This window comes from Tianweitania sediminis (genome assembly GCF_017813335.1).
Lineage (GTDB): Bacteria > Pseudomonadota > Alphaproteobacteria > Rhizobiales > Rhizobiaceae > Tianweitania > Tianweitania sediminis.
Window position 1 is genome coordinate 169,384 of the sequence record NZ_JAGIYY010000003.1, and the last position, 57,671, is coordinate 227,054.

General features: G+C 61.6%; 45 protein-coding genes (2 of these 45 only partly in view). 16 read left to right on the forward strand and 29 right to left on the reverse strand.

Annotation, left to right across the window (positions count from 1 at the left end; all coding sequences use genetic code 11):
* The 6 genes from J5Y06_RS11360 to J5Y06_RS11385 all read right to left on the reverse strand — a co-directional run.
* Nucleotides 1-203, reverse strand: the 5' portion of a protein-coding gene (locus tag J5Y06_RS11360; protein WP_209335278.1) for a DUF4214 domain-containing protein. It extends 772 nt beyond the left edge of the window; the window shows 203 of its 975 coding nt (coding positions 1-203); the start codon lies at nucleotides 201-203; its stop codon lies beyond the left edge, outside the window.
* 98 nt (nucleotides 204-301) lie between these two features.
* The gene (locus J5Y06_RS11365) at nucleotides 302-1,366 is read right to left on the reverse strand and encodes a sn-glycerol-3-phosphate import ATP-binding protein UgpC (RefSeq protein WP_209335279.1); all 1,065 of its coding nucleotides are present in this window, start codon (nucleotides 1,364-1,366) and stop codon (nucleotides 302-304) included.
* 6 nt (nucleotides 1,367-1,372) lie between these two features.
* Nucleotides 1,373-2,221 carry a sn-glycerol-3-phosphate ABC transporter permease UgpE gene (gene ugpE / locus J5Y06_RS11370; RefSeq protein ID WP_209335546.1) on the reverse strand — a complete coding sequence of 283 codons (849 nt, stop codon included), beginning with the start codon at nucleotides 2,219-2,221 and terminating at the stop codon, nucleotides 1,373-1,375.
* Between the two features lie 58 nt (nucleotides 2,222-2,279).
* Nucleotides 2,280-3,164, reverse strand: a complete 885-nt coding sequence (gene ugpA / locus J5Y06_RS11375) for a sn-glycerol-3-phosphate ABC transporter permease UgpA (protein WP_209335280.1) — start codon at nucleotides 3,162-3,164, stop codon at nucleotides 2,280-2,282.
* Nucleotides 3,165-3,276: 112 nt separating this feature from the next.
* On the reverse strand, nucleotides 3,277-4,584 hold the full coding sequence (gene ugpB / locus J5Y06_RS11380; protein WP_209335281.1) for a sn-glycerol-3-phosphate ABC transporter substrate-binding protein UgpB: 1,308 nt from the start codon (nucleotides 4,582-4,584) through the stop codon (nucleotides 3,277-3,279).
* Nucleotides 4,585-4,731: 147 nt separating this feature from the next.
* The gene (locus J5Y06_RS11385; RefSeq protein ID WP_209335282.1) at nucleotides 4,732-5,610 is read right to left on the reverse strand and encodes a UTP--glucose-1-phosphate uridylyltransferase; all 879 of its coding nucleotides are present in this window, start codon (nucleotides 5,608-5,610) and stop codon (nucleotides 4,732-4,734) included.
* 207 nt (nucleotides 5,611-5,817) lie between these two features.
* Here J5Y06_RS11385 and J5Y06_RS11390 point away from each other — a divergent pair, with 207 nt between their 5' ends.
* Complete coding sequence (locus J5Y06_RS11390) at nucleotides 5,818-14,379, forward strand: glycoside hydrolase family 94 protein (RefSeq protein WP_209335283.1); 8,562 nt, start codon at nucleotides 5,818-5,820, stop codon at nucleotides 14,377-14,379.
* Between the two features lie 222 nt (nucleotides 14,380-14,601).
* The gene (locus J5Y06_RS11395; protein WP_209335284.1) at nucleotides 14,602-16,374 is read left to right on the forward strand and encodes a glucan ABC transporter ATP-binding protein/ permease; all 1,773 of its coding nucleotides are present in this window, start codon (nucleotides 14,602-14,604) and stop codon (nucleotides 16,372-16,374) included.
* A gap of 503 nt (nucleotides 16,375-16,877) precedes the next feature.
* On the opposite strand, the gene J5Y06_RS11400 is transcribed toward J5Y06_RS11395, so the two are convergent.
* Nucleotides 16,878-18,080, reverse strand: coding sequence for an OpgC family protein (locus J5Y06_RS11400; RefSeq protein ID WP_209335285.1), 1,203 nt, complete (start codon nucleotides 18,078-18,080; stop codon nucleotides 16,878-16,880).
* Between the two features lie 183 nt (nucleotides 18,081-18,263).
* Between J5Y06_RS11400 and J5Y06_RS11405 the strand changes: the two genes are divergently transcribed.
* A complete protein-coding gene (locus J5Y06_RS11405; protein ID WP_209335286.1) occupies nucleotides 18,264-19,316 on the forward strand; it encodes a dipeptidase in 1,053 nt (350 codons plus the stop codon).
* A 4-nt stretch (nucleotides 19,317-19,320) separates the two neighbouring features.
* On the opposite strand, the gene J5Y06_RS23450 is transcribed toward J5Y06_RS11405, so the two are convergent.
* From J5Y06_RS23450 to J5Y06_RS11425, 4 genes are all read right to left on the reverse strand, one after another.
* Entirely contained in the window at nucleotides 19,321-20,673 is a 1,353-nt protein-coding gene (locus tag J5Y06_RS23450) for a DUF4214 domain-containing protein (protein WP_209335287.1), read from the reverse strand.
* Between the two features lie 102 nt (nucleotides 20,674-20,775).
* Nucleotides 20,776-21,066, reverse strand: a complete 291-nt coding sequence (locus tag J5Y06_RS11415; protein ID WP_209335288.1) for an HlyU family transcriptional regulator — start codon at nucleotides 21,064-21,066, stop codon at nucleotides 20,776-20,778.
* 69 nt (nucleotides 21,067-21,135) lie between these two features.
* The gene (locus J5Y06_RS11420; protein WP_209335289.1) at nucleotides 21,136-21,561 is read right to left on the reverse strand and encodes a secondary thiamine-phosphate synthase enzyme YjbQ; all 426 of its coding nucleotides are present in this window, start codon (nucleotides 21,559-21,561) and stop codon (nucleotides 21,136-21,138) included.
* A gap of 43 nt (nucleotides 21,562-21,604) precedes the next feature.
* Complete coding sequence (locus J5Y06_RS11425; RefSeq protein ID WP_209335290.1) at nucleotides 21,605-22,030, reverse strand: VOC family protein; 426 nt, start codon at nucleotides 22,028-22,030, stop codon at nucleotides 21,605-21,607.
* 71 nt (nucleotides 22,031-22,101) lie between these two features.
* Here J5Y06_RS11425 and J5Y06_RS11430 point away from each other — a divergent pair, with 71 nt between their 5' ends.
* Nucleotides 22,102-22,683: a TetR/AcrR family transcriptional regulator gene (locus J5Y06_RS11430; RefSeq protein ID WP_209335291.1), complete on the forward strand. Its 582-nt coding sequence runs from the start codon at nucleotides 22,102-22,104 to the stop codon at nucleotides 22,681-22,683.
* Here J5Y06_RS11430 and J5Y06_RS11435 read toward each other — a convergent pair.
* The 6 genes from J5Y06_RS11435 to J5Y06_RS11460 form a co-directional block, all read right to left on the reverse strand.
* On the reverse strand, nucleotides 22,680-23,291 hold the full coding sequence (locus J5Y06_RS11435) for a LysE family translocator (protein ID WP_209335292.1): 612 nt from the start codon (nucleotides 23,289-23,291) through the stop codon (nucleotides 22,680-22,682). The two genes, J5Y06_RS11430 and J5Y06_RS11435, sit on opposite strands and share 4 nt — an antisense overlap.
* 68 nt (nucleotides 23,292-23,359) lie before the next feature.
* A complete protein-coding gene (locus J5Y06_RS11440; protein WP_245247786.1) occupies nucleotides 23,360-23,626 on the reverse strand; it encodes a KTSC domain-containing protein in 267 nt (88 codons plus the stop codon).
* A 144-nt stretch (nucleotides 23,627-23,770) separates the two neighbouring features.
* Nucleotides 23,771-25,780, reverse strand: coding sequence for an RNA polymerase sigma factor RpoD (gene rpoD / locus J5Y06_RS11445; RefSeq protein ID WP_209335293.1), 2,010 nt, complete (start codon nucleotides 25,778-25,780; stop codon nucleotides 23,771-23,773).
* A gap of 319 nt (nucleotides 25,781-26,099) precedes the next feature.
* On the reverse strand, nucleotides 26,100-28,031 hold the full coding sequence (dnaG, locus tag J5Y06_RS11450; protein ID WP_209335294.1) for a DNA primase: 1,932 nt from the start codon (nucleotides 28,029-28,031) through the stop codon (nucleotides 26,100-26,102).
* A 124-nt stretch (nucleotides 28,032-28,155) separates the two neighbouring features.
* A complete protein-coding gene (locus J5Y06_RS11455; RefSeq protein WP_209335295.1) occupies nucleotides 28,156-28,782 on the reverse strand; it encodes a DUF2076 domain-containing protein in 627 nt (208 codons plus the stop codon).
* 133 nt (nucleotides 28,783-28,915) lie between these two features.
* Nucleotides 28,916-29,365: a GatB/YqeY domain-containing protein gene (locus J5Y06_RS11460; protein WP_209335548.1), complete on the reverse strand. Its 450-nt coding sequence runs from the start codon at nucleotides 29,363-29,365 to the stop codon at nucleotides 28,916-28,918.
* 216 nt (nucleotides 29,366-29,581) lie between these two features.
* On the opposite strand from J5Y06_RS11460, the gene carA reads away from it, so the two are divergent.
* Nucleotides 29,582-30,799, forward strand: coding sequence for a glutamine-hydrolyzing carbamoyl-phosphate synthase small subunit (carA, locus tag J5Y06_RS11465; protein ID WP_209335296.1), 1,218 nt, complete (start codon nucleotides 29,582-29,584; stop codon nucleotides 30,797-30,799).
* Nucleotides 30,800-30,802: 3 nt separating this feature from the next.
* Here carA and J5Y06_RS11470 read toward each other — a convergent pair whose 3' ends face one another.
* Complete coding sequence (locus tag J5Y06_RS11470) at nucleotides 30,803-32,491, reverse strand: pilus assembly protein (protein ID WP_209335297.1); 1,689 nt, start codon at nucleotides 32,489-32,491, stop codon at nucleotides 30,803-30,805.
* A gap of 134 nt (nucleotides 32,492-32,625) precedes the next feature.
* Nucleotides 32,626-33,510 carry a KPN_02809 family neutral zinc metallopeptidase gene (gene ypfJ / locus J5Y06_RS11475; protein ID WP_209335298.1) on the reverse strand — a complete coding sequence of 295 codons (885 nt, stop codon included), beginning with the start codon at nucleotides 33,508-33,510 and terminating at the stop codon, nucleotides 32,626-32,628.
* 273 nt (nucleotides 33,511-33,783) lie between these two features.
* On the opposite strand from ypfJ, the gene J5Y06_RS11480 reads away from it, so the two are divergent.
* From J5Y06_RS11480 to J5Y06_RS11490, 3 genes are all read left to right on the forward strand, one after another.
* Nucleotides 33,784-34,689, forward strand: coding sequence for an alpha/beta hydrolase (locus J5Y06_RS11480; RefSeq protein WP_209335299.1), 906 nt, complete (start codon nucleotides 33,784-33,786; stop codon nucleotides 34,687-34,689).
* A 184-nt stretch (nucleotides 34,690-34,873) separates the two neighbouring features.
* Nucleotides 34,874-38,356, forward strand: coding sequence for a carbamoyl-phosphate synthase large subunit (gene carB / locus J5Y06_RS11485; protein ID WP_209335300.1), 3,483 nt, complete (start codon nucleotides 34,874-34,876; stop codon nucleotides 38,354-38,356).
* Nucleotides 38,357-38,481: 125 nt separating this feature from the next.
* The gene (locus tag J5Y06_RS11490) at nucleotides 38,482-38,700 is read left to right on the forward strand and encodes a hypervirulence associated TUDOR domain-containing protein (RefSeq protein ID WP_209335301.1); all 219 of its coding nucleotides are present in this window, start codon (nucleotides 38,482-38,484) and stop codon (nucleotides 38,698-38,700) included.
* A 60-nt stretch (nucleotides 38,701-38,760) separates the two neighbouring features.
* Here the strand turns inward: J5Y06_RS11490 and J5Y06_RS11495 are convergent, their stop codons facing one another.
* The gene (locus J5Y06_RS11495; protein ID WP_385931662.1) at nucleotides 38,761-39,630 is read right to left on the reverse strand and encodes a transglycosylase SLT domain-containing protein; all 870 of its coding nucleotides are present in this window, start codon (nucleotides 39,628-39,630) and stop codon (nucleotides 38,761-38,763) included.
* 391 nt (nucleotides 39,631-40,021) lie between these two features.
* On the opposite strand from J5Y06_RS11495, the gene J5Y06_RS11500 reads away from it, so the two are divergent.
* The 3 genes from J5Y06_RS11500 (at nucleotide 40,022) to J5Y06_RS11510 (ending at nucleotide 42,172) form a co-directional block, all read left to right on the forward strand.
* Nucleotides 40,022-40,522 (forward strand): methylated-DNA--[protein]-cysteine S-methyltransferase, encoded by a 501-nt coding sequence (locus J5Y06_RS11500; protein ID WP_209335302.1) that lies wholly within the window; start codon nucleotides 40,022-40,024, stop codon nucleotides 40,520-40,522.
* 198 nt (nucleotides 40,523-40,720) lie between these two features.
* The gene (locus J5Y06_RS11505) at nucleotides 40,721-40,933 is read left to right on the forward strand and encodes a cold-shock protein (protein WP_209335303.1); all 213 of its coding nucleotides are present in this window, start codon (nucleotides 40,721-40,723) and stop codon (nucleotides 40,931-40,933) included.
* Nucleotides 40,934-41,152: 219 nt separating this feature from the next.
* On the forward strand, nucleotides 41,153-42,172 hold the full coding sequence (locus tag J5Y06_RS11510; protein WP_209335304.1) for a TerC family protein: 1,020 nt from the start codon (nucleotides 41,153-41,155) through the stop codon (nucleotides 42,170-42,172).
* A gap of 6 nt (nucleotides 42,173-42,178) precedes the next feature.
* Here J5Y06_RS11510 and J5Y06_RS11515 read toward each other — a convergent pair whose 3' ends face one another.
* The 3 genes from J5Y06_RS11515 to J5Y06_RS11525 all read right to left on the reverse strand — a co-directional run bounded on the left by J5Y06_RS11515 (nucleotide 42,179) and on the right by J5Y06_RS11525 (nucleotide 44,703).
* Nucleotides 42,179-42,793, reverse strand: coding sequence for a glutathione S-transferase family protein (locus tag J5Y06_RS11515; RefSeq protein WP_209335305.1), 615 nt, complete (start codon nucleotides 42,791-42,793; stop codon nucleotides 42,179-42,181).
* A gap of 78 nt (nucleotides 42,794-42,871) precedes the next feature.
* Nucleotides 42,872-43,744, reverse strand: coding sequence for an EAL domain-containing protein (locus J5Y06_RS11520; RefSeq protein ID WP_209335306.1), 873 nt, complete (start codon nucleotides 43,742-43,744; stop codon nucleotides 42,872-42,874).
* Nucleotides 43,741-44,703 carry an EAL domain-containing protein gene (locus J5Y06_RS11525; protein WP_209335307.1) on the reverse strand — a complete coding sequence of 321 codons (963 nt, stop codon included), beginning with the start codon at nucleotides 44,701-44,703 and terminating at the stop codon, nucleotides 43,741-43,743. The genes J5Y06_RS11520 and J5Y06_RS11525 overlap by 4 nt, the downstream gene beginning before the upstream one ends.
* Before the next feature lie 187 nt (nucleotides 44,704-44,890).
* On the opposite strand from J5Y06_RS11525, the gene J5Y06_RS11530 reads away from it, so the two are divergent.
* On the forward strand, nucleotides 44,891-46,093 hold the full coding sequence (locus J5Y06_RS11530) for a pyridoxal phosphate-dependent aminotransferase (protein WP_209335308.1): 1,203 nt from the start codon (nucleotides 44,891-44,893) through the stop codon (nucleotides 46,091-46,093).
* A gap of 69 nt (nucleotides 46,094-46,162) precedes the next feature.
* On the opposite strand, the gene J5Y06_RS11535 is transcribed toward J5Y06_RS11530, so the two are convergent.
* The 4 genes from J5Y06_RS11535 to trhO form a co-directional block, all read right to left on the reverse strand.
* The gene (locus J5Y06_RS11535; RefSeq protein WP_209335309.1) at nucleotides 46,163-46,561 is read right to left on the reverse strand and encodes a (R)-mandelonitrile lyase; all 399 of its coding nucleotides are present in this window, start codon (nucleotides 46,559-46,561) and stop codon (nucleotides 46,163-46,165) included.
* Nucleotides 46,562-46,614: 53 nt separating this feature from the next.
* The gene (locus J5Y06_RS11540) at nucleotides 46,615-48,204 is read right to left on the reverse strand and encodes an ABC transporter substrate-binding protein (RefSeq protein WP_209335310.1); all 1,590 of its coding nucleotides are present in this window, start codon (nucleotides 48,202-48,204) and stop codon (nucleotides 46,615-46,617) included.
* A 103-nt stretch (nucleotides 48,205-48,307) separates the two neighbouring features.
* Nucleotides 48,308-49,021: a tellurite resistance TerB family protein gene (locus J5Y06_RS11545; RefSeq protein ID WP_209335311.1), complete on the reverse strand. Its 714-nt coding sequence runs from the start codon at nucleotides 49,019-49,021 to the stop codon at nucleotides 48,308-48,310.
* Between the two features lie 105 nt (nucleotides 49,022-49,126).
* Nucleotides 49,127-50,077, reverse strand: coding sequence for an oxygen-dependent tRNA uridine(34) hydroxylase TrhO (trhO, locus tag J5Y06_RS11550; RefSeq protein WP_209335312.1), 951 nt, complete (start codon nucleotides 50,075-50,077; stop codon nucleotides 49,127-49,129).
* 131 nt (nucleotides 50,078-50,208) lie between these two features.
* Between trhO and J5Y06_RS11555 the strand changes: the two genes are divergently transcribed.
* Both J5Y06_RS11555 and J5Y06_RS11560 read left to right on the forward strand, forming a co-directional pair.
* Nucleotides 50,209-50,898, forward strand: coding sequence for an N-acetylmuramidase family protein (locus J5Y06_RS11555; protein WP_209335313.1), 690 nt, complete (start codon nucleotides 50,209-50,211; stop codon nucleotides 50,896-50,898).
* Nucleotides 50,899-50,951: 53 nt separating this feature from the next.
* Nucleotides 50,952-51,590, forward strand: a complete 639-nt coding sequence (locus J5Y06_RS11560) for a 2-dehydro-3-deoxy-phosphogluconate aldolase (RefSeq protein WP_209335314.1) — start codon at nucleotides 50,952-50,954, stop codon at nucleotides 51,588-51,590.
* Nucleotides 51,591-51,648: 58 nt separating this feature from the next.
* Here the strand turns inward: J5Y06_RS11560 and J5Y06_RS11565 are convergent, their stop codons facing one another.
* Together J5Y06_RS11565 and J5Y06_RS11570 are read right to left on the reverse strand one after the other, a co-directional pair.
* The gene (locus J5Y06_RS11565; RefSeq protein ID WP_342453412.1) at nucleotides 51,649-53,646 is read right to left on the reverse strand and encodes a peptidoglycan L,D-endopeptidase MepK; all 1,998 of its coding nucleotides are present in this window, start codon (nucleotides 53,644-53,646) and stop codon (nucleotides 51,649-51,651) included.
* A gap of 210 nt (nucleotides 53,647-53,856) precedes the next feature.
* A complete protein-coding gene (locus J5Y06_RS11570) occupies nucleotides 53,857-55,353 on the reverse strand; it encodes a sigma-54-dependent transcriptional regulator (RefSeq protein ID WP_209335315.1) in 1,497 nt (498 codons plus the stop codon).
* Between the two features lie 147 nt (nucleotides 55,354-55,500).
* Between J5Y06_RS11570 and J5Y06_RS11575 the strand changes: the two genes are divergently transcribed.
* Nucleotides 55,501-57,366: a M3 family oligoendopeptidase gene (locus J5Y06_RS11575; RefSeq protein WP_209335316.1), complete on the forward strand. Its 1,866-nt coding sequence runs from the start codon at nucleotides 55,501-55,503 to the stop codon at nucleotides 57,364-57,366.
* A 73-nt stretch (nucleotides 57,367-57,439) separates the two neighbouring features.
* On the forward strand, nucleotides 57,440-57,671 hold the 5' end (the start) of the coding sequence (locus tag J5Y06_RS11580) for a heme-dependent oxidative N-demethylase family protein (protein WP_209335317.1). The gene runs 674 nt beyond the window's last position; 232 of the gene's 906 nt are visible here — the first part of the coding sequence; its start codon is at nucleotides 57,440-57,442; its stop codon lies off the right edge, out of view.

A 57,671-nucleotide genomic window follows, 5' to 3' on the forward strand; every position in this document is an offset into this window, starting at 1 on the left:
TTGCTTTGACCGGCATCATAGCCGTAGCGAATCTGCGCAAAATAGCTGCTGCCGCGGTATTCAAACGAGGTTTGGTCGAAATACGGGTCGATCGTCGCGCCTAGCAGCGCACGGTTGGCAAAGAACAGCGTGTCGAAGGACGGATCGGCCACCGCGAGGCGTTCGATCAGGGCGCGTCCCTGATCGGTATGAACGAGAAGCATGCCAGCGTGCCTCCTCAGGCGTGATGACCAGTGGAAGCCAGCAGTAGCTGGGCTTCGCTAAGGGTTCCTGAAGCAGGTCGGTCCGATGTGAACGGTTCTCAAGCTTGAACACGGCGGCCGTTCCGGTCGAAGAAGTGCAGCTTGAAACGCTCGGCCCACACCGGCACGCGGTCGCCCGGCTGAGCGCTCGAGCGGCCGGGCACGCGCACCACCATCCGGAAATCACTTGCGGTTCCATGGAGGAAGCTTTCCGCCCCCACCGGTTCAACCGCCACCACGGTGAGCTCCGTTCTGAGCCCCTCCGCTGCCGGCGCATCGAGGCGGAAATCTTCCGGACGAACCCCAAGCGTCGTCGTGCCGGGTGGCACGGTGACGCCCAGGCCCGAAAGATCGCCGACCGTCAGCGAAGCGCCCTTGGTGCCCTGCTCAGAGCCCAGCAGGTTCATGGGCGGCGCACCGATGAAGCTCGCGACGAAGGTCGAAGCGGGTTGTTCGTAGATGTCGAGAGGTGCCCCAATCTGTTCCACAAGACCGCCATTCATTACCACGAGTTGGTCAGCCAGGGTCATCGCCTCCAACTGGTCGTGGGTGACGTAAACGCTGGTGACGCCGAGTGCCCGCTGCAGGTTCTTGATTTCGACTCGCATCTGGCCGCGCAGCTTCGCGTCGAGGTTCGACAGCGGCTCGTCAAAAAGGAAGACCTTCGGGTTGCGCACGATCGCGCGCCCCATGGCGACGCGCTGGCGCTGGCCGCCGGACAATTCACGCGGACGGCGATCAAGCAGCGCGGACAGTTCCAACGTTTCGGCCGCCCGTTTTACGCGTTCATCGATCTCGGGTTTCTTCATACCGCGATTGCGCAGGCCATACGCCATGTTGTCGTAGACCTTCATGTGCGGATAAAGCGCGTAGTTCTGGAACACCATCGCGATATCGCGTTCGGCCGGGCCGATTGTGTTCACGACCTTTCCGTCGATCGAAACCGTGCCGTCGGAGATCGTTTCCAGGCCGGCAATCATACGCAGGAGCGTGGACTTGCCGCAGCCTGACGGCCCCACCAGCACGCACAGCGCCTTGTCGGCAATCTTGATGTCGACGCCCTTCACCGCCTCGACACCACCCGCATAAACCTTGCGGACGCCGTTCAGCTCAACGGTTGCCATACTGCCTTATTTCTCCGTTTCGACGAGGCCGCGCACGAACCAGCGCTGCATCAGAACCACAACCAGAACCGGCGGCACGATCGCCAGCATGCAGGTCACCATCACCAGGTGCCATTGAGTGTCCGCGTCGGCGAAGGAAATCATCTTCCGCAGCGCAATCACGATCGTGTTCATGTCGTTGCGGTTGGTCACAAGCAGCGGCCAGAGATACTGCGTCCAGCCGTAGATGAAGAGGATCACAAACAGGGCCGCGATGTTGGTGCGTGACAACGGCAGCAGGATATCCTTGAAGAAGCGCCAGGGCCCTGCCCCGTCGACGCGGGCAGCTTCCACCAGTTCGCCGGGTATCGTCAAAAAGAACTGGCGAAACAGAAGCGTAGCCGTGGCGGATGCAATCAGCGGCACGATCAGCCCCGTATAGGTATCGATTAGGTTCAGATCGACCATCACCTTGTAGGTCGGAAGGATGCGGACCTCTACCGGCAGCATCAGCGTGATGAAGATCAGCCAGAAAAACACCATCCGGAGCGGGAACCGGAAAAACACGATGGCATAGGCAGACAAGAGGGAAATGATGATCTTGCCGATCGCGATCCCGAGCGCGACGATGGTGGAGTTCAAGAGAAGCGTCCAAACATCGACCCCGCCGATGCGGCCGACGCCGCCAAACAGCGCTTCATAGTAGTTGTTGAAGAATTCGCGGCCCGGCAGCAGTGGGAGCGGCGGACGCAGGATCGTCTGCAACGAATGCGTCGACGCCACGAAGGTGTAGTAGATCGGAAAGGCAACGATCAGGATGCCGAGGATCAGCGCAACGTGGGCGATGTAACGCGACCGGCGAGGTATGCCGATCATTGCGCCATCTTCGCGACGGCCAAGCGCCACGGCAGCACCTTTGGCTTGACCCTGCGCCTCAGCCATAATGCACCTTCTTCTCGACGTAGCGGAACTGAATGGCCGTCAGCGCGATCACGATTACCATCAGGATCACGGATTGCGCGGCGCTGTCACCCAGGATCAGGTTCACAAAGCCGTCGTTGTAGACCTTGTAGACCAGGGTTTCAGTCGACTTTCCCGGGCCGCCGCCTGTCACGGCATGGATGATGCCGAACGTGTCGAAAAAGGCGTAGGTCGTGTTGATCACCAGGAGAAAGAAGGTGGTGGGCGCGAGCAGCGGGAAGATGATGGTCCAGAACCGTTTGGTTTCACCCGCGCCGTCAATGGCCGCCGCTTCCACAAGCGTCTTCGGGATCGCCTGCAAGCCTGCGACAAAGAACAGGAAATTGTAGCTGATCTGCTTCCAGGCGGCGGCCACGATCACCAGAAGCATGGCCTGGTTCCCGTTCAACAACGGATCCCAATAGACGCCGGCAGACCGCAGCATATAGGCAAAAGTGCCCATGGAAGGATTGAACATGAACAGCCACAGCATGCCGGCAATCGCCGGTGCGACCGCATAAGGCCAGATCATCAGGGTACGATAGAAGTCGCGCCCCCGGATAACCTTGTCCACCATGACGGCAAGAAACAGCGCAACAGCCATGGCAAGCAGAGCCGTGGCCACGGTGAAGATAGCCGTCACCTGGATGGAGTTCACGTAGTTTGGGTCCGACAGGACACGGCGGAAGTTGTCCAGGCCAACGAAGGCGCTGTTCAAGCCGAACGGATCTTCTCGCAAGGTCGACTGGTAGATCGCCTGACTCGCCGGCCAATAGAAAAACACGCCCGTGATCGCCAGTTGCGGCGCCACGAGCAGGTAAGGCAGGACCTTGTGGGGGAATGTGACGCGTGGGCTCACCCAGCGGACCTCGCGATAGGGAAACGCACCCGGGCAGATGCGAGGAAAGGCTTCCCCGCATGATGCGGGGAAGCCTTGGCGTTAGCGTGGTCGGTCGTTCTCGACCAGCCGCTTAGTTGCCGAGAGCCTGGTCGATTGCGGCATTGCCGCGCTCAACCGCGTTGTCCAGCGCTTGTTGTGCCGTCTGGTTGCCAGCGAGCATCTTCTCGAATTCCTCGTTGAGGATGTCGCGGACCTGCGGCAGGTTCGGCAGCCGGACGCCCTTCGAGTTCTCGGTCGGCGCCTTGCCCATCATCTGCTGGATCGGGATCTCACGGCCCGGGTTCTTCTCGTAGAAGCCCGACTTCTTGGTTTCCTCATACGCAGCCATCGTCACCGGCAGGTAGCCGGAAACCTGATGCAGGCGGGCCTGGATCGGCGTTTGCGAGAGGAATTCGAAGAAGGCAGCGATGCCCTTGTACTTCTCGTCTTCCTTGCCGCCGAACACCCAAAGGCTGGCGCCGCCCGGGATGGTGTTCTGGGGGGCACCTTCGGCATCCGCGATGTAGGGCAGCTGGCCGGTGCCATAGTTCATGCCGGACTTCACCACGTCACCAAGACCGCCGGACGATTCCGTCATCATCGCGCATTCGCCGGAAAGGAAGAGGTTCTTCGCTTCGGAGGTGCGGCCGCCATACTTGAACGTGCCGTCCTTTGCGAGGTCAGCCAGGTTCTGGAAATGCTCCACGAACACCGGCGAGTTGATCTTCAGATCAACGTCCAGCGACGCGATGCCGTTTTCGTTGGTGCCCCACTGCTGGTTGTTCCAGGCAGCGAAGTTTTCCGTCTGGATCCAGGTCAGCCAGGTGGAGGTGAAGCCGCAAGGCGCAGCACCGCTTTCCTTGATCTTCTTGGCAGCGTCCCAAACCTCGTTCCAGGTCTTGGGTGGGTTGTTGACGTCGAGGCCTGCCTTCTCGAAGGCATCCTTGTTGTAATAAAGGATCGGCGAGGACGAGTTGTAAGGGAAGGACAGCATCGTGCCGTCCGGCTTCGAGTAGTAGGAAACGATGCCGCCCAGATACTTGCTCTTGTCGAAGGTTTGACCGCCCATCGAGAGGATGTCGGCGACAGGCTTCACTGCCTCTTCAGCGCCCATCATCACGCCCGTTCCGGCGTCGAACACCTGGATGATGTCTGGTGCCTGGCGCGCGCGGAACGCCGCGATGCCCGCGTTGAGCGTTTCAGGATAGGTGCCCTTGAAGACCGGAACGACCTTGTAGTCACTCTGGCTCTCGTTGAACTCCTTCGACAGAGTTTCCACGACTTCGTTGTTGGCGCCGGTCATGGCGTGCCACCAGCTGATCTCAGTGACGGCATAGGCCGATGTCGACATCAGGGTCGTAGATGCGGCGAGAAGAGCCGCAAGGCCGATGGTCTTCATGTTTCGCTCCCATATTGGCGAAAGGTTGAACTTCCGCAGGCGGGAGTATTCACGCTGCATGACGCGCAGGCAACCGTTTTATGACAGTTTTGTGACAGACGCAGGGTAACCGCTGGCGCCCGGTTCAGCGCCGCTGCTGCGGGACGGCTAGTGAATGCCGCCCGCCTTGGACGCGTACTCGTCAACCTCGATTGCGTCCGCAATGTCGGGCCGCATCATGGCCATGTGCAAATTGGCATTCACGAAGCCTGCCGGCGAACCGCAATCGAAGGTGCGCCCGGCGAACTCGTAGGGGCGCATCTCCTGCGTTTCGATCAGCTTGATCATTGCGTCGGTGAGCTGGATTTCGCCGCCGGCTCCCGGCGTTTGCGTTTCAAGCAGGTGGAAGATCTCCGGCTGGAGGATATAGCGGCCCGAGATGTAAAGTTTGGACGGCGCCGTGCCCTGCTTCGGCTTTTCAACCATGCCCACGATCTTCTTGTCCGCATCGCCCGACAAGGAAACGATGCCAAACTTGTGGGCCTCTTCGGGCTTGCACTGCTCCACGGCCACCACGTTGCCACCGGACTTCGCATAGACCTCAACCATCGAGCGGAGACAGGGCTGCTTGTCCACCATCAGCATGTCCGGCAGCAGAACCGCAAAAGGCTCGTCGCCGATCACATGTCTCGCCGCCCAGACCGCGTGGCCGAGACCGCGCGCTTCCTGTTGCCGCACAAAGGAAATGGAGCCCGCACCCGGCGTCTTGCCGTGTATTTCGTCGGCAAGCGTCTGCTTGCCTTTCGTGCGCAGCGACGTGTCGAGTTCGAAAGCGAGGTCGAAGTGATCTTCAATGACACCTTTGCCGCGCCCGATCACCACAACGACGTGCTCGATGCCCGATGCAAACGCTTCTTCAACGATGTAATCGATGATCGGACGGTCCACCACCGTCAGCATTTCCTTGGCGACGCTCTTCGTGGCAGGAAGCATGCGAGTGCCGAAACCAGCGGCAGGAATAACGGCCTTGCGGATTGTTTTGGTCATGCAACGTTCAGCTTCGGTGTGAGACGGGGTTCATTCCGATATGGTGCAGCAGAGAAGTTTCACAATGGTTCTACTTCAGCGCTTTAACGGCTAAAGCGCGATGCTGCCTTTCTCCGCTCCTTCCGCAACTTATCTTCGCCAAATCGGTTTAGCGACGTCGCGGCTGTCCTCCGCAGGCGTGGCGCTCTTTTTGATCACGGACCTATCATGAACGTTCAGACGGATCCTGCGCGCCTGACCTTTACCGACATTCGTTTTCCTCTTCCGGCCGAGCGCCCGATCCGATCCAGCTTCATCCGCGAAGACAATCTGCGCAATCTCGGGCGAGACTTCGCGCTCAACAGCCGCAACTTCCTGCGCGAGCTCGAACCGTTCCAGTTCCATGCTCGCGTAAAGGACAACGCTGAGAAGATCCTTGCCGTTTACCGCGCCACCAACGACGCGGTGGCGCGCGGCGACACCATCACACCCGCCGCACAATGGCTCCTCGATAACAACTACATGGTGGAAGAAGCGCTTCACCAGGTGAAGCGGGATCTGCCGCAGCGCTATTATCGAGAGCTGCCGCTGATCGAGATCGGCAGCGGCCAGAAGATCCCGCGCGTGCTGGCGCTCGCCTGGCTGTACGTTGCCCATACCGATAGCGCAGTGTCGGCTTCAGCCTTTCAATCGCTGATCGAGGGGTTTCAAACCGAGCACGCGCTAAAGATCGGCGAGCTTTGGGCGCTTCCATCCATCCTGCGCTTCGTGCTGACCGATAATCTGCGTCGTCTGGCCGTGCGGGTGAACCGCGCCCGCGAAATGCGGGCGATCGCCAACCTGGTTGCCGACCGCTTGCTGGGTTCCGCGTCCAATGACGCAACGGTTGAAGCCCTGAAGACGCTGGACGGTCATGCCCGCGACAAGACCTTCGCGACCCAGCTCCTGTACCGCCTTCGCGATGGACCACGTGAGTCGTCCGAAGCCCTGGCCTGGCTCGAATCCGAACTGGAAGCTTCGGGCCGGAACGCCGAGGACACAATCACCGGCGAACATCAGACCTTGTCATCGGGCAACGTCACCACCGGCAACATCATCCGCGGCCTGCGTCTGGTCAACGACATCGTTTGGGCTGAATGGTTCGAGGCGCTGAGCCACGTCGATGGCGAGTTGCGCAAGACGGCTCACTTTACCGAACTCGATTTTTCATCGCGCGACGAATACCGCACCGCCATCGAACTGCTCGCGAAGCGCTCCAAGCGCAGCGAGGTTGAGGTTGCGCGCCTGGCGATCGCCACCGCAGCGGAATGCGGCGATGTCGGTCACGTCCTGGTCGGATCCGAGCGGATCGCTTTCGAGCGGGCCATCGGCTACCGACCAACAGTAGCGGAAAGGTGGCGCCGCTTGTTCAAGGCGGTGGGCTGGTGGGGGATCTTCATTCCCGTTCTTGTTCTGACGTCGCTTCTTTTGACCGCAGCCGGCTTTGCTTTGTGGGGGCTCGGTTTCGAAGCGCCCACCATCACGATCCTGCTCGCGCTGTTCGCCTTCCCTGCATGCGAAGGCGCGGTTGGCCTTTTCAACACACTGACGCTCCTGTTCCTGAAGCCGACGCGGCTGATCGGCTTCGAATACCGGAACGGCATTCCTGCCGACGCCCGCACCCTCGTGGTGGTCCCTTCGCTGATCGGCACAAGAGACGATGTGGATGACAGCATCCGCAACCTGGAAGTGCACTTCCTCGCCAACATGAAGGGAGAACTGTCTTTCGCCCTCCTGTCGGACTGGAACGACAGCAAGGTGGAGGTATCACCGCAGGACACGGACCTGCTTGACTATGCGCGAACCCAAATTCGCGAGCTCAACAAGCGCTATCCGCGCGAAAGCGCTGCGCGCTTTCACGTCCTGCATCGCCGGCGTCTTTGGAACGGCAGCGAGGGCGTCTGGATGGGCTGGGAACGTAAGCGCGGCAAGCTCCACGAGCTGAACCTGCTGCTGCGTGGCGACAACGACACCACTTTCCTGGCGCCGGACACTCCGCTGCCGACGGACGTTGTTTACGTGATGACGCTCGACGCGGATACTCGCACAACCCGCGAAGCCATCACGCGCCTAGTCGGCAAGATGCAGCATCCGCTCAATCGCCCCGTCAATGATCCAAAGACTGGCGTGGTGACGCGTGGTACTGCGATCCTTCAGCCTCGCGTGACGCCTTCGCTCACCACCGGCGACGAAGCGTCCTTCTTTCAACGCGTGTTTTCGGCCAATCGCGGCCTCGATCCCTATGTTTTCGCGGTGTCGGACCTTTATCAGGACGTGTTCGCGAGCGGCACGTTCACCGGCAAGGGTCTCTACCAAGTCGACGCGTTTGAAACTGCGTTGCGTGGCCGGATCGGCGAGAACACAGTTCTAAGCCACGACCTTCTTGAAGGCTCCCTCGCCCGTGCGCAGCTCGCCACCGACGTGGAACTTATCGAGGATTATCCGACCCGCTACACGACCGATGCGTCGCGTCAGCATCGCTGGGCGCGCGGTGACTGGCAGTTGCTGCCGTACCTCCTCGACCCCGCGTCCGGCATTCCGTCCCTGTCTCGATGGAAGATGGTGGACAACCTCCGCCGCTCACTCACGCCAATCTTTTGGGTTCTAGCCTCCGTCGCGGGCTGGACGCTGCTTCCCTTCACCTATGCCGTGCAATGGCAGGCGCTGCTGATCGTCAGCGTGGTTCTCGCGCAAACCTTCGAGATCGTGGATTCGATCGTCCCGCGCAGCGGCGACATCACGATCGGCGGGCACTTCAACAGCTACGCGCGCGATTTCGCGTTCGCCACGGCTCATGTCGTGCTGAAGGTCGTACTCATGGCCCATTCGGCCTGGTTGATGCTCGATGCGATCATCCGCACTCTGTATCGCACCTTCGTCAGCCGCAGGCACATGCTGGAATGGCGCACCGCCTCCCAGGCGAACAAGAGCGGCGCCAACACCATTCCGGGCTACTACGCCGCCATGCACGGCGCGCTAGTGATTGCCGTGATCGGCGTTGCCATTCCCACTGCGGCCGACTCCACCGGCGCCTTTCTGGGTGCGCTGTTTGCCTTGTTCTGGATGGGCTCACCGGCCTTCGCCTGGCTGATCAGCCGGTCGGCGCAAACGGAAGATCGCCTTAAGGTGAGCGACGCGGATCGATCCGCGCTACGTGTCATTGCACGGCGGACCTGGCTCTACTTCGAAACCTTCGTCACGCCCGGCGACAACCACCTGCCGCCCGACAACTTCCAGGAAAACCCAGCGGACGTGGTGGCGCACCGCACCTCGCCAACCAACATCGGCATGTATCTGCTTTCAGCGGTGTCGGCGCGGGATTTTGGCTGGATCAGCCTCGCCGGCACCGCAGAACGGATCGACCAGACGCTAGCGACCGTCGAAAAGATGCAGCGCTTTCGCGGCCATCTCTACAACTGGTACGACACCCAGACACTCCAGCCGCTTCTGCCGCTTTATGTTTCGGCGGTCGACAGCGGCAATCTCGCCGGGCACCTGATTGCCGTTGCGCGCGCCTGCGCCGAATGGAGCGAAGCGCCGGCCGCGCACCTTCAAGGCGACTTCACCGGCGTGGTGGATGTTGTCACGATCCTGGATGAAAGCCTGCAGGCGCTTCCGGACGACCGGCGGCAGTTGCGCCCACTTCGCCAGCGGCTGGTGGATCGCATCACCGGCATGCGGCGCGCAGTGGCGACCCTGCAAAACGAACCCGACACGGCGCTGATCCGCACCATCAACCTGACCGTGCTTGCCGGTGAGATCCGCAAGCTTGCCGCTTCCATCCACGCAGAAAGCAAATCGGCCGCATCCGCAGACCTGCAGCTTTGGGCGGGAAAGCTGGCACAGACCTGCGAAGCGCATGTTGCCGACGCCCATGCCGATGATGGCGCGGTGGATGCGCTTCGGCAGCGGTTCAGCCAACTGCATGATCGGGCGCGGTTGCTTGCCTTCGAAATGGAGTTCGGCTTCCTGTTCCGCGAGGAACGCAAGCTGTTGGCGATCGGCTACCGCGCAGACACGCACCAGCTCGACGAGTCCTGCTACGATCTTCTTGCGTCGGAGGCTCGCTTGACGAGCCTTTTCGGCATCGCGAAGGGTGACTTGCCCACGGAACACTGGTTCCGCCTCGGCCGTCCGGTGACCGAGATCGGCTATCGCGGCGCGCTGATGTCGTGGTCGGGCTCCATGTTCGAGTACCTGATGCCGCCGCTGGTGATGAAGGAGCCGCGAGGCGGCCTCCTCAACCAGACCAACAACCTGATCATCCGCCGGCAGATCAGCTACGGCCGGTCAAAGAACATCCCGTGGGGCATATCGGAAGCTGCGTTCAACGCGCGCGACCGCGAGATGACTTATCAATATACGAATTTCGGGGTGCCGGGCCTCGGCCTGAAGCGCGGACTCGCCAACAACCTGGTGATCGCCCCTTACGCGACGGTGCTTGCGGCCCAGTTCTTGCCGGAAGAAGCCATGCGTAATCTCCAGCGCCTGGCAAGTATCGGCGGCGTGGGTCGCTACGGCTATTATGACGCCGTGGATTTCACACCGAGCCGGGTGCCGGAAGGGTCCGACCATGCGGTGGTGCAGAACTACATGGCGCACCATCAGGGCATGTCAGTCGTGGCAATCGCCAACGTAGTTTTCGAAGGGCGCATGCGCGAGCGCTTCCATTCGGATCCGGTGATCGAAGCAGCCGAACTGCTGCTCCAGGAAAAGGCGCCACGTGCTGTGCCCGTTATGCCTGTGCGCACCGAGTCGGCGGAAAAGCCTGCCACGGGCGGCGAGGAGCTGTCGCCTGACACCCGCATCATCGAAAATCCGCTTGGGGGAGTGGTCGCAACGAACCTCATCTCCAACGGCCACTACTCCGTCATGACGACGGCGACCGGCACGGGCTACAGCCGCTTCAACGATCTCGCGGTGACCCGCTGGAACGGCGACGGTTCGGAAGACCGCTCTGGATCATTTCTCTTCGTCCGCGATGTCGATACCGGCGAATGGTGGTCGGCAACCGCGGAACCGAAGCGCGCACCTGACGAGGAGGTGCGGGTTTACTTTGCGGATGCAAAAGGCGTTTTCACCAAGAAGGTGGGCGACCTCCTGACGGAAGTCGAGGTCATCGCCGTTTCGGAGGGAGATGGTGAAGCGCGTCGCATCACGATCTACAACGAAGGCCTCACAGAACGCACGATCGAGATCACGTCCTATGGTGAGATCGTGCTGGCGCCCGAAGCGGCGGACAACGCTCACCCAGCCTTTTCCAAGATGTTCGTTGAAACGGACTACGACAAGGAAAACGGCGCGATCTTTGCGCGGCGCCGCAAGCGCTCCCAGACTGATCCGGAACTGGCGCTGGCTCACTTCGTCACGACGGTCTCCGGCGCCGGGCGAGACACGGAAGCCGAAACCGATCGCCGCGCCTTTATCGGTCGGGGTCGCACCATCGCCGATCCCTTGGCTTTCTCCAGCATGGATCGCTTGAGCGGAAGCGCGGGCTTCACGCTGGACCCGATCATGGCGCTCCGGTCGCGCGTCCGCGTTCCCGCCATGAGGAAGGCGGCTTTGACCTTCTGGACGATTGTCGGACCGGACAAGCACGCCGTGGTGGAAGCGATGCGGCAGCTCGACCATCCGGAAAGCTTCAACCGTCAGGCGATGCTGAACTGGACGCATAGCCAGGTGCAAACCCGCCACATCGGCTTGTCGCTTGCAGAAGCAGCCAATGTTCAAAGGCTCGCGCGCTACCTCCTGCTCCCGAGCCCGGTGACCCGCACGCCGCCGGAAGCGATCGCAATGGGAATGGGCTCGCAATCCTCGCTGTGGTCGCTGTCGATCTCGGGAGACTACCCCATTTTGGCGCTGCGCATCAGCGACCAGGCTGATCTCCATATCGTGGCGAAGGCCATGCGGATCCAGGAATACCTTCGCGTCCGCGGATTGACCGTCGACCTGGTGATCATCAACGAGCAGGCCTCCTCCTATGTCCAGGACCTGCAACAGGCTATCGAATGGCACTGCGACCGGGGCCGCACGCGCGGTCGCGAAATCGGCCCGAGGCAGCACATCTTTTCCGTACGGCGTGACCTCATGGACGCCGGCACCTACAAAACCTTGATGGCCACCGCCCGGGTGGTGTTTCACGTCCGAAACGGCACCATCACCGACCAGATCGAGCGCGCCGAACTTGCGGAACTCGAACGCATGCATCCCGAGGCGGGCGCAACATCGTCCTTGTCGCCTTCCCCGCTGCATCGAACGGTCACGAAGCTGCGCGAAGCGTCCCGCTCGCGCGAGGTGCCGGTTTACGTGCCGCCGGCCATGGCGCGAATGCGCGCCGAAGGCAGCGACCTCGAAGGCTGGAACGGGTTCGGCGGTTTCGATCGCAACGGCCGCGATTATGTCGTGCGCCTCGATGGGGACCGCTCCACGCCGCATCCGTGGATCAACGTCATCGCGAACGAGGATTTCGGCTTCCATGTTTCCGCCGAAGGCGCGGCGTTCACATGGAGCCGCAACAGCCGCGATTATCAGCTGACGCCCTGGTCGAACGATCCCGTCGTGAACCGCCCCGGAGAGGCGATCTATATCCACGACCTCGTCACCGGCAGCACCTTCTCGCCGGTGGCTGCCGTGGCACGCAACCCCAACGCCGTCTACGAAGCGCGTCATGGTCAAGGACAGTCGACGTTCCACTCCACACACGGCGCGATGGAGACCGAGCTGACCCTTGTGGTGGATCCCAAGGACCCCGTGCGCCTGTCGCGTCTTACACTGCACAATCGCGGCAGCGACGCAGCGCGGCTTCGTGTTTACGCCTACACCGAATGGGTTCTCGGACAGAACAGGGCGCGCAGCGCGCCCAACATCGTGTGCTGGCGCGACGAACAGTCGAAAGCGCTGCTTGCACGCAATCCGTTCAGCCTGGAGTTCGGCGACCGCTGTGCCTTTCTGGCGTCCGATGTCGAGGCGAACTCCGTGACCGTAGATCGCGCCGAGTTCCTCGGCCGTTCCGGTTCGGTCTGGTCGCCGGAAACCGTGGTCACGGGCAGTGCCCTGTCCGGCAAGGTTGAAGCCGGCATTGATCCCTGCGCCGCACTCGCCCATGACCTCGTGATCGAACCGGGCCAGACCGCGACGTTGGTCTACCTCATGGGGGATGCCGACAACCCTGACCAAGCCCGTGAACTGCATGATCGGCATGTCCGGAGCGACTTCGACACGCGTTTGAACGCGATCGACGCCGAATGGGACCGGTTCCTCGGCACGCTTCAGGTTAAGACCCCGGATCCTGCTTTGAACGCAATGGTGAACGCCTGGCTTCCCTATCAGGCGCTCGCTTGCCGCGTCCGCGCCCGCACCGCATTTTATCAGTCGAGCGGCGCGTTTGGCTTCCGCGACCAGTTGCAGGATACGCTGGCTCTGATGCTCCACGATCCATCCCTGGCGCGGGCGCAGATCCTCAATGCTGCCGGCCGTCAGTTTGCTGAAGGCGATGTTCAACACTGGTGGCTGCCGCGCAGTGGCGCCGGCGTGCGCACCACGATTTCGGACGACGTCGTTTGGCTGGCCTGGGGCACCCACAGCTATGTCAGCACCACGGGCGACACGGGCCTCCTGGAGGAAGAGCTTCCTTTCATCACGGGCGAGCCGCTGAAACCCGGCGAGCACGACGCCTTCTTCCAGCCTGGAACATCTCCGGAAACAGCCACCCTTTTCGAGCATTGCGCACGGGCGCTGGATCTTGCTGTCCAGCGAACCGGCGCTGATGGACTGCCGCTGATCCTCGGGGGCGACTGGAACGACGGCATGAACGGCGTCGGCAAGGACGGGGTCGGGCAAAGCGTGTGGCTGGGCTGGTTCCTTGCCCGCACATTGAGCGACTTTGCCCCTCTGGCTGAACGCCGGGGTGAGCCCGAACGCGCCGAGCGGTGGCGCGCCCATGTGGAGACACTGAAGCAAGCCTTGGAAGGCGCCGGCTGGGATGGCCAGTGGTACCGCCGCGGCACTTATGACGATGGTTCGCCACTTGGCTCGACCCTGAGCGACGAGTGTCAGATCGACTCGATTGCGCAATCCTGGAGCGTGTTGTCGGGCCTGGGTGACCCTGAGCGTCAGGCGCGGGCCATGCAGTCGGTCGAGGAACAGCTGGTGGATGAGGACCTCAAGATCCTCCGGCTCTTTAGTCCCCCCTTCTCCCAAACGCCGAAGGAACCCGGCTACATCAAGAGCTATCCGCCAGGCGTGCGTGAGAACGGCGGCCAATACACCCATGCTGCCACTTGGGCGGTGATCGCGCTTGCCCGGCTTGGCAAGGCTGACGCGGCGTATCGCGCCTTGTCCATGCTGTTGCCGGTCAACCACGCCGGCACGGCGGAAGAAGCCGAGCATTACCGGGTGGAGCCCTACGTGGTTGCCGCCGACATCTACGGCTCCGCGGGGTCCAAGGGCGGGCGCGGCGGCTGGACCTGGTATACGGGGTCAGCCGGCTGGCTTTACCGGGCAGCCGTGGAGGGTCTCCTCGGGATCCGCCGCGAACATGATCGGATCTACGTCGACCCGGCACTGCCGTCCGACTGGCCTGGCTTCGAGGCCACGCTGCAGATCGGCGACGCGACTTACGCCATCAGTGTGCAGCGCGGCGAAAACAAGCAAATCAGGCTCGATGGGACGCTGCTGACCGATCCGTTCATGCCTCATTCAGGCACGGGCCGCCATAACGTCGAGGTCATGATCACCCGTTCAGTTCCGTAAGGAACAGGAACGGAGTGACGTGCCTTCTGGCGTGTGTTTTCTGGAAAGAAGACGCGCAAAAGCAGGAACTTACAGGCGCTGACCGAAGTTCGGGCCGCGCGGGGAAATGAGACGGCGTAAGCGCTGTTCGTTTTCGCGCGGGGAAAACACTGCGCTTAAGTAGAACTCGATGCGCTGCTTTGCTGCGGCGCAAAAGAACTAGACCTGGCCGGAGTGGTGCTCGTGTCTCTCGTCGAAATTTACCTACGTGCCCTGTCCTATCTTTCCGCCGAAAAGAAGAAGGTGGCGCTGATCTGCGGCGCCAACGTGGTTTTGGCGTTGGTGACCATCGCTGAACCGATCCTGTTCGGCCGCATCATCGATGCCATCGCCAGCGGCAATGACCTCTTCAGCAACATGCTGTTGTGGGCGGGTCTCGGTCTTTTCAACATCGTGGCGTTCGTTCTGGTGGCGCGCGGCGCCGATCGCTTCGCCCACAAGCGGCGTGCGGCGGTTCTCGAAGACGCCTTTGAAAAGGTCATCACGATGCCGCTCGCCTGGCACCATGAGCGCGGCACATCCAATTCCTTGCACACGCTGCTGCGCGCCGTGGAAACGCTGTTCGGCTTGTGGCTCGAGTTCATGCGCACCCACCTGGCAACCGCCGTGGCGCTTGTGCTTCTCGTTCCCACAGCGCTGAGCCTGGACCTGCGCATGTCCGCTGTCCTGCTGGTGCTGGCTATCGCCTATATCGCGATCGGACGGATGGTGATGAAGCGCACCAAGGAAGGCCAGCGGGCCGTCGAGGGGCACTATCACCGCGTTTTCTCCCATGTGTCGGACGCCGTCAGCAACGTGGCGGTTCTGCAAAGCTTCAACCGCACAGCCACGGAAACGCGCGAACTGCAGCGCCATACCGGCGAACTGATCCGTGCACAGTACCCCGTGCTCGACTGGTGGGCGCTGGCAAGCGGCCTCAACCGCATCGCCTCGACGCTGTCGATGATGGTGGTGCTCGTGATTGGCGCTTACCTCGTTTCGATCGGGCAGATGCGCATCGGCAACGTGGTGGCCTTCACCGGCTTTGCGACGCTCCTGATCGGCCGTCTGGACCAGCTGAATCAGTTCGTGAACCAGATCTTCGAAGCCCGTGCGAAACTTGAGGAATTCTACCGTCTCGAGGACGCTGTGGAAGCGCGCCAGGAGCCGGCGGGCGCTACGGACTTGCCTGCTGCCGTACGCGGCGACATCAGCTTCGAGGACGTGAGCTTCCGATTCCCCAACTCGTCGCGCGGTCTCGAGAACGTCTCGTTCGAAGTGAAGGCGGGCCAGACGGTGGCGATTGTCGGCCCCACGGGTGCGGGCAAGACAACGCTGATCAACATGCTCCAGCGCGTGTATGACCCGACTGACGGCCGTGTCCTGATCGACGGCATCGACACGCGCACCGTGACGCGCCGCTCGCTGCGGGCTTCCGTGGCCACCGTGTTCCAGGATGCCGGCATGCTGAACCGGTCGATCGAGGCGAACATCCGCGTCGGCCGCGAAGACGCTTCCTACGAAGACATCCACGCCGCCGCACAGGCCGCCGCCGCACAGGACTTCATCCTGAACAAGAGCGAGGGCTATGACACGGTGGCGGGTGAACGTGGTGCGCAACTGTCCGGCGGTGAACGCCAGCGATTGGCGATTGCGCGCGCCATTCTGAAGGACGCGCCCATCCTGGTGCTCGATGAAGCGACCTCGGCATTGGACGTGGAAACGGAAGAGCGCGTGAAAAAGGCGATCGACGACCTGCGCTCCAACCGCACCACCTTCATCATCGCCCACCGCCTGTCGACCGTTCGCGACGCCGATCTCGTGATCTTCATGGATCAAGGCCGGATCGTCGAAATGGGGGGCTTCAACGAACTGGCGGCAACGAATGGCCGCTTTGCTTCCCTGCTTCGCGTGGGCGGCTTGTTGACCGACGAAGATGTGCGCCGCATGGCCCACGTGATGCAAACGGCGGCCTAACGACCGCAGCTTTGCTTAAGCTTAAGACAAAGCCGCCGGCTCCCCGGCGGCTTTTTTTGTTTCCGCCAGCTAAGGCCACAAGCGCTGCCTCCATGGATCAGCTTGCTGATAACGGCGCGCTTGCTGCCTTCTCTCGGCCACCAGAAAGCGCGTAACCCAAACCCAGCTGCACGCCTTGAACATCGCTGAACGTCGCCATTCCATGGAAGCTCTCCGGAAATGCCGCCTTGGCACTCCGGTTCAGCGATCGACTGCATTCTGCATTAGCTACTGCTTGATCCGACCTGCTCGATCCGTTGGCAGGCACGCTGGCAGTCGGCTTTGTCAGCCGAACAGCCGCCGTGTCCCCTCTCGGAGGGGAGCCTTGCTAAGAGATCCCGTCCGCCTCCAGCGGGAGTGCATCCCTGGTGGAGACCTACAATGGCGCGCTAACTTCGCGGCCAAAGCAGAAGGGGAGCGCCACAGCGCTCCCCTCAGGTCGTCCCGTAAAGGGATCCGATATTTCAGCGGCGCTTGGTGCGCGCCGGCAGCGGCACCAGCGCGGCATCGGAGGGAATGCCCGCGTCGTTCGGCGTCCTGCTTGCCGCTTTCGCACTCTTCTGAAGACCCTTGTACCAGTCGAGATAGAAGGCCAGCGCAAACTGCAGCGCGATGCCCGTTCCAATCAGGAGCGTGTCGAGGAGAAGGCTGTCCGGGCGCGAAATCTTGATGGTTTGGGCAGCCATGGACAGCAAGGTCCCGGCCACGAACACCGGCAGGGAATTGCGGCCGAGGCTCGCCAATGGATGGCTTTCCTTCAGGCGGGCCAACTGCGACAGGCCCGGGATCGCGATGATGAGGTAGCTCAAGGCAACGACATGCAGAAGGCGTGGCAATGAGAGGTAAGTCTTGTCAAAGCCTGTCAGAACCGCGGGCAGCCCCAACGAGGTGTCGATGCCCCACAAGGGGACTCGCACCCAAAGGAAGGAAAGCAGCAGGTACCCGGCCGCCGCAGCGACCAGCGGGACTGTCACGGGGATGCGGCCGCCGCGGCGCACATGCAGCATGCCGGCGATGCCGATGGCAAACAGGAACTGCCAGCTGAAGGGGTTCAGGAACCAGACGCCCGCTGTCGGGTAGTTCACGGGAGCAACCTGATAGACGCCAGCCAGCAGCCAGAGAGTTCCCGATACCGCGACCATCAGGCCCAGGCTCAGAGTGCTCAGCCAGAGCATCACTGGCAAGAGCAGCATGACCACTGCATACATGGACAGGATGTTGTTGTAGCCGAGCTGGTGGCCCAGCGTGACGAGGCCGAGCAGAGCCCGCGCGGGATCGTCAATGATCGTTTCGATGTTGATCTGGGCGAGCAGTGCGGGGTTGTTCAGGAGTTGAGAGCCCAGCACGAAAATCGCTATCGTGGCGAGCGCCGTCATGATCTGGGTGATGTAAAGCACGCCCGCGCGCCGAAGCGCCTTCAAGGACATGAGTAGTCGAGTCCCGGCAATGAACTTGCCGCCATAAGCCAACCCCACGGCGATGCCCGAGATCAACACAAACGCTTCCGCAGAATCGGAGAAGCCGAAATTCTTGTGCGTGGCGTTCTCGTAAATGGTGCCGGGCACATGATTGATGAAGATCGTGAGCAGAGCCAGCGCGCGAAACACGTCAATCCGCGTGTCACGGCCTGCCGGCACAATTGAGGTCGTAAGCGGATCAGGTTTCATGACTTTTAAAAGCATCTTCTAAGCAATGGTTCCGGCCTCCTGGCGAAACACCGGGACCTGCGACAACAGCGCTTTCAGGGTGAGCGGTGGAACCTGACCTCCGCCTGAATGCCCTGTTCATGATGCTTGGGTCTTGACCCCGGCCCCACATGCCCCGATCAATCGGGCGGCTGCGGAGACGACATGCAACAGATATTCGACGGACATAACGACCTGCTTTTGCGCTTGTGGCGAGGGCAGCAAGCGGGGCGCGATCCCCTTAAGGAATTCGCCCGCGCCAACGGAACGGCTCATATCGATCTGCAAAAAGCAGGGGCCGGCGGTTTAGCCGGGGGCTTTTGCGCGATCTATGTGCCGTCCGGGGATGTTTCGTTTGGCAGGCCCGATGCCCGGGGGCATTACATGACCCCGGCAGCGGCGCCGATCCCCCAGGCGGGCGCGCTGGAGGTGACGATTGCGCAGATGGATGTCCTGCAAAGGCTTGCGCAGGCCGATCTTCTGACCATCTGCACGTCGGTCGCGGCCATCCAATCAGCCATGGCAGAGGGCCGGTTTGCGGCGATCGCCCACATCGAGGGGGCCGAAGCGCTTGATGCGGACCTGTCTGGCCTGCAGACCCTTTATGCAGCCGGGCTGCGCTCCATCGGCCCCGTGTGGAGCCGCAACAACATCTTTGGACACGGCGTTCCGTTTGCCTATCCGTCCTCGCCCGACGCGGGGCCTGGCCTCACCGAAGCCGGAAAATCGCTTGTGCGCGCCTGCAACGAATTGGGTATCATGGTCGACCTCTCGCACATTACCGAGCAAGGCTTCTGGGACGTGGCAAGGATCAGCGATGCGCCGCTTGTCGCCACGCACTCGAATGCCCATGCCATCACGCCGGTTGCGCGCAACCTGACGGACAAGCAACTGGCTGCAATCAAGGACACAGGTGGAGTGGTCGGCCTCAACTTTGCCGTCGCTTTTCTGCGCGAGGATGGGCAGGAGCGTTCCGACACTGGAATTGCGACGATGATCCGGCACATCGACCACATGGTCGAGCAGGTGGGGATCGAGGGCGTCGCTCTGGGTTCTGATTTCGATGGGGCAATGATCCCGGCCGAGATCGGTTCAGCGGCAGGCCTTCCCAAGCTGGTGGAGGGCCTGCGGCTTGCCGGCTACAGCGCCGAGGACATGGACAAGATCTGCTTCGGCAACTGGCTGCGGGTGCTGCGCACAACCTGGCGCAAGGCCTGAAAGATCAGGCCATCACCCAGTAGCCGTTCTGGAGATCGGCGTTCGACAAGCCGACATATTCCTCCAGCTGGGTGAACTGAACGAGCACGTCGGCGCGGTCCATGGTGGCGGCGGCGAGCGCATCCGTCCAGTAATCGATGCCGGCGCCTTCTCCTTCACGACCAAGGACGTTGCGGTACAGTTGGGAAACAAAATCGAGATCCGTGATCCAGGCACCGTATGTATCTTCGAACTCGTCGCTGCCGATGAACATGGCTGCAGCATCATGCAGGGTCTGGTCGTTGTTGAGCCAGGCTAAGGTCCAGTAGCGGAGGCCGTCCTCGTCAGGCGTGCGCGAAAACGCACCGCCGTAAAGCCGATAGGCCGCGTCCGCGTTGCTGCTGTCGAAGTCGAACAACAGCGTGCCATCCGCGAACTCTACCCGCTCCACCGAGGTCAACGTGTCGATCCGCCCGCCGCCGGAAATCTGCGCGACGTCGCCGGCGAAGCTGATCGCGTAGGCCGAACGTGCTCCGTCATAGAAGGCAACATCGTAGCCTAGCTTGCCGTCGAGGACGTTGCGGGTGCCAGCAGCGTCAACGCCGCGCATGTCAAACGTGTCCGACGCGTTGTTGCCAACGAAATTGTCGCTGCCGGCGGTGTTGACGAAGTCGTTGCCACGGATCGTCGCGACGCCCATGTCGCGCAGCATGGCGAGGTTCAGATCACTCACATAGCTGCGATAGCCGAAGGTCACGGCGGGATACATGATGTCCCTTCCGAGATCGAAGGGCGCTCCCATATGCGCCAGGCTGCCGTAGGCGAGCGGCACGGGACCGCCGAACTCAGCAATTGCCTCCTCGCCGGTGAAGTAGATTTTCCCGTCGGGTGCAGCAAAGATCAGCCGATCCATCGGAACCGTGTATCCCGGGTTTTCGCCGGTGAGGTCGTCCGAGAAGGTCATGAACCCGATCGTATGCAGCAGTTCATGAACCGTGACTGCTATCGCGTCGATGCTCAAGGAGGGCACGTCGTTACCGCTCCAAGGGGTCTGGTCAAAGAACAGGTCAGAAAGGTTCGTGGCGTTGAAGGTGACGAAGGCGTCGATTGCCCCTGCAACTTCGCGACCCGAGATCGCTTCAATCATGCCTGGCTGGGCGTAGGTTTCTCCGCGTCCATCCAGCGGGAGAAAATCGGAACTGGCTTGAGCGATCGTACCTTCGTTGTCGAGCTCATAAAGGCTTGCGACGACATCGAAGTTGATCGGGTTGATCAACAGGCTGTTGATATAGTCGATGCTGAACTTGAGGTACTTCTCCAGCTGAACGCGCTGCGAGACAGAGCTTGTACCGATGTTGTCCCAGATGATCGAAGTCACGTCGCGCTCCCGCTGCAGGCTGGCTTGGGATGAAAACTGCTGTGAAGAAGGAATACCCAGCGGAGCTTTCCACAGCCTTAAGCGAAGCGCGTGGTCGCAAGCTCAGTCGAAGATGCGGTCGCCCTGTTCGTCCACCATCTGCCGCCCCTTGGCGAGCGCGACGTCCGCGGCCGTGTTGATGTCGGTGAAGCGGTCGGCGCGGATGAAGCGATGCTGCTTCAAAGCGCCCTCGACTTCGCGCAACACCACTCCGCAGGTCTGGTACTCGCCACCCTCCTTGTACGGGGTCGCCTTGATGGTGAAGCCCTTGTGCTCGATCTCCTTGACCGGGCCCGCTTCCGCGGCTGGCTTGGAGCGAGATTCGCCGCCAAACAGCTTCTTCAGAAATAACATGGCGGGCTCTCCTGGCGATCAGCGCTGATGTCTCACCTAGCGCATCCCCACTCCCGCATCCAGCGCCCCTCAGTCGCGTTGCAGGTGCAGCACGATCTCACGGCGGTGGGGCGCCTGCCGATGCTCGAAAAGGTAGAGGCCTTGCCAGGTGCCGAGCGCAAGCCGCCCGTGGGTGACGGGCACGGAGATCGACACGGCAGTCAGAGCCGATTTGATGTGCGCCGGCATATCGTCGGGGCCTTCCAGCCGATGAACCAGGTAATCCATCGATGGATGATCGGCCGGTGGAACGAGCCTGGCGAAGAAGGCATCGAGGTCTCGGCGCACGTCAGGATCGGCATTCTCCTGGATCAGGAGCGAACAGGACGTGTGGCGGACGAACAGCGTCAGCACGCCGGTTTCGATGCCTGAGTCTGAAACGAAGTCGGTTGCCTCGCGCGTGAACTCGTAGAGCCCTGCACCGCGCGAAGCGATGGTGATGGTGGTTTGCGGCATGACAATCCTGCTGGTGTTCCACCGAGCAGGTAGCATCCAAGCCTCAGTTGGCCACAGCTTCCGGCGCAAACTGTGCGAGAAACTCGGCAGAAGGCGGGATCTGCTTGATGACGTCGATCAAAACGCCGTTGGGGTCGCGGGTGATGAAGTGGCGCTGACCGAAATCCTCGTCGCGCAACGAGCGCAGGATCGGGAGACCTTCGGCAGAAAGCTGGTCGTGGATGCCATCCACGTCCTCGACTTCGAAGTTGATCAGCACGCCGGAAGCGCGGCCCCTGCCCTCCGCCGGTATTGTTTCATGATCGCCCTGAAGGATGGCGAGGTTCACGCCGGGATCTTCGTGGGACTGGAGATGAACATACCAGTCGCTTTCAAACAGCGGCTTGAAGCGGAAGTGGCGGGTGTAGAACCCCGCGGTGGTAGCCACGTCATCCACCATCAGAACAGGATAGTAGCTGGTCGTCTTCATGTCCTTGTCTCCATCCGTTTCGATACATACACTCTGCATGCAACTGGGTTAGTAACATACAGGCTGTATGTATGCAACAGGAAAGACGCCGGCAGCAGGACCGGACGGACGGAACGCGGGCAGCGCTGCTCGAGGCGGGCCGCATGCTTTTCGTGGAGAAAGGGTTTGCCGGCACGTCGACGCCGGAGCTTGTCGCAGCGACCGGTCTGACGCGCGGCGCGCTCTACCACCATTATGCCGACAAGCGTGCCTTGTTCGCCGCAGTCGTGGAGCGGGAAGCGCAAGCGGCGGCCGAGGCGATCGAGACGATGCCATCGGTGAACGCGCCGTTGGATGCGCTACGGGTCGGCAGCCGTGTTTATCTGGAAGCGATGAGCGTGCCTGGCCGCACGCGGCTTCTGTTGCTCGATGGCCCGGCTGTCCTCGGGCTGAGCGAGATGGATGAGATCCATGCCCGACACGGCAACCGCACCCTGCGCCAGGGTTTGGAAGCCGCAATGGAAAGCGGCGCCATCCGGCGTTTGCCACTCGCTGTGACAACGGAAATGCTCGGCGCTTTGTTCGACAGGGCCGCGCTGTCGGTCGCGCAGGGTGCCAGCCTTGAGGACGCGCTTGCAGTGGTGAGCGCCGTTCTGGACGGTTTGCGGGCTTAGCGTTCTGTCAGGGCCAGCTTCGCGCCCAGCGCCACAAAAGCTGCAGCGAAAGTGCGTCGCATCCAGGCCATCACCTTGGCATTGCCGATCACCCGCGCCCGCAACGCTGCGGCAAATAATCCATACAAAGCGAAGATCACGAACGTAGCCACCATAAAGATTGCGCTGAGCTCCAGCATGCGCAGAAGCGCATAACGCTCGTCCACCGCGATGAACTGAGGCAGGAACGCGACAAAGAAGATCGATAGCTTCGGATTCAGAATGTTGAGCACAACTCCGTCGATCACCACCTGCTTTGCCGAGCGGTGATCGGCAGACGCGTTGATCTTCATGGCGCCGCGCTCTTTCAGCGTTTGCCAGGCCATGTAGAGAAGGTAAGCGACGCCCGCATATTTCACGATCTCGAACAAAAGGGCACTCGTGTGCAAGAGTGCAGCGAGCCCTGTGAGGGCCGCAACCATGTGGGGAACGATGCCAAGCGTGCAGGCGAACGCAGCTGGGATGCTTGCCCGACTGCCACGGGAGAGGCCTGCGGCAATCGTGTACACCGCGCCGGTTCCTGGTGACGCAACGATGATCAGCGTGGTCAGGATGAACTCGATGGACATGCAAACCCGCCCCCTTCAGTGCTTGAAGCAAGCAGATCAGACGCCTTTCCAACCGTCAATCAGTCAGGTCACCCGATGCGGTGGCAGCCGAAACGGCCGCGGATCCGCTCGTTGACGAAACGGCCCGGTGACGGCGCAATCAGCAGCGCTTCATGCAGGAAAGGCGGCACATCAGCGTAGCGGTACAAGCCGCCTCCGATGAACTTCACATCCAGCATGCGGGTGTCGGGATCGTAGCCAACTTCATGGATGCTCGTCGACCGGATTGGCTGGCGCCGGATGCGCGGCACCGCACCTCTGAGGCGTGGCGCACGTTGGGGAAGAGGAGCAGGCATCGTGTTGATCCGCATGAGTCTCCCCAAGCGAATCCACGGGATTCCGCAGTGTTCCAGGCTGAGTCAGAAGGTCGCAGCAACCACAAACAAGCAAAAGCCCGGCCGATGGTCTGGCCGGGCTCTCTGGAATCTCCTCGGAACCGCTCAGCTGTCGAGAAAGCTGCGCAGCTTGCGCGAACGGCTCGGATGCTTGAGCTTGCGCAGCGCCTTGGCTTCGATCTGGCGGATACGCTCGCGCGTCACCGAGAACTGCTGGCCGACTTCTTCCAGCGTGTGATCGGTGTTCATGCCGATCCCGAAGCGCATGCGCAGCACGCGCTCTTCGCGCGGCGTGAGCGAGGCGAGCACGCGCGTCGTGGTTTCGCGCAGGTTGGCCTGGATCGCCGCGTCGATCGGCAGAATGGCGTTCTTGTCCTCGATGAAATCGCCGAGATGTGAATCTTCCTCGTCGCCCACCGGGGTCTCAAGCGAGATTGGCTCCTTGGCGATTTTCAGGACCTTGCGGACCTTTTCGAGCGGCATTGCGAGCTTTTCAGCCAGTTCTTCCGGCGTCGGCTCCCGGCCGATCTCATGCAGCATCTGGCGCGATGTCCGGACGATCTTGTTGATTGTCTCGATCATATGCACCGGAATGCGGATCGTGCGCGCCTGGTCGGCGATTGAACGGGTGATCGCCTGCCGTATCCACCAGGTAGCGTAGGTCGAAAACTTGTAGCCGCGGCGATACTCGAACTTATCGACCGCCTTCATCAGGCCGATATTGCCTTCCTGGATCAGGTCCAGGAACTGCAAACCGCGGTTCGTGTATTTCTTGGCGATCGAGATCACGAGGCGAAGATTGGCCTCGACCATCTCCTTCTTGGCGATCGCGGCTTCGCGCTCCCCCTTCTGGACCTGGTTCACGATCTTGCGGAATTCTGCGATCGAGATGGCCGTTTCGGTGGCGAGGTTCTGGATCTCCTGCCGTAGGTTCTGGATCGCCGTGTTTTCCGACCGCGTGAATTCCTTCCAGCCACGGCTGGTGAGGCCAGACACGGTCCGCATCCAGTTCGGATCAAGTTCCGACCCCTGATATTCCCGCAGGAACTCTTCGCGGCGAACGCCGAAGCTTTCTGCCAAGCGCAGAAGTTTGCCCTCGTTCTGAACAAGGCGCTTGTTGATGTCGTAAAGCTGCTCCACCAGGGCTTCAATGCGCGCCGGGTTGAGCGACAACGACTTCACGGCCGTGATCAGTTCGTCCTTGAGCTTCTTGTAGGACCGCTCCTGGCTGGACGACAGCGCATCGGCAGACGCCAGGCGCGACTCGACGTGCTGGTCCTGAAGCTTGCGCAGCTTCTTGTAGGTCGACGCGATGACGTCGAGCGTTTCCATGACCTGCGGGCGCAACTCGGCTTCCATCGCCGCCAACGACAGGCTCGCCTCGTCATCCTCTTCGTCGTCTTCTTCGACGCGGGTTTCACCGCCGACATTGGTGATGTCGTCATCATCACGGGAACGGCGGCCGCGCTCGTCGACCTTCGGCTTCTCCGCTTCTTCCGTGTGCACGACAACGGGCGCCTGCTTGGCTTCCGGTCCAGCATAGGTCGCTTCGAGATCGATGATCTCGCGCAGAAGGATCTTGCCTTCGTTGAGCTCATCGCGCCAGATGATAATCGCCTGGAAGGTGAGCGGGCTCTCGCACAAGCCCGCGATCATCGTTTCGCGACCAGCCTCGATCCGCTTGGCGATGGCGATTTCGCCTTCGCGCGACAGCAACTCGACCGAGCCCATTTCGCGCAAATACATGCGCACTGGGTCGTCCGTACGATCCGTCGGCTCTTTTTTCGGAGTCGCAGCAACAGCCGTGCCGGTTTGTTCGGCCAGCTCGTTGGCGTCTTCCTCGGTATCCTCTTTTTCGCGTTCTTCCTCGTTGGCCTCGTCGTCTTCAACGACGTTGATGCCCATCTCGGAAAGCATTGCGAGCGTGTCTTCGATCTTGTCCGGATCTGTTTGCTCGGAAGGAAGAACCTCGTTGAGCTCTTCCATCGTCACATAGCCGCGTTTTTTCGCGGCCTTGATCATCTTCTTGACCGCGTCATCGGAAAGGTCGAGCAAAGGCCCATCGGTGGCGCCTTCGCGTTCCGTCTCGACCTCTTCCTTTTCTTTCACTGCCATGCTTCAGCTTCTCCAAGCGGACGGTCTGCGAGTGGACGATACCCGTATCGATTGTTCCGGCAGGGGTTTCTGTCGCGTGTGGCTACCGCGTAACGAAGGCCCATTAATGCCGGATTAACCCTGGATGCACGGGCAGGTTCCCCTGCCCGCCGCCTCGGTCCAAACTGCTTATGATCCGTCCTTAGTTCCATGCGCGGAACGACGGTCCGCACTCTCGAATTTCGAATCGTTCTGATTCCGTTATTTCCCTGCAAGGTCAAGGCAGCTGCCACGATTCGCCCCGAAAAAGCGAATCAATCAAACTCGACATGGCTGCCGGCTAACTCTGCTGCGCCCGACCTGACGATACGCCGAAGCCCTCGATCAAAGCATCCACCGCCTGTACGTCCCGGAACTGGGCCTGGATATCCAGAAGGTGCTGGAAGTTCTCTTCCGTGGTTTCGGTCGCCAAGGCGAGTTCCGCCGCCTTCAGCTCCTTATTTAGAGTTGACGCGCTGCGGTGCAAGTAGAGCAGTTGCAAGAAGGCGTCGCGCGCATCGGCAATGTCCGCGTCGGAAAAGGCGGTCCAAAGCCGCGCACGTTTGGCGAGGCCCGAGACCTTTTCCAGCACCGGCTCCAGTCCAAGGCTAGTCAGATGAGCAAGGATACTCTCGCGATCCGTCGCCTTGTGATGCGCCGTCGCATCGAGAATGCCAGAATGGAGCTGCCGTAGCTCGGGGTGATCGAAGTCGAAACGCTCTACATCGTCAAAGAAAGCTTCGATCAGCCCGGGGTGGTTCACCAGCGAAACCAGAAGCACCGCTTCGCGCATGGGAACGGCACCCGCACTTCGAACAAGCGCAGACCGGGACAGGCTTTCGGAAACGGCCATGCGGCTGCGTTCCAACGCGCCGGGTCGACCATTCGGCCGCCATCCGCCCCCCTCGCCGCGGCGCTCGCCCCGGTCGCCAAAGCGAGCCGGCCGGGTTGCACCGAAAAACGCCTGCACGCGATCCCGCATATCCTGTGCGTAATGACGCCGCACGTCTTCATCGCGGATGCGGCCGGTGATTTCTCGTAGCGTTTGTTCAAGAGCTGCCCGGCGTTCCGGCACGTCGAAGGCCTGCCCCGCGGTTTCGCGCGACCAAAGAAGCTCAGCCAGCGGCCGCGCCTCGGCAAGAACCTTGCGAAAGGCGTCCGGCCCCTGTTCCCGCACGAGATCGTCCGGATCCTTGCCTTCCGGCAGAAGCGCGAAGCGCGCGGTTCGGCTGGCCGACACATTGGGCAACACGAGGTCTGCCGCGCGCCAGGCGGCACGCACTCCCGCCTTGTCGCCGTCAAAGCAAAGGATTGGCTCCGCCGCTGCGCGCCAAATGATTTCCAGCTGCTGTTCCGTCAGCGCAGTGCCGAGCGGTGCGACCGCATTGGTGAAGCCGGCCTGCGCCAGGGCGATCACATCCACGTAGCCTTCCACCACGACGAGCGTGCCGTCCTTGCCCTGCCCTTTTCGGGCACGCGCATAATTGTAAACCACCCGCCCCTTGTGGAAGAGTTCGGTGTCGGGCGAGTTCAGGTATTTCGCCGCCACGTCCGGTGACATGGCCCGGCCGCCAAAGGCGATCACCCGACCCTTGCTGTCCTCGATCGGAAACATGATGCGGTCGCGAAAGCGATCAAACGACACCGGCTTGTCATCGCCGAACACAACAAGGCCGCAGGCTTCGATCTGGTCTTTTCCGATGCCGCGATCAACAAGGTGCTGCTTCAAGGCGTTGCGGGAGTCTGGCGCATAGCCCAGGCGGAACGTTCGTTGCGTCACTGAATGCAGGCCGCGGTCGCGGAGGTAAGCGCGGGCCTTTGCGCCAGCCGCGCCATGCAGTTGCTCCTCAAAGAAGCTCGTGGCCATCTCCATGACGTCAAACAGGGAGGCACGCTCTTTTTCGCGCCGCTCTTCCCCGGGGTCACGAACCGGCATCGGCACGCCCGCCATGTCGGCCACGCGTTCGACGGCTTCCGGAAATGCAAGGCCGTCAAGCTCCGTGAGGAAGCGGAAATGATCCCCCGAAACGCCACAACCGAAGCAGTGGTAGCGACCCTTCTTGTCCTCGCAGTGGAAGCTCGGGCTCTTTTCGCCGTGAAAAGGACAGCAGGCCCAGAAATCCCCACGCGACGTGTTGGTTTTGCGCCGGTCCCACGTCACGCGCGTACCAATCAGCGCCGAAATCGGCACGCGATCGCGGATCTCGTCAAGAAAGCTGTCTGAAAAGCGCATCCGCGTGTCTTACAGCCCCGGCCTTTGGCTTGTCGATTGGAGATGTTGCGCTGGCTGCGGCGGAAGAAGATCGCCCAGCGAACGAGCGCGCTCTTCGATAGGTTTGTTTTCCCCCTCGAACGGGTCAGATGTCGTCGAAGCCACCGCCCTCGTCGAAGCCCCCATCATCGAAGCTCGCGTCTTCAACGCCGGCTTCCTCGGCAGGAGGCGCTTCAGCGGAAGCGGACTGCCCCGCCTGGGCGTCATCGCCCGCAAACATGCCGGCAATGGCGTTGCCAAGAAGGACGCCGCCCGCCACGCCCATGGCCGTTTGGGCCGCACCAGCCAGGAAGCCGCCGCCGCCCGCGCCTCCAAAACCTGGCCGGGCTGCTTGCGCCGAACCGCCGCCCCACTTGCTTCTCGTGGCGGAGGAAGCGTTCGCCGCCGCCGATCCGGTGCGCGGAACTGCTCCAGCTGGCCGCGCCGAGGAAGGCTGGCTTCCACCGCCGAACAAGCCCCCGAGCAGGCCGCCGCTGGCCGCGGTGGGAGCCGCGGATGTGTTCTCCAGCTCCTCGATCCGCCGTTGCGCGGCTTCGAGAGCCTGTTCCTGAACGATCACCGTTTGCGCCATGTAGTAGGCTGCTGCGGGCTGGCGCTGAACTGAATCGGCGATGAAGCGCTCTGCTGCCGCATCGCGCTCCGGCACCTGCCGTTCAACAGCAGCGAGTTTGTTGAACAAGCTTTCGATGGCCTGGCGGTCGGTGGTGTCCATTGGCTGAGCTCCTCGCGGATAAGAGTGCCCAGCAGATATGGAGGCTGCGGGCGCGGACCCAAGGTCACGCGCGCGCCCGTCGCCCAATTTTTTCGTGATCGTGCCGCAGCCAGGCCGCAGCGGGCATGCGTCGCTACTGCAGCATGTCCTTGACGATGCCGCTTGCCTTGGAGAAGTCCATGGCGCCTGGGTAGCGTTCCTTCAGCGTGTTCATGCACTTGCCCATGTCACGCAAGCCGCCGGCGCCGATATCGTTCACCACGGAGCGACAAGCCTGCCGCATGCCGGCTTCATCCAGTTGCTTGGGCAGGAAGTCACGAATGATCGCGATCTCCTCGCGCTCCTGTTCCGCCAGTTCGATCCGGCCACCTTGCTCGAATGCCTCGGCCGACTCGGCACGCTGACGCACCATTTTGCCGAGCACCGCCAGGATCTCGTCGTCGGACACGGGGTCCTTGCCCACGCCGCGATTGGCGATGTCACGATCCTTGATGGCGGCAAGGATCAATCGCAGCGTCGATGTACGACGCTTGTCGCCTCCCCTCATGGCATCCTTGAGGGCAGTCGCGAACGTGTCGCGCAGCATGGTAAGGTCTCCTTTGACCAAGATTTAGTCGGTTTCGTAGGTGGGCGAAACGCCCTTGCCGGCCCGCTTTCGGGTTGTCCGCAAGCAATTACGACATTATGTGGAGGTCGTTCCGGCGCAGAAGCGTTTTGCTTGCCCGGCTTCGTTCCGCCATATGGCTTTTGACAAACATGCTTTCAAGCGGCGTTCCGGCGCGCGCGGTGGAGAACTGAGATGGACAAGGCGATCAACGGTCAGTCTGCCGAAGCCTGGAGCGAGGAAGCGGCAACCGCGGTGCTGGTGCTGGCGGACGGCACGGTGATCGAGGGCGTTGGCCTGGGCGCCACGGGCGAAGCGGTAGCGGAAGTCTGCTTCAACACCGCCTTGACCGGCTACCAGGAAATCCTGACCGACCCCTCCTATGTCGGGCAGATCGTCACCTTCACCTTTCCCCATATCGGCAATGTCGGCGCCAATAACGAAGACATCGAGGATCTGACACCAGCTGCGCGCCACGGCGCGGTCGGTGCGATCTTCAAGGCCGACGTCACCAATCCCTCGAACTACCGCTCCGTTGCGCATCTGGACGAGTGGCTGAAGCGGCGCGGCATTGTCGCTCTTTCGGGCATCGATACGCGCGCCCTGACCGCGCTGATCCGCGACAAGGGGGCACCGCATGCGGCGATTGCCCATGATCCGCATGGCCAGTTCGATATTCCTGCCCTTCAGGCAAAGGCGAAGGCCTGGTCCGGCCTCGTCGGCCTAGACCTCGCAAAAGAGGTCACCTCGGGACAAAGCTCGGTCTGGAACGAAACGCCCTGGGCCTGGGGCGAAAGTTTCGGCGAGCAGGCCGAACCAACCATGCATGTCGTGGCGATCGATTATGGCGTTAAGCGCAACATCCTGCGCCTTCTGTCCGGGCTTGGCGCAAAGGTGACGGTGGTTCCGGCACAAACCAAGGCAGAAGATATTCTCGCAATGAAGCCGGACGGCATCTTCTTGTCGAACGGACCCGGCGATCCGGAAGCCACGGGCCAATATGCGGTTCCAGTGATCCGCGATCTGCTCCAGGCTGATCTGCCGATGTTCGGCATCTGCCTCGGCCACCAGATCCTGGCTCTCGCCGCGGGCGCCAAGACAACCAAGATGCATCAAGGGCACCACGGCGCCAACCACCCCGTGAAGGATCACACCACGGGCAAGGTTGAGATCGTGTCGATGAACCACGGCTTCTCAGTGGATAGCTCGTCCTTGCCGGACGGCGTGTCCGAGACGCATGTTTCGCTGTTCGACGGCTCGAACTGCGGCATCGCTCTTGCTGGCAAGCCCGTGTTTTCTGTCCAGCACCATCCTGAGGCCTCACCGGGGCCTCAGGACTCGCATTATCTGTTCCGCCGCTTCGTGAACCTGATCCACGAACGTCGCGGCGAGCCGCAGCTCGCCGAGCGCTGATCTTTAAGACGAGATCCTGACCCGCACGATCTTGTCCTGGATGGACTGAAAGATGCCATCGAGTTGCGCCCGTGACGGGGCATCGAAGTAGTGGCCGGGGCTCGTTGCGCAATCCTGGAGAAGGGACCCGGTTTTCACGTCGGGTTCTTCCAGGCGGATCGTGAACACGGTTATACCAGTCTTTTTGGCGTTTTCGCACGCCTTGGACGTCTTGCTGTTCATGGCCGTGTTCGTTGCGGTATCGCCACCCGACGAAATGCCGAGCCGCCCATCCGCCAGGTACCCGAAGCTAGAGTAGATCGACCCAAGCGCGTGGCCCCGGTTGCCAAGCGTGTTGGCACCATCCGTCAGCACGATCATGATCTTCTGCAGGCCGACTTCCTCCTCGAGGGAAGCGCCTTCCGTGAAAGGCTCGCCGGGGGAAAGTGCCCTCATGCCCCAGACCACACCTTCAAGGATGTTGGTGTTTCCTCGCGCCTGGAGGTCTCGAACGCTGTTTTTCAACGAGACATAGCTGTTGGATAGCGGCGAGATCGGTTCGGTCACGCAGCCGAAATTCGGGCCCTTCTTGTAGCGGGTGTTGAGGGAAATGCCATCGTCGATCTTGACCTTGCTGTGCTTGATCTTGGATCGCTGCTTAGGGTTCTCATCGTCTTCATCTTCGCCTTCGTCTTCGTCTTCATTTCCGTCATCTTCATCGCCGCTTGAACCGAGCACAGCCGTCACGTCGCCGATCCCCAGCAGGTCCTCAATCTCTTCTTCCGGCACGCCATATTTGAAGAGCTTTTGGGCCCTCGCGCGAGTTGTTTTATCCGTCGGCTGGACCTCTGATGCGATGTAATTGTTGTCGTAGCCGCCGGTGGCGGGCTCATCGATCGCGAAGGCTGGAACAACCAGGCTGTTCACTTTCCCTTTCACGGGCAACTCGTCGGACACGTCGAAATCGTCCGCCGACACCCGGGTCTCAACACATCCAGACCAGGGTTGGCTTGTGTTGTAGGCGAGTTGGAAGCGCGAAACCCCCGCTTCGAGCTCCATCTGCGGCAAAGGCACGAGACCTGCAAGATCGAGCCAAGGCGCGCCCGTCCCGGGGATCTGCTGACCATCGTTGTCAAACTTCGGGCCGAACTGGGATCCGACATTCACGAAGCTCGAGAAGGGGACCAGGCTGAACTTCAGGTCGTCCGGATTGGTCACCTGGGCCGACATCGTATCAATTAGGCCGAGTACCGCATCCTTCATGGCAATCAGCTTGCCGCCCGCCATCGAGCCCGTCGTGTCGAGGACGAGAGCGATTTCATATTTCGCGTAAGCGATATCAGCCTGCGAACTGACAGAAACGTTCCAGTTTTCGTAACCAAGCAGGCCGCCAAACGCCATGTGGGCCTTGGTGTTGCCGGAAACCGTGACGCTGTTGCCAGCGCGGATGAGGTTCAGTTGCGTGACGGCAGGATCGAAGTTGGTGCGAACGAAGCCGTCCGCGATCTCCCTGGCACGCGCGTCGCTGAGGTTCACCCCTTCGCGTGCCACCGCAAGTGCGGCCGCATCAAGCGCGTTCTGCAGTTCGGTCTTCGTTCGGCTGATGGTCGAGAGATCGATCATCACGCCAGCGCTGATCGCCAAAGGCACGACCAGCACGGCGGAAAGAATGGCGAAGTTGCCACCGCGATCAGATCGGAACGATAAGAGCATTCGAGACTACCCCCAATTATCAGGAGTAGTTCTGCTCAACAGTTAATCAACGGAAAGTAAAACGGCTCAGCAACTTTTACAGATCCGACAATGAAGCCCTGAGTTCCCGCACACACAGTTAAGCGGATGTTGCGTCACACTGGATTATTGAAGGTATCACAGTCGCTTAGGCGACCAGAAGAATGACCTCGGCCAAACCAGTCGCGCCGCTGCTGGGACGTTCCATGGTTGAAGCTTTCGGGCACCACATAGCCCTGGCTGCGCCTTTGCAGCGTATCATCCCCGATCTGCGTCGCGGCGTTTAGCGCTTCCTCAACATCGCCACTTTCAAGCAAGCCCTTCTGGTCGGTGAAGTGTGCCCACACACCGGCAAAACAGTCCGCCTGAAGTTCGACGCGAACGGACATGCGGTTCGCTTCCTCTTGGGACATGCCCTGCCGCATCTCATGGTAGCGCGGCAGGATGCCGATCAGGTTCTGCACGTGGTGCCCGACTTCATGGGCGATGACATAGGCTTGCGCGAAGTCGCCGGCGGCGCCGAACTTCGTTTCCAATTCGCGGAAGAAGCTGGTGTCCAGGTAAACACGCTGGTCACCAGGGCAATAGAACGGACCTGTCGCGGAGGATGCAAAGCCGCAGGCGGATTGGACTTGGTTGTTGAACAACACCATGCGCGGCTCCTGATAAGCCTGACCTTCAGCCTGGAAGATGCCGTTCCAGGTATCTTCCGTTTCGGCAAGCACGGTGGCCACGAACTGAGTCATCTCGTCGCTGGCACCGGTGTCCGTCGTTTCATACTGCTGCGATGACGGCCCTGCTCCCGTTCCGCCGGAAAGAAGCTCAAGCGGGTTGATGCCGAACACGAAAGCCACGATCAAGAGGATGATGATGCCGCTGATGCCGCCGCCGGCGGTGCGGATCGGGATGCGGCCGCCTCCCCCACCCAACCCACCGCCAAAACCGCCGCGCCCGCGTCGATCCTCGATGTTGGAGCTTTGTCTGCGACCGCGCCACTGCATGTGATCCCCCTGGCTTTGCCGGAACGATCCGACACCGCATCATAATTCAAGCAGACGCACAGAGTTGCAGGCGCAACAGCATTTAGTGTCAGACGCTGCGTTTTTTCCGCGACACGGCGGCAAGAACGCGGCCGTTGCAGAGAAGCTACAGCGTTCGGTTCGGTCATGCGCTAAGCAACCGCACGCAAGACCATCGTCCGGCGGCGCGCGCGGGCGAGCAACGCGAGAACAGCTTAACCAAACATCAACCGTAACCGACCCAAGGATTGGTTCATGATGCTCAAGCTTGCCGCACTTCTTGGTTTTGCTCTCACCTGCAGCGTTTCAGCCTCTTCTGCGTTTGCCGCAACAGAGTGCGAAATGGTGATGCCGAGATTGAAGGATGATGTACCCCACGGAGGATGCAGCGCCGTGAAGGCGTCGGCTGCTCAAGCCGCCGCCAAGCTGCCTGCGGCACCGAAGGCATCAGTGAAAACTGCAGAAACGGGGAACGCGTTGAGCGAGTCGGTGCAGCGCTCCGCCAGTTTCGTCGCCAAGTTCAAGGCCGGTTCGAGAACCGGCTCGCCAACCATGGTCCTGCTGCATGGATCAGGCGGCGACGAAAACAGCCTCATGACCCTCGCCGCCAAAGCTTACCCCGGCGCTTCCCTGCTCGGCATTCGAGGTCGCGTCGTGCAGGAAGGCATCAACCGCTGGTACAAGCGCCTCACCCCTACAACTTTCGACCAGGATGACGTCCGCTCGGAAGCGCAGGCTTTCGCGCAGTTCATGACGGCTGCGCAGAAGGATTACGGCATCGACCTCAGCAGGGCGATCTACCTCGGCTATTCCAACGGGGCGAACCTTCTTGCCGCTGTTTCGATGCTGCATCCGGAGCTGGTGCAACGGGCCGCACTCTTGCGCCCGATGATGGTCCTGAACACCCTGCCGGACGTTAACCTCGCCAAGGATTCCATCCTGATGGTTCCCGGCAAGTCCGACACCACCTATGGCCCCCTCGCGCCCGGCCTCGAAAAGGCCTTGGCGGAAAAAGGCGCTAAAATCACCGAGCACACGGTGGATCTCGGGCATCTCCTCGGGGATGCCGACGTCAACGTCGTGGCCGACTGGATCCGCTCCATCGGCAGCGAAAAGAACGGCGAGGCGCCCACACAGACCGCCGCGGCAACGAACAACTGACCGGGGCTGACGGCCGGCAAACCGTCTTCGGTTCAAATCCTGTCATGGGGATCAATTTCGGGGTTACGCAAGCGCGCAACCTTCCCTATAAGGCCGGCCTAGCCCAAGATTAAGCGTGCGCCCAGCCGGCCGGTTCATTCCGCCCGGCCTTTCGGTGCGACATGTTCGACAAACGGAAGCCATCATGCCCAAACGCACCGACATCAAGTCCATTCTGATCATCGGTGCCGGTCCAATCGTGATCGGGCAGGCGTGTGAGTTCGATTATTCCGGAACCCAAGCGTGCAAGGCGCTGAAGGCGGAGGGCTACCGGATCATCCTGGTCAATTCCAACCCGGCCACCATCATGACCGATCCGGAACTGGCGGATGCGACCTATGTCGAGCCGATCACGCCGGAAGTGGTGGCCAAGATCATCGCCAAGGAGCGGCCCGACGCGCTGCTGCCCACGATGGGCGGCCAGACCGCCCTGAACACGGCGCTGTCCCTGCGCCGCATGGGTGTTCTCGAGCGCTACAATGTCGAGATGATTGGCGCCAATGCCGAAGCGATCGACAAGGCCGAGGACCGTTCGCTGTTCCGCGAAGCCATGGCCAAGATCGGCCTGGAAACGCCGAAGTCGATGCTGGCCAACGCTTCCGCCGTGAAAGACACCGACAAGGATGCGCACAAGGCGCGTCGCGCGGAGCTGAAGGCGAGCAACCCGGACGATCTCGACGCACGGCTTGATGCGCTCGAAACCGAATGGAACCTCGGCGAGGGCGACCGCAAGCAGCGTTATGTCAGCCACGCAATGGGGATTGCGGCGCAGGCGCTCGACCATGTCGGCCTGCCCGCGATCATCCGCCCCTCCTTCACCATGGGCGGCACGGGCGGCGGTATCGCCTACAACCGTGCCGAATTCTTCGACATCGTCGCGTCCGGGCTGGATGCGTCGCCAACAACGGAAGTGCTGATCGAAGAAAGCGTTCTCGGCTGGAAGGAGTATGAGATGGAGGTCGTCCGCGACAAGGCGGACAATTGCATCATCGTGTGCTCCATCGAGAACCTCGATCCGATGGGCGTTCACACCGGCGACTCGATCACCGTCGCGCCGGCTTTGACGCTGACCGACAAAGAATACCAGATGATGCGCAACGCCTCGATCGCGGTGCTGCGCGAGATCGGCGTGGAAACCGGCGGCTCCAACGTGCAGTTCGCCGTGAACCCGGCCGATGGACGCCTTGTCGTGATCGAGATGAACCCGCGCGTATCGCGCTCCTCCGCGCTGGCTTCCAAGGCCACTGGCTTCCCGATCGCCAAGATCGCCGCCAAGCTTGCGGTCGGCTACACGATGGACGAGTTGGAAAACGACATTACCGGTGGCGCAACGCCCGCGTCCTTCGAGCCGTCGATCGACTACGTCGTCACCAAGATCCCACGCTTTGCCTTCGAGAAGTTTCCCGGCGCCGACAATGTTCTGACCACCGCCATGAAGTCGGTCGGCGAGGTCATGGCGATCGGCCGCACCTTCCCTGAAAGCCTGCAGAAGGCGCTGCGCGGTCTCGAAACCGGCCTCACCGGCCTGGACGAGATCGAGATCCCGGGGCTCGGCCTCGGCGAAGATCGCAACGCCATCCGGGCCGCGCTTGGCACACCGACGCCGGACCGGCTGCGCATGGTGGCGCAGGCGATCCGCATGGGCACGTCGCTCGAAGACGTGCACGAGATGTGCAAGATCGATCCGTGGTTTCTGGAGCAGATCGCCGGCATCATCGCCATGGAAAGCCGTGTACGCGAGCACGGCTTGCCTAAGGATGCCAAGAACCTGCGCCGCCTCAAGGCGATGGGCTTCTCCGACGCCCGGCTCGGCTCGCTTGTGAAGAGCGACGCGCAAGCGGTTCAGAAGATTCGCGAAAAGCTCGACGTTCATCCGGTTTACAAGCGCATCGACACCTGTGCAGCGGAGTTCGCGGCACCCACCGCCTACATGTATTCCACCTATGAAGTGCCGTTTGCCGGCCAGATGGCTGACGAAGCGCGCGTGTCTGACGCCAAGAAGGTCGTGATCCTGGGCGGCGGTCCGAACCGCATCGGCCAGGGCATCGAGTTCGATTATTGCTGCTGTCACGCGGCCTTCGCGCTGGCCGAGGCAGGCTATGAATCGATCATGATCAACTGCAACCCGGAAACGGTTTCCACCGACTACGACACGTCGGATCGCCTGTATTTCGAGCCGCTGACCGATGAGGACGTGCTGGAAATCCTGCGCAAGGAGCAGCAGGCCGGTACGCTGCATGGGGTTATTGTGCAGTTCGGCGGTCAAACGCCGCTCAAGCTCGCCGCCGCGCTGGAAAAGGCGGGCATTCCGATCCTGGGAACGTCGCCGGATGCGATCGACCTCGCCGAAGATCGCGACCGCTTCCAGAAGCTCCTGCACAAGCTCGGCCTCCTGCAGCCCAAGAACGGCATCGCCTATTCGGTCGAGCAGGCGCGGCTGGTGGCGGGCGAACTCGGCTTCCCGCTGGTGGTGCGGCCCTCCTACGTGCTCGGCGGCCGCGCCATGCAGATCGTCCATGATGCCGGCCAGTTGCAGAATTACCTGCTCGACACCGTGCCGGGCCTCGTTCCCGAAGACATCAAGCAGAAGTACCCGAACGACAAGACCGGCCAGATCAACACGCTGCTTGGCAAGAACCCGCTTCTGTTCGACACTTATCTGACGGACGCGATCGAGGTCGACGTCGACGCTCTTTGCGACGGCGAAGACGTGTATGTGTCGGGCATCATGGAGCACATCGAGGAGGCCGGCATTCATTCGGGCGACAGCGCCTGTTCCTTGCCGGTGCACTCGCTGTCCGACGAACTGGTTGCCGAGTTGGAGCGCCAGACGGCGGCCATGGCGCGCGCACTGGATGTCGGCGGCCTGATGAACGTGCAGTACGCCATCAAGGATGGCGCCATCTTTGTGCTCGAAGTCAATCCGCGCGCGTCGCGTACGGTACCCTTCGTGGCAAAGACCGTGGGCCGGCCGATCGCCAAGATCGCGGCCCGGATCATGGCCGGCGAAACGCTTGAGCAGGCATTCGGGCACTATGGAACGAAGCCGAACCCGCACAAGCTCGGCCACATCGCGGTGAAGGAAGCCGTGTTCCCCTTTGCCCGTTTTCCCGGCGTCGACATCCTGCTCGGACCCGAGATGCGCTCCACGGGCGAGGTGATTGGCCTCGACAAGGATTATGCGCTGGCGTTTGCGAAGTCGCAGTTGGGAGCCGGCGTCGATCTCCCGCGCTCTGGCACGCTGTTTGTTTCGGTGCGCGACGAGGACAAGGAGCGCGTGCTCCCTTCGGTGAAGAAGCTTGCCGAGTTGGGCTTCAAGGTTGTCGCCACCTCAGGCACTGCCCGCTACCTGCGCGAGCACGACATCGAGGTGGAAAAGATCAACAAGGTCCTAGAAGGTCGTCCACACATCGAGGACGCCATCCGCAATCGGCAGGTGCAACTGGTGTTCAATACCACCGATGGGCAAAAGGCGCTCTCGGACTCCAAGTCGCTGCGCCGCGCAACCCTGATGCAGAAGGTGCCTTATTACACCACGCTCGCGGGTGCTGCCGCTGTTGCGGAGGCCATCGCCGCCCTCAAGGCCGGCAGCCTCGAAGTACGGCCTCTGCAGGATTATTTTCGCTGACGATCTGAGGTCTCCTGTCAGCACAGTCAGGAGACCATCCCCTTCCGGAGATCTGTCGATAACCTGACGGAACCCGCGTCACTTGCCCTTTGTTTTGCATTCACGCACAAGCAAAGGGATCAACCATGAGCAACATCGCCAAGGGATCGAAGGTCGAGTGGAACTGGGGTGGCAGCAAGGCGGAAGGCGAGGTGGCCGAAAAGTTCACCAAGCCCGTCCAGCGCACCATCAAGGGCACGAAGGTCAAGCGCAACGCATCCAAGGATGAACCTGCTTTTCTGGTGAAGCAGGAAGACGGCGACCGGGTTCTGAAAAGCGGGTCAGAGCTTCACAAGAAAAACTGACATGGCGTCAAAAAAACCCGGGCCGACCTGTCTCTCCACAAGGCGACTTTCCTGCACCCCTCAGTCGGTGAGGGACAGCGTCGGCGCTCCAGCCGTTTGCGCGACGCCCGGCAAAGACTGAACAACCAGCCGGCTGCCACGATCGAGTTCGGCGTGTTTCTTTGCCGCGGCGTCGGCTGATGCAACCTGAACGGAAGCGGCTGCCTTGCCCGGACGCAAACCGGCTTCTTCAAGAAGACCGCGCTTCTTCGCATCGTAGTAATAGCCGCGGGAGTAATATTTCACGGCCTGATCGTGATCACCCTTGGCGGTGATGAACGCGCCGCGAAGATATTTCACGGCATAGGTCAGGTTGGTTTCAGCGTCGAGCAAGCCGCTGGCGGTACCCTGGTAGCCCATGCCTTTAGCCGTGTCGTGGCGGATTTGCATGAGGCCCCAATAAGGGCCGTTGCGTGCCGCTGGGTTGAAGGTGCTTTCCCGTTTCACCACGCGGCGGACCAGTTCAAGCGGAACCTGATAAACCTGCGCATAGCGGGCAATCAGCGCGTCGAGTTCCGGGCTGCGCGCGGCAACGGGCTCTTTCGGCGCGGTCGTGTTGAGTGAGGCAAGAACAACCGGTTTCGCAACCGCAGGTGCCGCCACAACGGCTGGGGTGCTCGCGGCAGAAAGGACAGCGGGAGCAGGCGTGGCGGTTGCCGCGCTGGCAACAACGCCTGCCGAGGGAACGCCATCGCCCTGCCCTGTGCGCAGTTCCGCCGCAACCGAAGCGGCATCCGGCGTTGCGGGTTGCGTGGATTCGGTTGTGACTGCGTTCTGCAAGGCCGCAAGCCCACCGCTCGGGGGCGTTGCGCTTGCATAAGCAACGGCTGAAATCACGGTGCCTTTGAGCGACGCATCGGCAACCGCGGTTTCGCGATCAGCGCTTGCCACATCCATGCTGTCCGGTAGGCCGGCAGCAACCACAGTGGGGGCCGGTTGCCCAACGGGCGCGAGCGAAGCTGTCTGGTTGGACCCGGAAGTGGCGGTGCATCCGGCACTCGCCAGAAGTCCGGCGACACCCAGGATGCGCAAGCAAGTCGTGCTGGTCGGCAAAGGTTTACCGCTCCCTTTTTGATGCTCGAACTGCCCAACCCCAGACGCTGCCTACAGGACCACAGACCTTGCTTCAACCCGGCATAAGGCTTTGTTAAGTTCCGGCTTGCGCTTCAATCAAGCCTGTGTTCCCCTTACGTTCATATCGTTCTGCAACTTTGTTGTTGAAGCACAAGGGCTTACTCGTTTGGTGCTGGCGGCGCATTTTTTCGACACACGATTAGGCCGAATGGGACTCGTTTGGTCGGAACACGGCGTCCGAAGCTTCCGCTTGCCGAGGCAAGAAGAGGATGTCGCGACGCTGGCGCCGCGGATGGGGCCGATCAGAGAGCAGGATCCTGTTGGCTGGGTGGAGGACCTGATCCGGCGGGTCCACCTCTACACCGACGGTGGCCAGCCGTGTTTCAGCGACGTGCGGCTCGATTGGACCGCCGCTTCCGCTGGAGATCGCCGCATCTACGAGTGCCTGCGCGCTGTTGAGCATGGTCAAACGATCACCTATGGCGAAGTGGCCCGACGGGCAAAGGCTGCAGGCGGCGCCCTCGGCGTCGGTCAGATCATGGCACGTAACCCCTGGCCGCTCATTGTGCCCTGTCATCGCGTCGTGGGAGCGAACGGCAAACTGGTCGGCTTTTCGGCACCGGGCGGCATTATCACGAAGATGCGCCTGCTCCAGCTTGAGGGGGCGAAACCGCCGCAAGATGGGCAGCAAGCAAGCTTCGCGTTCTGACGCGTGAAGCAGACGCGGCCGCAAGAGCCTGCTCCGTCTTGATCTTTTCGCACGCGCCAGTTAAATGGCGATTGGAATTTCGGCTGATCGGACCTCTGGCCCGCGCTGCGCGCGTTTTCTGACGTCAATCCCAAAATTTCGAACCCATCTATCCGTGGTTCACGGATTGTAGAAAACCGCAGACGACAGGAAGTTCACATGCCGACAGGAACCGTGAAGTGGTTTAACACCACAAAGGGTTACGGTTTTATCCAGCCTGACCAGGGCGGCCCGGACGTTTTCGTCCACATCTCGGCCGTTGAGCGTTCAGGCATGACCTCGTTGAACGAAGGTCAGAAGATCAACTTCGAAGTGGCTCAGGATCGCCGCACCGGCAAGTCCGCTGCGCAGAACATCACTTCGGCTGGCTGATCCCTTCGTTCAAACGAAGCGACGGTTTCGAAAAAGGCGGGGCAACCCGCCTTTTTTCTTTGCAGCATGAGCCAGATTTTTCGCTGCTGCCCTTGATTTCGTGTCGGACCCGATCCAATTTCGCCGCTGTAGTGCCGGGCCCCTCTGGCGAAGCAGCGTCCAAGCTGCCTCGTGATGTCGGAGCTACTCCAATGTTCAATTGGCAGATGGTCCGGCAAAATGGATGCGCTTCTCGGCGCCCTTATGGGCGATTTTCTTGGTACTCCTGTCTACTTCTGGGTGGCGTTTCTCGCCATCGTCATCGGCCTTCTGGTCTTTGATCTCGGCGTCCTCCATCGCGACGAACACGAGATCTCGGCAAGGGAAAGCCTGACACTCTATGCAGGCTATGTCAGCATCGCGATGCTCTTCGGCGCCTGGGTTTGGTGGTCGCGCGGCTCTGAGGCCGGGCTTGAGTTCTACACCGGCTACCTGATCGAGCAGAGCCTGGCGATGGACAACATGTTCGTCATCGCCACGATCTTCGGCTTCCTGGGGATCCCACGGCTTTACCAGCATCGCGTGCTGTTCTGGGGCATCCTCGGTGTCATCCTGTTCCGCGCGATCCTGATCGGTGTGGGTGCGGCATTGGTTTACCAGTTCAACTGGATCCTGGCGGTTTTCGGCGCCTTCCTGATCTTCACCGGCATCAAGATGTTCTCGCACAAGGACGAGGAGCCGGATCTCGAGCAAAACGCGATCTACAATTTCCTGCGGCGGCGGTTCCGCATCACGTCCGTGCTGGACGGCCGGAATTTCACGACGATGCAGCCCGACCCGAAAACAGGCAAGCTCGTGCGCTTCCTGACGCCGCTCGGTGTCGCGCTGATCATGGTCGAAGCGGTTGACCTGATCTTTGCGGTGGACTCCGTACCCGCGGTTTTCGCGGTCACTCAGGATACCTTCATCGTCTACACCTCGAACATCTTCGCGATCCTGGGTCTGCGTGCGCTTTACTTCGCCCTGGCAGCGGCCATGAACCGGTTCCGCTATCTGCAGGTCTCGCTGGCGATCGTTCTGGTGCTGATCGGCATCAAGGTGACCCTCGTGCCGTTCGGGATCCATCTGGATACGCTGTTGTCGCTTGTAGCAACCATCAGCATCCTGGCGGGCGGCGTGTTCTACTCGATGTGGAAAACCCGCAACGAGCCGAATATCAGCGCGCAGGAAGATCCGACCCAGGGTCAGCTCGAACCCTGATCGGCATCAGGAAGGCAGCCAGGCCATGTCCACATGGTCTGGCTCAGCCTGGACGCGCTGGAGCCATTCGCCTATCGCCGGAAATTGGCTCATGTCGAATCCGGCACGGCCCGCTTCCTGGGTGTAGGCATAAAGCGCAAGATCGGCCAGGGTGAGCGACGCGCCGACCAGAAACGCCGTCTTCTCCAACTGCCTTTCCATTACAGTGAGAGCCTTATTGCCGCCAGCGAGGCTGGCGGCAAGCTTCTCCGGCGTCGCCTCTGCGGCCCGCTCAGGATAGATGATCAGCGCCCGGCGCACCGCGACATACGGCTCATGGCTGTATTGCTCAAAGAAGAGCCATTGGTACATCAAGGCGCGGTCATAAGCATCGCGCGGCACGAACCCGGTCCCCTCGCCGAGATAAAGCAGAATCGCGTTGGACTCGGCAAGGAGCCGCCCGTCCTGCAGCTCAAGCAAGGGAACCTTCCCGTTCGGGTTCTTTTGGAGAAAAGACGCCTGCCGGGTCGAGCCGTCGATGGCGCTAACTTCAACATGGCGAAACGGCTGCGCAAGCTTGGCCAGCAGCAGCCTCGGCTTGTAGCAGTTGCCGCTATCTTGTTGGCCGTAAAGGGTCAGCATGGTCGCTCCGACGGAAGAAGGGACGCGCATTCTGCCGAAGCTGGAGGGACGAACCAGCCAATTGTTCTTGTGGTTCGATCAGCGACGTTGATTCATGCGGCGGCGGCGATCCGCAAGCCGCACCACATTGCCTTGCGGGCTCGTCAGCGTGGCGCGTTCGATCGGTGCAGCGGGAAAAAGGCTGCCTGCCAGCATGGGCTGACCGAGGAGCGGGCCCTGAACCAGCACGGCGCCGGCTTCGAGCGCCGCATCAAGCTGGGACGCCGTTTCGATGCCGTCCACCAGAACCGCGGCGCCCGCATCTTGAAAGCCTGAAAAGAGCGGCCGCAGAAGCCGGGTTGCGCGCGGCACACCAGCCACGCGGCGAAACCAGGGTCCGTCGATCTTCACTACATCCGGCTTGATGAACGACACTTGCTCCAGCGCTGGAAAGCCAGCAGCGAAATCGTCCACCCCGAGGGAAAAGCCATGCAGGCGGATCGCGGTGGCAAGCCGCAGCAGAACGGTTTTTTCCTGTTTCTCGCATTCCGCCAGGCTGCAAACCAGAAGGTGTGGCGGCAGGCCGACCTCGTGAACAAGCGCGGAAAGGAACTCGAGTTCGTCGAGCGCTCTGTTGGCACTCGATGCGTGGCGCGCATCCACGCTGCAAAAGAGACTGAGCCCGTCCACGCCGATCATGTGATAGTTTTGAAGATGCAGCGCCCGGCACAGAGCTTCGAAGGCGATGACGTCTTCCCCACCCATGCTCTCCGCAATCATGGCCGACGGGACGGGAAGATGGTCCCGCAAAGGACGGAGCTTGGCTTCCGCACCCCACGGCGCCAACTCGTCGCCGGCGGCGGCAAAGATGGGCTGAAACACGGATTTCAGCATGAACGGGCCGAAAGTGGCGCTCGCCAACCCGATCTCATCCACGAGAATGGCCTGGGATACCGCGGTTGCATCAATCATCGTGCAGCCTGCCTTCGGCCAAAGACTCGGCTCTTGCCAGGCCGTCCTGGCTGAGACAGCACGGGCGCAACGGCAATCCGTGGCAAGGCATCGGCTCGGTCGTGCGACGGGGTAATCTGTGGCAGATGCTGGGTCGCAAGCGCCGCGCCCACGGAGATTTCCGGTTCCGGCGTGGCGAAGATCCCGAACTCCGTGGGTGCGAGTTGCGGACGCGCCAAAACGTAGCCTTGAACCATGGAGGCGCCGGACTCTTCTGCGAGTTCCAGCTGCCAGTCCTCTTCGATCCCTTCGAAGACCGTTTTGATCCCGCGCTCGTTGAACGTCGCGACCATGGTTTTCAGGAGCGCGAAGCCCGCGCCTGACTCCATCAGATGCGTGATCCAGTGCGCATCGAACTTCACGATGTCCGGCTTCAGCTGTTCGATACGCCTCATATCGGAGTGGTCAGCTCCGTAGTCATCGACCGCAATGCGGAAGCCGTGGGCGCGAAGGGCTTCGACGAAGGCGAAAAGTGTCTTTTCTGATGTCGAAACATGCTCGGTCATTTCGCACACGATGCGGGCGGGATCGATGCCTGCCTGATGCAGCACAAGCCGCATATCGCGCAGGGCAGTTTCGGCCAGAGCAGGGTCGCAGAACTGCGACGGATCGAAGTTCACGAAGATCGACGCGCTCTCGGTCAGGCAGGCGCCCGCATTCAGGAGGTGGAGGGTGCGCGTCAGCGTTTCCACGGTGAAGCGATCCTGCGCCGGAACCGCGCGGAAGAACTGACCGGGCGGCACGGGCTCGTTTCCCCGAAAGGGGCGGATCAGGCCTTCAAAGGCCGCGATGGAGAGCTTGCCTCCGCCAAAGGCGAAAATCGGCTGAAAGGCCGACTTCAGCACATAGGATGCGAAAACCGCCGTATGAATGCCGTCCGCGCCATGCGCGATATGCGCCAAGGCAGAAGTACGCGTCATGATCGATCCACTCAGAACACGAGCTCGATAAACGCCCATCTAGCAAAGGAAGCTTTTACCTCCAGTTAATGTCGCCCCGCCGTTCTTAGTCGTCTTTCCAGATGGGTTTGCCTTGAACTCCGCGTCGCGATGGGCTTTACCTCCGCCGCGGCAGGTGAACAGCCGCCTTCCCTGAGGAGACAGATCCATGGCTTTCCTGGCCGACGCCCTTTCCCGTGTTAAGCCGTCCGCGACCATCGCGGTGACGCAGAAAGCGCGCGAGCTGAAGGCCAAAGGTCGTGATGTGATCGGGCTTGGTGCCGGCGAGCCTGATTTCGATACGCCCGACAACATCAAGAATGCCGCAATCGAAGCAATCCACCGCGGGGAAACCAAGTATCCGCCGGTGTCTGGAATCGCGCCCTTGCGCGAGGCGATCGCTGCCAAGTTCAAGCGCGAAAACAACCTCGACTATAAGCCGGAACAAACGATCGTCGGCACGGGCGGCAAGCAGATCCTGTTCAACGCCTTCATGGCGACGCTCAACCCGGGCGACGAGGTCGTCATCCCGCGCCCATACTGGGTCAGCTATCCGGAGATGGTGGCGATCTGCGGCGGCACCAGCGTGTTTGCCGACACCTCGATCGACAATGGCTTCAAGCTGACGGCGGCCGAGCTCGACAAGGCGATCACGCCCAAGACCAAGTGGCTGATCATGAACTCGCCGTCGAACCCCTCCGGCGCCGCTTACACGGAAGGTGAACTGCGCGAGATCGCCGATGTCCTCCTGAAGCATCCGCATGTCTGGACGCTCACGGACGACATGTACGAGCACCTGACCTATGGTGACTTCACCTTCCGCACGATCGCGGAAGTGGAGCCGGCGCTTTATGAGCGCACACTGACCATGAACGGCGTTTCCAAGGCTTACGCGATGACCGGCTGGCGCATCGGCTATGCGGCCGGACCCGTGGCGCTGATCAAGGCGATGGACATGATCCAGGGGCAGCAAACCTCCGGGGCCTGCACCATCGCCCAGTGGGCATCTGTGGAGGCGCTGAACGGGCCGCAGGACTTCATCACGAAAAACAAGGCGATCTTCCAGAACCGTCGCGATCTCGTTGTGTCCATGCTCAACCAGGCGAGCGGCATTTCCTGCCCGACCCCGGAAGGCGCTTTTTACGTGTATCCGTCGTGCCAAGGCACGATCGGCAAAACCGCGCCATCCGGCAAGGTGATCGCAAGCGACGAGGAGTTCGTGTCGGAACTGCTCGAAGCGGAAGGCGTCGCCGTGGTGCACGGTTCAGCCTTTGGATTAGGCCCCAACTTCCGGATCTCCTACGCGACATCCGAACAGCTCCTTGAAGAAGCCTGTATTCGGATTCAGCGGTTCACCGCTTCGCTGCGCTGAGCTTCGCGCCCCTCCATCAAGAAAGCCCGGCCTCACGCCGGGCTTTTTGTTGCGTCAGCCCCCGAAAGGTCATGAACCGGAATACTGCTCCTCGCTGACGGGCTCCATCCACGTCACCGCCTCCCCCTCGAGCGCTTCCTGCATCGCCAGATGCGTCATGGCGGTGGTTGGGCTCGCGCCATGCCAGTGCCTTTCGCCGGGCGCGAAAACAACAACGTCGCCGGCCCTGATTTGCTGGACCGGCTCGCCTTCCCGCTGCACCAAGCCAGCACCGGCCGTTACATACAGGGTCTGCCCAAGCGGATGCGTATGCCAGACTGTGCGGGCGCCGGGTTCAAAGCTGACAAGCGTGGCGCGAAGTCGCGCCGGCTGTTCGAGCGAAACAACGGGCGTCTGCAGAACGCGCCCCGTGAAGTAGGCGTCTGGCGCAACAACGGTATCGACGCTGCCGCAGGAAATGATCTTCAAGACACGCTCCTTCTGAGGCAGCCGGGGGCCGGCGGGCCGGCCCCCCTGTTCCGTCAGGCGTTGATCCAGCACTTCGTCAGGGCATGCCCGCCCATCAACTCGCCATTCGGATCATCGACCCAGCCACCGACCTTCGAACCCGTGGCATCGATGTAGTTGTTGAACATGGGCACGATCACCCCACCCTCATCGCGCAGGATCATGGCGGCTTGCTTGTACATGGCCTTGCGCTTGGCGTCGTCCAGCTCCGATCGCGCGCCGATGATCAGCTTGTCGAAGTCTTCCCGCTTGAAGCGGGTGTCGTTCCACTCGGCTCCGGAAAGATAGGCGATGGAATAGACTTGATCCTGGGTTGGCCGCCCCGTCCAGTAGGACATGGAGAATGGCTGCTTGTTCCAGACCTCCGACCAGTAGCCATCACCCGGCTCGCGTCGCACATCGATCGTGATGCCGCACTTCGCCGCGCTTTGCTGGAAAAGGGAAGCGGCATCGACGGCCCCGGGAAAGGCAACGTCCGACGTCCTCAGCAGAACCGAGCCAGAATGCCCGGACTTCTTGTAGTGTTCGGCGGCTTTCTCCGGATCAAACGTGCGCTGCGGGATGTCGTCGTCGAACAAGGGATAGCCGGCGATCATCGGCGTGTCGTTGCCGACGGTGCCGTAGCCGCTGAGGATCGTGCGCACCATTTCCTCGCGATCAACGGCGTATTTCAGGGCAAGCCGGAGATCGTTGTTGTCGAACGGGGCGGTATCGCAATGAGCGATGAAGACATAATGCCCTTTGCCAGGCACGTTGCGGATTGTGACGCCCGGCAGCCGCTGGATCAGCGACACAATCTTGGGCTCCACACGGTTGATGATGTCCACTTGCCCGCCCTGCAGGGCGGAAGTCCGTGCCGTGGAATCGTTGATGACGGTGATCTCGATCTTTGACGCATGACCTCGCTGGTCGCTGCCCCAATAGCCCTCGTGCCGTTCCGCCGTGTGGCGTACGCCTGGCTGGTTCTCGACCACCTTGTAGGGACCTGTGCCGATCCCCGCCGTCGGATCGTCCTTGCCGCCATTGGGCTGGATCATCAGGTGATAATCGCTGACGACATAAGGAAGGTCGGCGTTGGGCTCCTTGAGCGTGATGACCACAGTCTGACCGTCGGCGCGAACAGTGTCGAACTCCGCAACAAAGGGCAGTGCTGCGGATTTGGAATTCGCATCCGCATGACGTTCCATCGTCGCAACGATGTCAGCCGGTGTCAGATCCTTGCCGTTGTGGAAAGTCACGCCCTGGCGAATCTTGAAGGTCCAGGTCTTCGCATCCTTGGAAGGCTCGACGGATTCAGCGAGGCGATACTCGATCTCGCCAGTCGGCGAGACCTCCAGCAACTGCTCGCCCCAGCTGCGGCCGAGCGTGTAGGGGACCTGGCTCGCCCAAGTGGCAGGGTCAAGGCTGTCGGTTGCCGCGCCGCCCACCATGCCGGCACGCAACGTTCCCCCCTTCACGGGGGACTGCGCTTTGGCTGAATCGACGAGCAGACTGTTGGCGAAAGTCGCGCTGACGCCGAGCGCAGCAGCGCGGCCGAGGAAATCGCGGCGCGACAGGCGGCCGCCAACAACGAGCGCGCTAAGGTGATCGAGTTCTTTTGACATGAAGCCCCCATTCTTGTTCTGACACTGCTTCGGCGAGCAGCGCGCGAATGGGAGCTTCGCAACTCCAAGCCCCCGCGACAAGGGGCAGCGGTTCAGACCGACATCAAGCCGATGTTTTTGCCGCTACGATGGTAGCCTCGATATGGTCCACCAGCCGGTCGTCGAGCTGCAAACGTCCGGCCAGTTGGTCGAGATATCCGCGCTCGGCTCGTGTTTCCGGTTCAATGGCAACGCGCGACGCCGTGTAGATCTCGACGCGCTGTTCTTCGGTTTGCCCCGCGCGAACAATGGCGTCGAGGTCGACCGGCCGCGCAAGTTCTTCCTTCACGAACTGTTCGGCCTCGCGATCCACGCCCGCCTCCGAAAGGCGACCTGCAATCCGCTGACGTTCTTCTTCATCGATGTGGCCATCAGCGCGGGCAGCCGCAATCATGGCGCGCACCAGCACCAGCGTGAAAGCGTCTTCACCTTCGGGCATGCGGGAAGGATGGAAGCCGGTATCTTCAGGGGCAGGCAGCACGGCCGGCTCGCCGGCGGCCGGCGCAGGAGCGCCCTGCCCGCTCTGGCTCTTCTGGTACTGCTGGTAGGCGGTGTAAGCGAGACCCGCCACTGCGGCCATGCCGCCGAGCTTCAAGGCAGAACTTCCCAGGTTGCGGCCTGTTTTGGTGCCCAGAAGCATCGAAGCGAGCGCCGCCGACTTCCCCGGATTGTTGCGAGCATATTGCAGGGCCTGGTCCGCGCGATCGCGCAGGCCCCCTCCCGCGCCGCCGGCCTGGCTGCCGAGAAACTGGTCAAGCAACTTCTTCGGGTCGAACATCGGAGCTCCTTTGCGGTCGAACAGGCGTGATGCCGGCTGACTGCACGTAAGAAACCCTGTTTGATTTGCAAGGAAGCCGACGCGTGAGAACGCCGCCGTGAGAGATCAGGAAGGGGACCGAAGATGGGATTGGCAGCGTTCCGCCGCCAATTCGATCTGCTTCTGGCGCTCGGCGAAACGGGCCCGGTCCGCAGGATCCTGTGTTTCGGCACATTGAGGGCAGCAGACACCCTCCACGTAGCGGGGATCAGCGCGGTCGGCTTCCGTGACGGGATGCCGGCACGCGTGGCACAGCTGGGCAGCGCCGAGGCTGAGGCCATGGCCCACCGCCACCCGATCGTCGAAAACAAAGCACTCGCCCTGCCAAAGGCTGCGATCCGCCGGCACATCTTCGAGATACTGCAGAATGCCGCCCTTGAGGTGAAACACGCTTTCGAAGCCTGCTTCGCGCACGTAAGCGGTGGCCTTTTCGCAGCGGATCCCGCCGGTGCAGAACATCGCGATCTTGCGACCAGCCAAGTCTTCCCGATGCGCTTCCACCCAGGCGGGAAACTCAGAAAAGGTGGTGGTGTTCGGGTCCACCGCACCAGCAAACGTGCCGAGCCGCACTTCATAATCGTTGCGGGTGTCGATCACGATCGTTTCGGGGTCACTGATCAACGCATTCCATTCTCCCGGCGAAACGTAGGTGCCGGCTGAAAGGCGCGGATCGAGATCGGGCTTTGCCATCGTGACGATTTCGCGCTTCACCTTCACCTTCAACCGCCGAAACGGGAGGGAGGCTGCACCGCTGAACTTCAGTTCCAGATCGCCTAAGCCGCTTCTGCGGCAGATCTGGTCCAACGCTTCATCCAGCTTGTCCGGCTGGCCTGCAATGGTGCCGTTGATCCCTTCGAAGGCAAGAAGCAGAGTTCCGACAATGCCGTTGCGTCGGCAGATGGCAAGGATGTCCTGCTGCAAGGCGGGGAGGTCCTCAAGCCGTGCGAAGCGATAAAGCGCTGCAACGCGAATTGGCAGGGCGGCAGGATCAGAAAACGGAGGGGGTGTGGACGACATCGCGGCCGGTTAGCGCCTCATTTCGGCGCTGGCAAGGCAGTTTGTGGTTGCGGTCGACTATGGCTGGCGGCAATCGGTCCACCTTCTGCGGCGCGGCACCACACTCGCCCCTTCAACAAAGGAGTGGTGCCATGTTCGAAGCCGAAACACAGAACGCAATCGTCCGCCTGGCAAGAACCGCCTCCATCGAACCGGCGGCACTCTTGGCGGTGGCCGAGATCGAAAGCGGTGGCAAAGCCTATGCTGTCGTGAACAACAAGCGCGAACCCATGATCCGCTTCGAAGGCCATTATTTCGACCGTCGGCTTTCAGGCTTGCAGCAGGCGCAGGCCCGGGCCGCAGGGCTTTCCTCACCCAAAGCGGGGGCTATCCGCAATCCCAACGGCCAGGCGTCCCGATGGGCCATGCTCGACCGCGCGGCCGCGATCAATCGCAAGGCAGCCTACGAGTCCGTTTCCTGGGGCATCGGTCAGGTCATGGGTGCGCATTGGCAGTGGCTGGGCTACGCTTCCGTGGACGCACTTGTCGACCAATGTCGTGAAAGCCCTGCGGGCCAGATCGCGGTGATGCTGCGCTATATTGAGAAGGCAGGTCTCGCAAGCGCGCTGAATGCGTTGGACTGGCCTACCTTTGCGCGTGGCTACAACGGGCCGCAATTTGCCAAAAGCGGATATGACAAGAAGCTGGCCGCAGCCTTCAAAAGGCACAAAGCAGCGTGTCCCGGCGACCCAGCCACGGTTGAAGCCAGTTCGCCACAGCCCCGTTCTTGGCTCGGCGCCATTGCTGACTGGATCAAAGAACGCTTGGCGCACCTCGGCTGAACGTTGCGGGCACGCCTGAACCGGTTTAGGCAACTGCAAACAAGGAGCCGATCATGACCTCGTCCGAGCGCCTGCGCCAGATTCTTGAAGCCCAGCCCGTCATTCCCGTGTTGCGCATCGAGCGTGCCGAATATGCCGTTCCCCTGGCGCGCGCGCTCGCCAGGGGTGGATTGCCCGCGGTGGAAATCACATTGAGAACGCCGCAGGCGCTGGATGCCATCCGCCATGTTGCGGCCGATGTGCCGGAAGCAGTGGTGGGAGCGGGCACGATCCTGAATCCGAAGCATTTCGAGCAAGCCGTTGAAGCCGGTGCGACCTTTATCGTCAGCCCCGGCCAAACCCCTACCCTTTTTGATCTTGCGACGCAGAGCCCCGTCCCGCTCCTGCCCGGCGCAACCACGGCATCCGAAGTCATGTCTGCTGCGGAACGGGGCTATGACATCCTGAAGTTCTTTCCCGCCGAACAAGCAGGCGGGGCGGCCTTTCTCAAGGCGCTGGCCTCGCCTTTTGCCGGCATCCGCTTCTGCCCAACGGGCGGCATCTCGGCCGCCAATGCGAGCACCTACCTCGGTCTGCCGAACGTGGTTTGTGTCGGCGGGTCGTGGGTCGCGCCGGATGCTCTCGTGGAAGCGGGCGCATGGGACCAGATCACGGCATTGGCTGCGGAAGCAGCGAAGCTTCGCAAACACTGAGCTGAAAGCAAAAGGGCGGGAATCGCTCCCGCCCTTCGAAGGTCATTCGTCGCGGCTCTTAGCTGCCGTTGAAGCGCGCCACGGACAGGAACTCCACGGCTTTGCCCGTGAACCGGTTGGCTTTTTCCGTCAGGTCGTCCTGCTGGAAGCCCGTCGTGTAGACCTCCCGTGGAGCAGTCCGCACGAGGTTGTAAGCGAAGGACGGCGCCTTGGTGCCTCCCACGTTGCTGGCCACGCGTTCACCGTGCAGCGCCCAGCGGGCAATGCTTGGTTCCGCTTCCACGGGAACTGACTTCCGATCCGCCTTGGCCTGGTGGGCGCGCGGCTTCGCGCCCTTGCTTGTGGTCTTCACGCCCGAGTCGATCGCGTTGGAGATGGATTGATCCGGCTGGCGATCAAGCATGGCAAGCCGCTGCGAAGGCGCACCCTCGTTGACGTTCAAGCGGCTGCCGGCACTGACGATGACCTCGTTGCGTGCCACCAGCGGCTTGTCGGCGGCCTTCGTGCCAGCGGTCAAAGCCGCAATCGCATAGCTGGTTTCCCGCGCACCGGGACGCGCGGTTGGAACCGCGGCATAGGCGGTGGCGAGTTCGGCAATCGGATCGCTCCCACCCACGTCCTCGACAGCGCCGGGGTTCAGAGCGCCCTTCTTGGCCGCCACTTCCGCCAGATCCTGCGGCGTCACGTCACCCGTTTGCACGGCAGCCGCGGTGCGCGATGGCGGAGCCGTGTCCACAATGGCGGCAACCAGCGTCGGTCCGTCCGTAGCTGGCGCACGCGGTGCTTCAGCCATCAGGGCGGGAGCTGCTTCAGGCAAATTCAGGCCGTCACCGGCATAGTCCGGACGACGGGTTGGCAGCGGAACGTTGAACGCGAGCGCCGACTCCGCTTCAAACGGCGCTTCAAGCACCGGCGCCCCACTGGCGGCAGCCCCCGCCGCAATCGCCTCCTCGACCGCCTTCTTTGGATCAAGCGTCGGTGCGGCAGGCTTCGTGTCCATTGCCGCCATCATGGCAACCGCTGCATCGGCTTGCGGGCGCGGCGCCGCAATCGGCATTGGCACATTGCGGGCCGGCAGTGCAGCGATGATCGTTTCCGGCGTTTCGGCAACCGGTTCAGGCTGCGGCGCTGGAACAGCGGCAACCGCTGCAGGCGGTTCGCTCGGCGCCACGCTGCGCGCTTGTGCCGGGGCCGTCGCAGGGCTCTTTGCACGGGCAGGCGTATGCGGCGACGCCGACGCCATCATGCTCGGGCTTGCATCTTCTTCTTCGTCCGCCCCGCCACCAAAGAAGGCGGACAGGAAGCCGCCGGAGCGCTTGGAGCCTTCCGATGCCAGCTGGATGGAGCCGCCACCGCGCTTGCGCGACTCGTAGGCAGCAAGCGCCTGCTTGTATCCAGGCAGCGGCTTGCCGTCCGATGGCACGTGGATCGTGTCACCCTTCGGGAACACCGCGAGCAGCTGGCTGCGCGACATGCGGGGCCAATGCCGGACATTACCAACATCGAAGTGCACGAAAGGCGAGCCGGATTTCGGATAATAACCGACACCGCCGGCCCCCTTCTTGAGGCCAAGATTGCGCAAGGTGGCGAGTTTCACGTCCGGAATATAGAAGTCCATCGCCTTGCCGAGCATGTGCTGACTTTTTTCGGCGACGCCGCTGCCGCGAGAACGGCCGCGAAGCATGGAGTTCGTTGCCGGCGAGCGATACGCCGACACGACGTGGATGTAATCGCGCGAGCCGGATGCCTTGTAGACTTCCCACACCGTATCGAGGAGACGCGGATCCATCTTGGTGGGCTCGTTGCGCCGCCAATCCCGCAGGAACTTGTTCACCTTGTCCAAGCCAGACGAGATATACCTCCCGTCCTTCTTGTAGGTGATCTCCGCTTTTTCTTTGGTGTGGATGAAATACAGCCGCAAGGTGCGGGTTTCGGCCTGAGCGAGCCCGGCTGAGCTGCAAAGGCACGCGGCGGCGACAACGCAAGCGGACAGCCATTGAGGCCAACCAGGGAGTTTCGAGCGTCGTCCGTTCGAAGAACCGTCTGTCTTGGTCAAATTACTGCCTTACGGCTGGATGTCCCCAAACCAGTTTAGGGCGACATTCGTGAAATGGTAACCACGATCATCGAACCTAATGGTTAATCCAAGCTTATTGAAGCGCAAATGCGGTGACACAATGGCAACAACCCGCCTGAATTCCGCTCCTGCCTTACATGGTAAAGCGTTTATTATCCAGTCCTTAGCTGCCGAACTCTCTGGTGCGGGTTAAGCAATGCGCTGATCGCGCCCCTTGTCCGGATCGATCCCGTAATCCTTCAGCTTGCGGTAAAGCGTCGAGCGCCCGATGCCCAGCCGGCGCGCCACCTCGCTCATCTGGCCGCCATAATGATCTAGGGCGAGCCGGATCATGTCCAGTTCCACTTCGGCCAGGGAACGCACCTCACCTCGGTCGTCATGCGTCCGCATGAAACCAAAGAGCGGTTCGCTGAACGGCGCCGTAATCTGCGGTGGGGCGGGCGCGGGTGCGAAGGTGGTCGTGGGCACAAGCGGATCGGCCACACCAAGGTCGAGATTGCCAATCTGAGCCCTGATCTGCGGAAAGTCAGCCAAGGTCAGCAAGCGTCCGTCGCTTAGGACCAGCGCACGAAACACCGCATTTTCAAGCTGCCGGATATTGCCGGGCCAATCGTAAGCTTCGAGCATCGCAAGCGCATCGGGCATGATCCCAGTCACCCGCCCCCGCGTTTCGGCAGCGCTCAGCCGGTCGATGAAGTGCCGCACCAGCGGCGCGATGTCTTCCGGGCGCTGCCGGAGCGGCGGCACCATGATCGGAAACACGTTGAGGCGATAGAACAGGTCTTCGCGGAATTCGCCTTCTTTGACGCGCTGGATGAGGTCGCGATGGGTGGCCGAGATCAGCCTTATATCGACCTTTGCCGTTTGCCGGGACCCAACCGGATCCACTTCACCGGTTTGCACCGCGCGCAGGAGCTTGACCTGCACGTCGAGCGGGAGGTCGCCGATTTCGTCGAGAAACAAGGTGCCGCCATTGGCTTCAACGAACTTGCCCGCGTGCTTTTCGGTGGCACCCGTGAAAGATCCCCGTTCGTGACCGAACAGGATGCTTTCAACCAAAGTGTCAGGGATCGCGCCGCAGTTGACGGTCACAAAAGGCTTGGCACGCCGTTCACCGCTGCCCTGAATGGCGCGCGCCACCAGTTCCTTGCCGACCCCCGACTCTCCCTCGATCAGGATCGGAATGTTGGAAGCGGCGGCCTTTTGCCCGAGCCGCAGCACGCGATCCATGGCCGGGCTGCGCGTCACGAGATCCCGGAAGGTCAGCGAAGCGGCTGCGCCTTTTCGCCGCCGGCGCTGCTCGTCTTCCCGGCTTTCAACCTTGAGCGCGTTGGTGATGGCGGTGTTGAGGCGGTCGGGGGAAGCGGGCTTGACCACGAAATCAAAGGCGCCGGCGCGCATCGCCGCCACCACCGTGTCGATGCCGCCTTGCGAAGTTTGAACGATCACGGGCGCCTCAACGCCTCGCGTTTGCAGTTCGGCCAGAACGGCCAGTCCGCTCATGCCGGGCATCATCAGGTCGAGCACGATGGCAGAGATGTCGCCACCCTTGGGGCCATCGAGAAGGTTCAGCCCAGCTTGGCCTCCATCGGCGACATGGGTGTCGTAGCCGGACTTGGAAAGCGCACCTTCGACCAGCCGGCGCTGCACGGGATCGTCGTCGATGATGAGGACGGAGCCTGCCATGATGTCGCTGCCGCCTTTCCGCCGCTGCCCGTTCGAAATCACCTACCCTTATGGATCATGTTGGCACAGAGCCCTAAATAGCCGCTCAAGAAAGGGGGTGAACAAAGCCTTCACCCCATCGCGCCATTCCGTTCCAAGTGAGTTTGCATGCGCTTCTTTTCCAGTTCGTCCGCTCCCGCCACAGGCGGCCGACAGGCCAGCCGTGCCACATCCGCGGCCCTTTCGGCGGTGCCCTATCTGGGAGATCTTCCGGAATGGAACCTGGCGGATCTTTACCCGAGCATGGATGCGCCCGAACTCGAGGCCGACATTGCCCGGGCGGCAAGGGATGCGAAGGCGTTTGAAACCGCCTGGAAAGGCACGCTGTCTGCCCAAGCCGCCGACAAGGCGGGCGGCGGTCTCGGCCGTGCCATCCGTGGCTTCGAAGCGCTGGAAGAGCTGATCGGCCGGATCGTCTCTTATGCCAGCCTTGTTTACGCCGGCGACACATCAGACCCGCGGCGCGCAAAGCTCTACGGGGACGTCCAGGAGAAGATGACGGCCGCCAGCGCGCATCTCCTGTTCTTCCCCTTGGAACTCAATCAGGTCGACGACCAGGCGATCTCCGAGGCGATGGACGCGGATCCGGGGTTTGCCCGCTACCGCCCCTGGATCATCGATCTTCGAAAGGACAAGCCGTTTCAGCTGGAAGACCGGATTGAACAGCTTTTCCATGAAAAGAACGTCACAGGGCGCGGCGCGTGGAACCGCCTGTTCGACGAGACGATGACGGCGCTGCGCTTTGAGGTTGATGGCTCGGAACTGACGCTGGAGCCGACCCTCAACCTCCTTCAGGACGCCGATCCGGCCTTGCGCCAAAAGGCTTCCGACGCTCTGGCAACGACCTTCAAGGCGAACCTTCGCATTTTCACCCTGATCACGAACACGCTGTCCAAGGATCGGGAAATTTCCGATCGGTGGCGCGGTTTCGAGGATATCGCCGATGCGCGCCACCTCGCCAACCGCGTGGAACGGCCGGTGGTGGACGCCTTGGCTGAAGCGGTGCAGGCCGCTTACCCCCGTTTGTCGCACCGCTACTATGCCATGAAGGCGCGCTGGCTCGGCATGGAGCAGATGAACAACTGGGACCGCAACGCGCCCCTGCCGGAAACTCCCAGCGCGTCCATTGACTGGACAGACGCCAAGCACACGGTGCTGTCGGCTTACAGCCGCTTTGACCCGCAGATGGGCGAGATAGCCCGCCGCTTCTTCGACGATCGTTGGATCGATGCGGCGGTGCGGCCCGGCAAGGCGCCGGGCGCCTTTGCGCATCCGACCGTTCCTTCCGCGCACCCTTATGTTCTGTTGAACTACATGGGCAAACCGCGCGACGTGATGACGCTCGCGCATGAACTGGGCCATGGCGTTCATCAGGTCCTTGCCGGCAGCCAAGGCGCGCTGATGGCATCTACCCCGCTAACCCTTGCCGAAACCGCGTCCGTGTTCGGCGAAATGCTGACCTTCCGCTCCCTGCTCGACCAGACCACCGACAGGCGCGAACGCAAGGCCATGCTGGCGCAAAAAGTGGAGGACATGATCAACACGGTTGTGCGCCAGATCGCCTTTTATTCCTTTGAGCGAAAGGTCCACACGGAACGCCGGAACGGGGAACTCACATCCGACCAGATCGGCCAGTTCTGGCTGGAAGTGCAGGCTGAAAGCCTTGGGCCGGCCATTCGGCTTCGCGACGGGTACGAAACCTTCTGGAGCTATGTGCCCCACTTCATCCATTCGCCCTTTTACGTTTATGCTTATGCGTTCGGCGACTGCCTGGTGAACTCGCTTTACGCTGTCTACCAGAACGCCGAGAGCGGCTTCCAGGAGAAATACTTTGCCATGCTTCGTGCCGGCGGCACCAAGCACCACTCCGAGTTGTTGGCGCCGTTTGGGCTTGATGCCTCCGATCCCGCTTTCTGGAGCAAGGGCTTGTCTGTTCTGGAAGGCCTGATCGACGAACTGGAAGCAATGGATTAAGAAACGGGTATCGGTCCGGTTTGCGCGACGCACTGCCGGGCATTTCTCGTCCTTGTCCGGTTTTTGCTTGAAGATGAGCACGCTGGCGCACACGCCTTATGATGGATCCACGAAACCGTTTACGATCGGGCTGAAGCCGCTCGACCTGGCGACCTGGATCGAGATCGACGAGCACCTGCCCGCCTACCTGGCCGAAAAGGCGGTGCTCAACCGCGCGCTGCCGGACAAGGTCTTTGCGGCGGAAGCAGACACTGATGCAGCCCAGGCGGAAGTTCTCCACCTGCTGCTAGAGCATCTCTTGGCGT

What these genes read in the sequence shown, in the direction of transcription:
- J5Y06_RS11365 (WP_209335279.1), bottom strand. Translation starts at nt 1,366, where the DNA reads ATGGCAACCGTTGAGCTGAACGGCGTCCGCAAGGTTTATGCGGGTGGT.
- ugpE (WP_209335546.1), bottom strand. Translation starts at nt 2,221, where the DNA reads ATGATCGGCATACCTCGCCGGTCGCGTTACATCGCCCACGTTGCGCTG.
- ugpB (WP_209335281.1), bottom strand. Translation starts at nt 4,584, where the DNA reads ATGAAGACCATCGGCCTTGCGGCTCTTCTCGCCGCATCTACGACCCTG.
- J5Y06_RS11385 (WP_209335282.1), bottom strand. Translation starts at nt 5,610, where the DNA reads ATGACCAAAACAATCCGCAAGGCCGTTATTCCTGCCGCTGGTTTCGGC.
- J5Y06_RS11390 (WP_209335283.1), top strand. Translation starts at nt 5,818, where the DNA reads ATGAACGTTCAGACGGATCCTGCGCGCCTGACCTTTACCGACATTCGT.
- J5Y06_RS11400 (WP_209335285.1), bottom strand. Translation starts at nt 18,080, where the DNA reads ATGAAACCTGATCCGCTTACGACCTCAATTGTGCCGGCAGGCCGTGAC.
- J5Y06_RS11405 (WP_209335286.1), top strand. Translation starts at nt 18,264, where the DNA reads ATGCAACAGATATTCGACGGACATAACGACCTGCTTTTGCGCTTGTGG.
- J5Y06_RS11415 (WP_209335288.1), bottom strand. Translation starts at nt 21,066, where the DNA reads ATGTTATTTCTGAAGAAGCTGTTTGGCGGCGAATCTCGCTCCAAGCCA.
- J5Y06_RS11420 (WP_209335289.1), bottom strand. Translation starts at nt 21,561, where the DNA reads ATGCCGCAAACCACCATCACCATCGCTTCGCGCGGTGCAGGGCTCTAC.
- J5Y06_RS11425 (WP_209335290.1), bottom strand. Translation starts at nt 22,030, where the DNA reads ATGAAGACGACCAGCTACTATCCTGTTCTGATGGTGGATGACGTGGCT.
- J5Y06_RS11430 (WP_209335291.1), top strand. Translation starts at nt 22,102, where the DNA reads ATGCAACAGGAAAGACGCCGGCAGCAGGACCGGACGGACGGAACGCGG.
- J5Y06_RS11435 (WP_209335292.1), bottom strand. Translation starts at nt 23,291, where the DNA reads ATGTCCATCGAGTTCATCCTGACCACGCTGATCATCGTTGCGTCACCA.
- J5Y06_RS11440 (WP_245247786.1), bottom strand. Translation starts at nt 23,626, where the DNA reads ATGCCTGCTCCTCTTCCCCAACGTGCGCCACGCCTCAGAGGTGCGGTG.
- rpoD (WP_209335293.1), bottom strand. Translation starts at nt 25,780, where the DNA reads ATGGCAGTGAAAGAAAAGGAAGAGGTCGAGACGGAACGCGAAGGCGCC.
- dnaG (WP_209335294.1), bottom strand. Translation starts at nt 28,031, where the DNA reads ATGCGCTTTTCAGACAGCTTTCTTGACGAGATCCGCGATCGCGTGCCG.
- J5Y06_RS11455 (WP_209335295.1), bottom strand. Translation starts at nt 28,782, where the DNA reads ATGGACACCACCGACCGCCAGGCCATCGAAAGCTTGTTCAACAAACTC.
- carA (WP_209335296.1), top strand. Translation starts at nt 29,582, where the DNA reads ATGGACAAGGCGATCAACGGTCAGTCTGCCGAAGCCTGGAGCGAGGAA.
- J5Y06_RS11470 (WP_209335297.1), bottom strand. Translation starts at nt 32,491, where the DNA reads ATGCTCTTATCGTTCCGATCTGATCGCGGTGGCAACTTCGCCATTCTT.
- ypfJ (WP_209335298.1), bottom strand. Translation starts at nt 33,510, where the DNA reads ATGCAGTGGCGCGGTCGCAGACAAAGCTCCAACATCGAGGATCGACGC.
- J5Y06_RS11480 (WP_209335299.1), top strand. Translation starts at nt 33,784, where the DNA reads ATGATGCTCAAGCTTGCCGCACTTCTTGGTTTTGCTCTCACCTGCAGC.
- carB (WP_209335300.1), top strand. Translation starts at nt 34,874, where the DNA reads ATGCCCAAACGCACCGACATCAAGTCCATTCTGATCATCGGTGCCGGT.
- J5Y06_RS11490 (WP_209335301.1), top strand. Translation starts at nt 38,482, where the DNA reads ATGAGCAACATCGCCAAGGGATCGAAGGTCGAGTGGAACTGGGGTGGC.
- J5Y06_RS11500 (WP_209335302.1), top strand. Translation starts at nt 40,022, where the DNA reads ATGGGACTCGTTTGGTCGGAACACGGCGTCCGAAGCTTCCGCTTGCCG.
- J5Y06_RS11505 (WP_209335303.1), top strand. Translation starts at nt 40,721, where the DNA reads ATGCCGACAGGAACCGTGAAGTGGTTTAACACCACAAAGGGTTACGGT.
- J5Y06_RS11510 (WP_209335304.1), top strand. Translation starts at nt 41,153, where the DNA reads ATGGATGCGCTTCTCGGCGCCCTTATGGGCGATTTTCTTGGTACTCCT.
- J5Y06_RS11515 (WP_209335305.1), bottom strand. Translation starts at nt 42,793, where the DNA reads ATGCTGACCCTTTACGGCCAACAAGATAGCGGCAACTGCTACAAGCCG.
- J5Y06_RS11520 (WP_209335306.1), bottom strand. Translation starts at nt 43,744, where the DNA reads ATGATTGATGCAACCGCGGTATCCCAGGCCATTCTCGTGGATGAGATC.
- J5Y06_RS11525 (WP_209335307.1), bottom strand. Translation starts at nt 44,703, where the DNA reads ATGACGCGTACTTCTGCCTTGGCGCATATCGCGCATGGCGCGGACGGC.
- J5Y06_RS11530 (WP_209335308.1), top strand. Translation starts at nt 44,891, where the DNA reads ATGGCTTTCCTGGCCGACGCCCTTTCCCGTGTTAAGCCGTCCGCGACC.
- J5Y06_RS11540 (WP_209335310.1), bottom strand. Translation starts at nt 48,204, where the DNA reads ATGTCAAAAGAACTCGATCACCTTAGCGCGCTCGTTGTTGGCGGCCGC.
- J5Y06_RS11545 (WP_209335311.1), bottom strand. Translation starts at nt 49,021, where the DNA reads ATGTTCGACCCGAAGAAGTTGCTTGACCAGTTTCTCGGCAGCCAGGCC.
- trhO (WP_209335312.1), bottom strand. Translation starts at nt 50,077, where the DNA reads ATGTCGTCCACACCCCCTCCGTTTTCTGATCCTGCCGCCCTGCCAATT.
- J5Y06_RS11555 (WP_209335313.1), top strand. Translation starts at nt 50,209, where the DNA reads ATGTTCGAAGCCGAAACACAGAACGCAATCGTCCGCCTGGCAAGAACC.
- J5Y06_RS11560 (WP_209335314.1), top strand. Translation starts at nt 50,952, where the DNA reads ATGACCTCGTCCGAGCGCCTGCGCCAGATTCTTGAAGCCCAGCCCGTC.
- J5Y06_RS11570 (WP_209335315.1), bottom strand. Translation starts at nt 55,353, where the DNA reads ATGGCAGGCTCCGTCCTCATCATCGACGACGATCCCGTGCAGCGCCGG.
- J5Y06_RS11575 (WP_209335316.1), top strand. Translation starts at nt 55,501, where the DNA reads ATGCGCTTCTTTTCCAGTTCGTCCGCTCCCGCCACAGGCGGCCGACAG.